Here is a 57,671-nt window from a genome sequence, read left to right as displayed (position 1 = left end):
GCGAACTGCGTGCCGAGATGTATCAGGCCTTCACCACTCGCGCCTCGGATCAGGGCCCCAATGCGGGCAAGTGGGATAACTCCGCCATCATGAGCGAGCTGCTCACCTTGCGCCGCGAATTGGCCCAGTTGCTTGGTTTTGCCAACTATGCCGAGCTGTCGCTGGCGACCAAGATGGCGGACAAGACCGAACAGGTGGTGAGCTTCCTCACCGATCTGGCGGCCAAATCCCTACCGCAAGGCAAAGCCGAGCTGGAGGAGATCCGCGCCTTCGCCACCGAGCAACATGGTCAGGGCGAGCTGGCCGCCTGGGATCTCGCTTATTACGCCGAGAAGCTCAAGCAGCACAAATTCTCCATCTCCGACGAGCAACTGCGCCCCTACTTCCCCGCCAGCAAGGTGGTGAAGGGGCTGTTTGAAGTGGTGAAGCGGGTGTTTGGCATGAAGGTGCGCGAGCGCCTCGGCATCGATACCTGGCACCCGGACGTGCGCTTCTACGACATCTTCGATGCCGAAGACGAGCTGCGTGGCAGCTTCTACCTCGATCTTTACGCCCGCGAACACAAGCAGGGCGGTGCCTGGATGGATGTCTGCCTGGGTCGTCGCTACCGTCAGGATGGCTCGCTGCAAAAGCCGGTGGCCTACCTGACCTGCAACTTCAACGGCCCGGTGGATGGCAAACCGGCACTGTTTACCCACAACGAAGTGGTCACCCTGTTCCACGAGTTCGGTCACGGTATTCACCATATGCTGACCCGCATCGACGTGGCCGGTGTCGCCGGTATCAATGGCGTGGCCTGGGATGCGGTGGAGCTGCCGAGCCAGTTCCTCGAAAACTGGTGCTGGGAGTCCGAGGCGCTGGCCTTCATCTCTGGCCATCATGAGACCGGCGAGCCGCTGCCTGCCGATCTGCTGGAGAAGATGCTGACGGCCCGCAACTTCCAGGCGGCGATGCAGATGCTGCGCCAGCTGGAGTTTTCTCTGTTTGACTTCCGGTTGCATCAGACATTTGACCCGGCCAACCCGGATCAGATCCCGAGCCTGCTGGCCGAAGTGCGCAGTCAGGTGGCCGTGATGACGCCACCCGAGTTCAACCGCTTCCAGCACAGCTTCTCCCACATTTTTGCAGGTGGCTATGCGGCGGGTTACTACAGCTACAAGTGGGCTGAAGTGCTCTCTGCTGACGCCTTCTCCCGCTTCGAGGAGGAGGGGATTTTCAATCCGGTCACCGGCCAATCCTTCCTGAAGCACATTCTGGAGAAGGGCGGCTCGAAAGAGCCAATGGAGCTGTTCCGTGCCTTCCGTGGCCGCGAGCCCAAGGTGGATGCCCTGCTGCGCCACAGCGGGATCGCTGCGTGATATCTCCCCTCCAGCGGCGGGGTGAGCTTCAAGCAGGTACATATTTGTGACCTTGTAGGGTCAATTTGTGACGGGTGCGACAAAAAGGGACCTTATGGTCCCTTTTTTCAAGGCTTTTTAATATCTTGCTGATTGCATATTTGCACTGCCTGCGGCTCTTCAGTAGAGTCGTGTTCTAATCAGTCAAGGTGAGAAAGCCACTTGCCATGAGGCGAGCTCTCGATTCCGTCTATCAAATCATCTCCAGTCTGGCTCATTCGAGCGGGCGGGGATATTTCGATACTTTTGTGAGTGAAATCGCCGCTGCTGTGATGGCTGATGTCGTCCTGATCTCCAGCGGGGCACTCAATGACACCTGCTTAACGGTGCAGGCGGCCTATCCCTCCTCCCTTGACCCCGATATCCTGACGCTGCCACTGACTGACTCTCCTGATGCCATTACCTGGCAGGAGGGGGAAGCCTGGTTCAGTGATCGTCTGCTACAGCTCTTCCCCGAGATGCCACTTGCCCGGCAGTGGCAAGCCCGGGCGTATGTCGGGATTGCCCTCAAGAATGCTGACGGCGAGACCATAGGTGTCTGCAGTTTGCTCTATCGCCAGCCCCAGACTGATATGGGCCGGGTGATGGGCTTGCTCAGGCTGCTGGGGCCACTGGCGGGTCGCGAGCTGGCGTTGCTGTTGCAGCGACAGCTGCCGCAGCCTGTGCCGGATGCCCCCCATGTTTTGCAGAGCATGCTTTTTGAGGCTCCGGTGGGGATCGGCAAGCTCGATCTCACTGGCCGGATCCTCTGGGCCAATCCGGCCATTGAAAAGATGTTGGGTTATTCCCTCGACGAGCTGCTGCAGCGATCCATCTCTGACATCAATCACCCCGAGGATTGGCAACGCAGTCTCGAGTGCTACCAGCAAATTCACCGCGGTGAGTGCAGTCGTTTTACGCTGGAGAAGCGCTACCTGCGCAAGGGGGGGGAGATCCTGTGGGGGCGGGTCACGGTTACCCTCATCAATGACGAGCAACAGCAGCCGGACTACCTGATGGTGCTGCTGGAGAATATCGATCCTCTCAAGCGTCATGCTGAACAGCTTAAACTTTCGCACCGGGTCTATGACAACCTCTCCGAGGCCATTCTGGTGTGTGATGCCGATAGCCGCATCATTTCGGTCAACCCGGCATTCGAGCAGATCACTGGTTACAGTGGTGACGAGGCCCGTGGCCAGCGTCCCAGTATCCTCAAATCCGGGCTACACGATCAGACCTTCTATGCCGACATGTACCATGCGCTGGAGCGGGTGGGGGTGTGGCGCGGCGAGGTGTGGAACAAGCGCAAGAACGGCAAGCTCTATCCGCAGCAGTTGATGATAAGTACCCTGCGTGAAGCGGGAAAAATACAGCAATATATCGCCATTTTCAGCGATCTTTCCCAAACCAAGCAGGCTGAGCAGAAGATCGCCGCCCAGGCAAACTATGACACTCTCACCAGCCTGCCCAACCGCTGGTTGTTTAGCCGCTGCTTGACCCGTTTTTGCGAGCGGGGCGAACGCTTTTCCCTGATGGTGCTCGATCTTAATAACTTCAAGGCGGTCAACAACAGCATGGATCACCAGGCCGGTGATGCCCTGTTGCGGGAGGTATCGGATCGACTGGTGAGTCGGGTGCGTACCGAAGATATGGTGGCCCGTATCGGCGGTGACGAGTTCGCCTTTCTGGTGCCCGGTATCGTCACCCGCCGTCAGGCGGAGGTGTTTGCCAAGCAGGTGATCGGCAGCTTTGCCCGTCCCTTTATGCTGGCCAACCAGCAGCTCTATGTCACTGCGACCATCGGCATGACCCTTTGTCCGGTAGATGGTAGCGAGAGCGACGAGCTGCTACGCAACGCCGAGCAGGCGCTTTTTGCAGCCAAGCGGCAGGGACGGTTGCTCGGCGCCTACTGCGCGACCATGCGGGAAGAGGTGCGCCAGCGCCACCAGATGCAGCAGGATTTGGCCGAAGCGATCAAGCTGGAGCAGTTGACCATGGCTTACCAGCCCATCTGGGATAACCGCAGTGGACGGGTCGCCAAGCTGGAAGCGCTGGTGCGCTGGTATCACCCCCAATGGGGACAGGTCTCCCCCGCCGAGTTCATTCCGCTGGCGGAAGAGGCGGGCCTGATTCAGGGGCTGGGGGCGCTGGTGTTGTGGCAGTCGTGCCGGGATTTGGCACGCTTGCAGCAATCCGGTTTCCCGCAGATGCAGATGTCGATCAACCGCTCGACCCTGGAGTTCCAGACCATAGATCCGGAGGCGAGCGAGTGGCTCAAGGTGATTGAGCACTACGGGCTTGATCCTGCCGACATCGTGATCGAAATTACCGAATCCTTGCTGATGGAGAGTAGCGATCAGCACAGGGTGCGGATCGATGCGTTGCGTGCTGCGGGATGCCTGCTGGCCATTGATGATTTCGGCACCGGCTACTCGGCGCTCAACTACTTGCGTACCTTCCCGGTGGATCTGGTCAAGATCGACCGCTCTTTCGTGCGCCATATCCCCTTCAACGAGCAGGATCGACTGCTGCTGGATGGCATCATCAACATAGTGCACAACCTCGGCATGGAGGTGGTGATCGAAGGGGTGGAAACCCGTGAGCAGCTCAACTTCCTTTGTCAGAAGGGGTGTGCCTTCACTCAGGGCTACCTGCTCAGCCGCCCGCTGGCCTATGACGACCTGACCGATTACCTCGCCCTCAACCGTCAGGGGATGAACCTCACTGTCGTGAGCTGATCCACTGCTTCTGTTATCATGGCCGCTTCTGTACGTGCCATGAGTCTGCCTCCTATGCCCCATATTCAGGTTTTCAGTGAAGTACCCGCCCGTGATGGCGAGCTCGACGCCCTGCGTCTACGCCTTGCCGATGTGGAGTTTGTGGCCCCGTTTGCACTGGTACTGACTGAAGAGCGGCTGGAACTGCGCAAGCTGGATGAACCCAAGCTGGGTGCCGTCTATGTGGATTTTGTGGAAGGGGCTGTGGCTCACAGGCGCAAGTTTGGCGGCGGCCGTGGCCAGTCTATCGCCAAGGCGGTGGGGCTCAAGGCTGGAGCCACTCCGACCGTGGTGGATGCCACCGCGGGACTGGGGCGTGATGCCTTCGTGCTCGCCTCCCTCGGCTGCAAGGTGACCCTGATCGAGCGTAGCCCTGTGGTGGCTGCCCTGTTGCAGGATGGATTGATGCGGGCGGCGCAGGATCCCGAGATTGGCCCCTGGGTCAGCGAGCGGATGCAACTGCTGCAAGGCCCGGCGGTGGACAACCTGCTGGCGTTGACCGAGCGGCCTGATGTCATCTATCTCGATCCCATGTTCCCCCACAAGCAGAAGTCGGCGCTGGTGAAAAAAGAGATGCGGGTGTTCCAGTCGCTGGTGGGGCCGGATCTTGATGCGGATGCCCTGCTGCCGGCGGCGCTCAAGATGGCGAACAAGCGGGTGGTGGTAAAGCGCCCGGCCTATGCTGGCTGGCTCAATGAACATAAACCCAGCATGGCCATCGAGACCAAGGGTAACCGCTTCGATGTCTACGTGATGGCGGCATTGGCGGCAGGTTAACGGCCGGTGTGAGTCGCGGATACAAAAAAGGAGGGCCAACGTCATGTTGGCCCTCCTTTTTTAATTGATTCAGTTGGTTGGAGCGAAGCGGATCAGCTTCTCTTCCCCTTGCCAGTTCAGGCGCAGGGTTGCCAGCTCTGCCAGACTGAGCCGTTCTCCACTGTGTAGCAGCAGATATTCGACCCCTTCACAGGCCTCTATGGTGCGGATCTTGTCATCCCGCTGACGACCATCGCGACTGGTGAGAGTCACCGGCAGTTGCCAGCTGGCGGCAATTTCGAGCCAGTCGTAGAGATCGCAGCTGATGGGTTGATAATCCGGCATGATCGACTCCAAAGCAGGCAAGTTGCTGGTTCAGGCTTCCTGCAGGCGGGTTGGCCAGCCCATCTTTTGCTGGCGTTCCACTTCCAGGCGCAGCTCGCTGGCACGCAAATAGTGTTCATCCATCCAGCCCTTGGGCAGGGTCAGGGTCAGTGACTCTTCTTCGGCCTGCAGGGTGAAGCTGGGAACCGTGCCCTGGGTGCGGCGCATGCAGAGGATCAGCGATATGCGCAGGATGCGGGCCAGCCGGATCGCCTGACGAGCGGTGACTGCGCCCTGTTTTTCCAGGGTTTCCAGCTTGAATTCGTCCCGCTGGTTGAACAGCAGGGCCGACAACAGCTTCTTTTGTGCAGGGGTAAAACCCGGCATATCGATGTTGTCGATGATGTAGGCAGCGTGTTGCGGTGCCTTCTTGTACTCGATACAGAGGCCCAGTTCGTGCAGCAAAGCGGCATAACGAAGGATGGGGCGGCCATAACGTTTGGATAGACGCCAGCCCGGTTGCAGCTGGGTGAATGCTTCGACGGCGGTATCGCGCACCCGCTCGGCGTGCTCTTTATCCAGCTGATAGCGGCTGATCAGGCTGTCGGCGGTGCGATCCCTGGCATCACAGTCGTGATTGTTGCCCAGCAGACCGTAAATCAAGCCTTCACGCAGAGCACCACCCGCCAGGGTCATGCTCTCGATATTCAGGGTTTCAAAGATGGCGATCAGGATGGCGAGGCCGGAGGGGAACACAGTCAGCCGTTCGGCCGCCAGCCCTTCCAGCTGCAACCGATCCAGCTTGCCACAGGCGATGGCCTGACCCATCAGCTCCTGCAATTTCGGCAGGGTAACCCGCTCGCTCTTTCCTTGTGCCAGCATGATCTCTTGCAGCGCCTGCACTGTGCCAGAGGCGCCGACGCAGGTGCGCCAGCCGAGGGTACGGTAATCTTCCGACACCTTCTCCAGCACCGCTTTGGCGGCGGCAATAGCCTGCTCGAAACGCGTGGCACTCAGCTCGCCATCACCGAAGTGGTTGTTGAGCCAGGTGACACAGCCCATGTGCAGGCTGTTGAGCAGTTTCGCTTCACTATGCTCGCCAATCACCAGTTCGGTACTGGCTCCGCCAATGTCGATCACCAGCCGATTGCCCTCTCCGGCAGAGGTCCAGGAGACCCCTTCGTAGATGGTTTTGGCCTCTTCCTCACCCGAGATAATCTCGATGTTGTGGTTGAGTAACCGTTCCGCTTCGCTGAGGAACTCGTCGACGTTGGTGGCAAGGCGCAGGGTTGCGGTGCCTACCACCCGGATGTTGTCGGCCGGAATATCCTGCAACTGCTCGGAGAACAGTCGCAGACAGTCCCAGCCCCGCTCCATGGCGGCACGGCTGAGGTGAAATTCCGGATCGAGCCCGGCAGCGAGGCGAACCTTGCGCTTGACCTTGGTGACGGTGCGCAGGGCACCGGCGACCTCGCGCACCACCAGCATATGAAAGCTGTTGGAGCCGAGGTCGATGGCGGCATAGAGCGGCGAGTTGTGCAACTGGGCCTGTCCTTTAGCTCTTGCGCGGCGGACGACGACGGTTGTTGCTGTTGTTGCTGCCACCCTGACGGTCACGCATGTTGCGGTTGACCGGCTGGCGGTTGCGAACAACACGTTTCGGCGCAGTCACATCATCCAGCAGTGCTTCACGATCATATTTGCTGACCGGGATAGCGTGGTGGATGTACTCCTCGATGGCTGGCAGGTTGAAGGCATAGTCTTCACAGGCCAGGCTGATGGAGTGGCCGCTCTTGCCGGCACGACCGGTACGACCGATACGGTGCACATAGTCTTCGGCGTCGTCGGGCAGGTCATAGTTGAAGACGTGGGTCACGTCAGGGATGTGCAGACCACGGGCAGCCACGTCGGTAGCGACCAGGATGTCCAGCGTCCCTTTGGTGAAGTCTTCCAGGATCTTCATCCGCTTCTTCTGCGGCACGTCGCCAGTCAACAGACCTGCGCGGTGGCCGTCATTCTCCAGCCACGCCTGCACGTCTTCACAGATATGCTTGGTGTTGGCGAACACGATGGCTTTTTCTGGCCACTCCTCTTCCATCAGAGAGAGCAACAGCAGCATCTTGTCTTCATTGGAGGGGTAGAACAGCTCTTCCTGAATGCGTACTCCTGTCATCTGCTCCGGCTCTACCTGCACATGTTCCGGGTGGTTCATGTGCTCGTAGGCCAGCTCCTGCACGCGCAGGGAGAGGGTCGCGGAGAACAGCATGCTTAGACGCTCGGTCGGGGCAGGCATGCGGCGGAACAGGAAGCGGATGTCCTTGATGAAGCCCAGATCGAACATGCGATCCGCTTCGTCCAGTACCACGACCTGAATATTGCTCAGATCGATCACCTTGGACTTGAAGTAGTCGATGATGCGACCAGTGGTGCCGATCAGGATGTCAACGCCCTGCTCCAGCACGGCCAACTGCTTGTCGTAACCTTCGCCACCGTAGGCGAGGCCGAGTTTCAGGCCGGTAGAGGCAGCGATGCTGTCGGCATCGTTGTAAATCTGTACTGCCAGTTCCCGGGTGGGTGCCATGATGATGGCTCTGGGTTGATTAACCAGACGGGGAGTGGTCAGTGGGTGAGTCAGCAAATAGTTGAAGGTGGCGGCCAGGAAGGCGATGGTCTTGCCGGTTCCTGTCTGAGCCTGACCGGCGAGGTCATGACCTTCTACCAGCAGTGGCAGAGACAGTGCCTGGATGGGGGTGCAATAGTGAAATCCCTTTGATTCCAGACCAGCCAGAACTTCGGGTTCGAGGCCCATTTGGGCGAATTTTTCGGTCGTTAAGTGTGTTTTGCTCATGGCGGTAGGTTATCAGGTTAGGCTTGCATTAATAAACAGGATCATTTCAAATAGGGCAACTATTGCCTTTGTTGACGTATCAATAAAGCCTTATTTACTGACTGGAGTTGGAGATGAGTGACAAGATTGTTCAGCTGAGCGATGCCAGCTTCGAGGCAGATGTAATCAAAGCCGATGGCGCCGTCCTGGTCGACTTCTGGGCCGAATGGTGTGGTCCGTGCAAGATGATTGCCCCGATCCTGGAAGAAGTTGCCCAAGAGTACGAAGGTCGCGTGACCGTGGCCAAACTGAACATCGACCATAACTCTGATACTCCGCCCAAGTACGGCATTCGTGGTATCCCGACCCTCTTGCTGTTCAAGAATGGCGAAGTGGCAGCGACCAAGGTCGGTGCACTGTCCAAGACTCAGTTGAAAGAGTTTCTGGACGGCAACCTGTAATAACCTAAGGGGAGCGCATTGCAATAATGCGCTCCTTCTGTTTTATCACCTAGACGCTCATCCCGATTAGTGCTAATTTATCGCTCGTTTGCTAACCTTTTTGTCAGACCCGCTTTTGCAAAAGTCGGCTGGCAAGTCAAATCTGAACAGCACCAATCCAGCAGACTGTCTCCTCCCATTTCAATCCTTGCTTACAGACTTTCACCACTATGAATCTGACTGAATTAAAGAACACTCCTGTGTCCGAGCTGGTCAAGCTTGGCGAATCCATGGGGTTGGAAAATCTGGCTCGGGCGCACAAGAAAGATATTATTTTCGCGATCCTCAAGGCGCACGCCAAGGGTGGTGAGGATATCTTTGGCGACGGTGTGCTGGAAATCCTGACCGATGGTTTTGGCTTCCTGCGTAGTGCAGATGGCTCCTATCTGGCTGGCCCGGACGATATCTACGTCTCCCCGAGCCAAATTCGCCGCTTCAACCTGCGTACTGGCGATACCGTTTCCGGCAAAATCCGACCACCGAAAGAGGGCGAACGTTATTTCGCACTGCTCAAGGTCAACGAGGTCAACTATGACCGTCCGGAAAACGTCCGCAACAAGATCCTGTTTGAAAACCTGACGCCGCTGCATGCCAACGAACGTCTGCGCATGGAACGGGGTAACGGTTCTACCGAAGACATCACTGCCCGTGTACTGGATTTGGCATCCCCCATCGGTAAAGGCCAGCGTGGTCTGATCGTGGCACCGCCCAAGGCCGGTAAGACCATGCTGCTGCAGAACATCGCCCAGAGCATCGCCTACAACCACCCGGACTGTGAACTGATCGTCCTGCTGATCGACGAGCGTCCGGAAGAAGTGACCGAGATGCAGCGCATGGTGAAGGGTGAAGTGATCGCTTCTACCTTTGACGAGCCTGCTTCCCGCCACGTTCAGGTTGCCGATATGGTGATCGAAAAGGCCAAGCGTCTGGTCGAGCACAAGAAGGACGTGGTGATCCTGCTGGACTCCATCACCCGTCTGGCGCGCGCCTACAACACCGTCATCCCGTCATCGGGCAAGGTACTGACCGGTGGTGTGGATGCCAACGCCCTGCACCGTCCCAAGCGCTTCTTCGGCGCCGCGCGTAATGTGGAAGAGGGCGGTAGCCTGACCATCATCGCGACCGCGCTGGTGGATACCGGATCCAAAATGGACGAGGTTATCTACGAAGAGTTCAAGGGTACCGGTAACATGGAACTGCACCTCTCGCGCAAGATTGCCGAGAAGCGCATCTACCCGGCCATCGACATCACCCGTTCTGGCACCCGTAAGGAAGAGCTGCTGACAGCGCCTGACGAGCTGCAGAAGATGTGGATCCTGCGCAAGATCATTCACCCCATGGGCGAGATCGATAGCATCGAGTTCCTGATCGACAAGTTGGCAGGCACCAAGACCAACGACGAGTTCTTTGACGCCATGCGGCGCCAGCAGAAGTAAGTCCGGTCACAAAATGACGAAACCGCGGCCCTGGTCGCGGTTTTTGTTTATCTGTTTTCCGGTCGCCCTAGTAGTATGAAATCCCGATGTCACAAGGATAGAGACGTCATGAAACCCATTTTTTGGTTCTGGCTTGGGTTGCTGTTCGCAATGCCGCTCCATGCCCAAGTGGCATCGCCCTCATTGCCGGCGACCGTTGAGACTCTGCAAACGCACCAGCGCTATCTGGCGAGCCGTCTGCAACAGGGGCAATTTGCTGCCATCGACACCCTGCTGGCAACCTTGAGCCGCGAGCAGCGGGAGTTTCTGCTGTTGCAACTGCTGCGGGATATTCCGCTTACCGCCCCTGCGTCCCCCGAGTTGCAACAGTGGGTCGAGGCTCAGGCCGACAAGGCCCCCGAGTGGCTACTGGAGCAGCAGGTAGACGGTTTTCTGGTGCAGCAACCCGCCTACGATTTTTCCGCCCGCGCCCGCCAGTTGCTTGGTCAATGGCAACTCCAGCGGCTGGTGGTGAGCTATCACCAGCAGCTTGCCCAGGGGAGCTTTGCGCTCAAATCCATTTACTACAGCCGTAACCCCGACCTTGCCATGCAGCAGCAAGCCCTGTTGCTGGCCCTTGCCCAAGTGCCGCCGTCGATCTGGGGTCGGGAGGCCAGCCAGCTGGCGGGTCAGAATATCTATCTGCCCGACAACCAGTTGTTGCGCTATCTGCTGGAACGTACCGGCGAGCCAGCACTCTATGCCCGATTGTGGCGCCAGCCGGCGGATCAGGATGCGTTGATGGCACTGTCCACCATCAGTCACTTCCATCAAGGCGCGGCAGCCAGTGATCTGTTGATTGCGGCCAGTGTTAACCCGGATTTGAAAGAGCCCGCCCTGCGCCAGTTGAGCGCGCTATCTCCCTTGCCGCAGCAGGCCCAAAGCTATCTGCTGGCGGAACTCTCCAACCGCCAATACGGTGCGCTGGTGGCGGGTTTATTGATGGAAGTGGACGAGCCGCTGTTGCTCTCTGCACTGGTCAGGCGTCTGGGGCAACGTGACCCCCCTCCCATCGCCCCGAGCCTGTTACCCGATACGGGTACAACCGATGTGCGGCCAGGGTTATAATGCACAACCTCCTGAACCCGGTTGGGAACTTGCATGAAATACAAGGATTTGCGTGATTTCATCGCGCAGCTGGAACAAAACGGACAACTCAAGCGCATCACTCGCGAGATAGACCCCTATCTGGAGATGACCGAGATCAGCGATCGCACCCTGCGTGCGGGTGGCCCGGCGCTGCTGTTCGAAAATCCCAAAGGCTACACCATGCCGGTGCTGACCAACCTGTTCGGTACCCCGGATCGGGTTGCCATGGGCATGGGCCAGCCGAATGTGGGTGCCCTGCGTCAGGTCGGGGTTTGGCTCTCTTATCTCAAGGAGCCTGAACCGCCCCGTGGTCTCAAGGAGCTGATGGAGAAGCTGCCGATCTTCAAGCAGGTACTCAACATGCCGACCAAGCGGCTCTCTTCTGCCCCCTGCCAGCAGGTGGTGCAGGAGGGGGATGCGGTCGATCTCGACCAGATCCCGATCCAGCATTGCTGGCCTGGCGATGTGGCGCCGCTGGTTACCTGGGGCCTTACCATTACCCGTGGTCCCTACAAGAAGCGACAGAACCTCGGTATCTACCGCCAGCAGAAGATCGGCAAGAACAAGCTGATCATGCGTTGGCTCGATCACCGCGGCGGCGCCATCGATTTTCGCGAATGGCAAGAGGCCCATCCGGGTGAGCGATTCCCGGTGGTGGTGGCGCTCGGTGCCGATCCGGCGACCATTCTCGGCGCAGTGACGCCGGTGCCGGATACCCTCTCCGAGTATGCTTTTGCCGGTCTGCTGCGCGGTAGCCGTACCGAAGTGGTGAAAGCGATAAGTTGTGATCTGGAGGTGCCCGCCAGCGCAGAGATCGTGCTGGAAGGCTATCTGGAACCGGGTGAAATGGCGCCGGAAGGGCCTTATGGCGATCATACCGGTTACTACAACGAGGTGGACGAGTTCCCGGTCTTTACCATTACCCATATGACCAAGCGGCGGGATGCCATCTATCACAGTACCTACACCGGCCGTCCGCCCGATGAGCCCGCAGTGCTGGGGCTGGCGCTGAACGAGGTGTTCGTGCCGCTGCTGCAGAAGCAGTTCCCCGAGATTGTGGACTTCTATCTGCCACCGGAAGGGTGCTCCTACCGGATGGCGGTGGTCACCATCAAGAAGCGCTACCCGGGCCATGCCAAGCGAGTGATGCTGGGGGTCTGGTCCTTCCTGCGCCAGTTCATGTACACCAAGTTCGTGATTGTCTGCGATGACGACATCAATGCCCGCGACTGGAACGATGTGATTTGGGCCATCACCACCCGAATGGACCCGGCACGGGACACCACCCTGATCGAAAACACCCCGATCGACTACCTGGATTTCGCCTCACCGGTCTCCGGGCTCGGCTCCAAAATGGGGCTGGATGCCACCAACAAGTGGCCGGGTGAGACCAGTCGTGAGTGGGGTCAGCCCATAGTGCAGGACGAAGCTGTGAAGCAGAAGATCGATACCATTTGGGATGAGCTAAATATCCTCAGCTGAGCCAAAGATGGCCACTTTGCGGCATTTGCTGCAAAAAGTGATGCGATCCGCACTGATTTGAGTATTCTCGACTGACGGGACCAGGGCTGCTGGTCGTCATTCCATAGTGAAACAATGAGCGAAGCGGGCCGAGCGAGCCCGCCACAAGGACAAGAATGCAACGTATCAAATGCCGCGTAGAGGAACTGCGCGAATATGTCGACACCATCTGGCATGTGGCACTGACGCCGCAGCAAGAGATCAGCTTCAAGCCGGGCCAGTATCTGCTGGTGGTGATGAGCGATTCGGACAAGCGCCCCTTCTCCATCGCCAACTCGCCGACCCGCCCGGGTGTGCTGGAGCTGCAAATTGGTGCCACTCCCGAAAATGCCTACGCCGGTCAGGTGTTGGCCCGGATGCGCGAGCAGGGCGAGATCGAGGTCGAATTGCCGGCTGGCAAGGCGTTCCTGCGTGATGAGTCCCCCCGTCCGCTGATCCTGATGGCGGGTGGCACTGGCTTCTCTTACGCCCGCTCCATTCTGGAATATCTGATCGACAAAGGCAGCAAGCGCCCGGTGTTCTTCTACTGGGGTGTGCGTCAGGCTCACTGGCTCTACGAGCTGGAACAGATGCAGCAGTGGGAGCGTGACTACGCACCGCTCACCTTCATCCCGGTGGTGCAGGAGCCGGAGGCTGACTGGACTGGTAAGAGCGGGCTGGTGCACAAGGCGATCATGGATGACTTCGTCAGTCTGCACGACTACGACATCTATGTGGCCGGTCGTTTCGAGATGGCGGGTGCGGCGCGGGAGGAGTTCAAGATCCTCGGTGCCGAGCCGGAGCGCATCTTCGGTGATGCCTACGAATTTATCTGACCAACAGCAGGGTTGGCTGATGCAGCCCCCGGTGTGACCGGGGGCTGTTGTTTTTTCGGGGTTGTTATCGTGAGCGGGCGTGGCGCGATGATCGCAGTGTTATCCCATGATTTTTCGTCATTTTTGAGATGAATGGCTACTAATTGGGCGTGGCTGGTGGCATCTTGGTCGGTGATGATCAGCAGGCTGGATAAGGATATCCGAAGTGATAGCACAAGGAGGGGTAGCGTTGAATGAAGAGGGCCGGGTATCGGCAGAGGATGTCGCGGGTGAGGCCCGTCGTGCTGAATGGGCCGCGATGCCAAACCCGTCTCTTCATGGTGGTGAACGTGCCCGTTTGCAGGCTGAAATAGCTGCCCTGAAGCATGAAAATGACCTGCTGCAAGAGAAGCTCAATGCCGCCCTCGATGGCACCGGTATCTGCCTCTGGCAGGGCTCCATTCCCACCGGTGAGCTGCGGGTATTCAATCTGCAGAACTTCCAGGCCGGAGATATGGCCCCTCATTTCGATCTGTGGAGCGCCAAGCTCCATCCTGATGATCGTAGCCACACCCTGACCCACTACCATAACCACCTGCAGGGGCTGACTCCCTGCTATGAAGCCGAATATCGCACCGTCAGCCCGGAGGGCGAGATTACCTGGCTGTGGGATCGGGGGCGAGTCGTCGATTGGGATGGTGACGGAAAGCCGCTGCGGATCATGGGTTCCCACATCGATATCACCCAGCGCAAGGCGTATGAGCTACAGCTGGCAGAGCGCGCCAACAGCGATGCCCTGACCGGGTTGCTCAACCGGCAGGGATTTGGCAAGGCCTTCAAGCAGTTAAAGCCGCAGGGGCCAAGGGCTTTGCTGTTTATCGATCTGGATGATTTTAAAGGGATCAATGACCAGCTGGGTCACGCCTGTGGCGACCGGGTGCTGCAGCAGATCGCGCAGTGGTTGCGGCGCATCATGCCGGCGTCGGCACTTTGTGGTCGCTACGGTGGCGACGAATTTGTGGTCCATCTGCATCATGAGGTATCGAGTCACACCTCGGCCCAGTTGGCCGATGTCCTGATCAGCGAGATACAGCGTTATGTGCCGCAACCCGATTGCCCGCTCCGGGTCGGGATGAGCATAGGCATTGCTCTATGGGAGGCCGAATTGTCGTTAAGAGAGGTGCTGGATGTGGCGGACAGGGCCATGTATGAAGCCAAGGCTCGGGGAAAACGGGCCTGGCATCTGCTACATGCTTGATTGAGCCATTCGGCTGACCATCACATAACAAAAACCCCAGCCGAGCTGGGGTTTTTGTTATTCGCCTTTGGCGCCGAACTGCTGTTCGAGCTGAGCCAGCTTGGTTTCGAGGGCGGCCAGTTTTTCCCGGGTACGCAGCAGCACCTTGGTCTGCACGTCGAACTCTTCGCGGCTGACCAGATCCAGCTTGCCCAGCTGGGCTTGCAGTACCTGACGCATCTTCTTCTCGGCCTCTTCACCCATGCTACGAATGCCGGGCGGCAGGGAGTTGTGTACCTGCTTGGCGATCTCTTCCAGTTTCTTCGGGTCGATCATGATGTCCTCCTTAAGCGTTGGCGGACATTCTACCGACAATTCCCTCACTTTGCCGAGATCGCGGCGGCTTTTTAGTCGTGACGATGGCTGCTGGCTGGTCGGGTCTGGTTAATCCTCCGCTGTTGTTACCCTTGCGCCCCCTTGTTGACGTAAAACCTTGATTTTCGCCACAAACCTGAGCGAAAGATGACCAACATGAGTCTCGTCGATTGTTGGTTTTATGTTAACTTTGTGCGGTCGAAGCGGTGAATGCTTCGTTGGCTTGTGATGGACAACAACCTATAAAGAGAACAAAAAATGAAGAAGAAGCTAATTTATGCCGCTGTGCTCAGCGCCCTGCTGGCCGGATGTGGTGGGGATGACAACAAGGGAGATACCACCAGCTCCCTCGACTATGCCCTGAGTGGCGCCAACGGGATTCGCCCGAGCGTGCTGGCTCCCCGTGCCAGCGACGGTACCCTGAAGTTTTCAACAGAGACGCAGGATCTCGCCAATCCGGTGTCTGCCCTCTCTACCCTGGATGGCTGGTCAACGACGCAGCCTGTCCAGTTGGTACCGGCAACCGTGACCGGCGTATCTGTGCCTGCACCGGCAGCCAGCGAGTACGCATCTGCCGTTGCGCCACTCTATCTGCTGGAGCTGGTGCTGGATCCGGTAACTCAGCGACCCGTCGGAGTGAAGAACAACAAGCCTCTGACCTATGGCACCGACTTTGTGGTGAGCAATGGCGGCGGCAAACTCAATCTGGTACCGCTCAAGCCGCTCAATCCCTCCTCTTACTACATGATCGTGGCGACCGACTCCCTCAAGGACAGTCGTGGCACGCCGCTCAAGGCGGGGGGCGATTACAGCAACTTCAAATCGACCGCAGGCACGACCACGCAGGAGCAGACTATCAGCAGCCTGATTACACTGCAGGAGGGGTTGTTCAAGGCGGCCACCGGGATTACCAGCGATCGGGTGATCTTCTCCGACTGGTTTGCCACCCAATCTGGTCCTGATGTGCTGCTGGCGGTGAAGAGTGCCGCCGCTGCCGTGCTGAAGAGCCCGAGCCTGGATGCCGCATCGCTGTGGAAACAGGATGCCAAAGGCAATACCAGCCTGCCAGGTACCTATGTGGCTAGCTGGAGCCCGACAGCCCCTTTATTTATGGATGCTCTTGATGGGGTGTCGGAGCTTTTGCTTCCAGCTAAAACCAAGCAGGCGATTAAAGCGGGTATTGCTGCAGCGGGTCTGACAGGGCTTGCGGGCATCACTAGCGTATATAGCGGAACCGTCAAGCTCCCTTACTTCCTCTCAACCCCAGCGATAGCCGGTTCCTGGGACAAGGCCAAGACCCAATCCTGGCACGGTGCTATTCCCAGCCTCTATGCCATCGCCAACGCCCTGAAAGCGGGCGATACCGAGGTGATCGGTGGATTGGTCGGGGCGGGGGTGGATCCGGCGCTGCTGGGTGAGATGATGGCCGACCCGAGCCGTCAGAGTGCACTGCTGACCGAGGCGAGCAAACTGATCGGAGTGACTATCACCTCTGGCGGCAAGCCGCTGGATGCCGAGCGCAATATCGGCCGCTTCAACCCGCTGCCGACCCTGACCGAAGTGCAATCGGTACCGCTGCGGATCTTTGCCGCCGGGCCACTGGCCAATGTCACCGATGTGATCATCTATCAGCACGGGGTCACCTCCATCAAGGAGAACGCCTATGCGCTGGCGCTGGGGCAGATTGGCGCAGGTTTGAGTGCCAGTAAAAGTGTCGCTGTGGTGGTGATCGATCATCCGCTGCACGGTGAGCGTGGTTATGCCCTGAGTGGCAGCAAAGATACCGTCACCACCTCCGAAAACCCGACTCCTTACCTGAATCTGGGGTATCTGACGGTGGCGCGGGACAACCTGAAACAGAGCGTGGCCGATCTGCTGGGGCTGCGACTGGCAGTCGGCCTGGCCAATGCCAGGGGGCTGGGTGGCCAACTGGGCGGTGCCGGTCTGAAGGTGCATTTCCTCGGCCACTCGCTGGGGGCCATTGCCGGAGCCAATCTGCTGGCAGTAGCCAACCAAACCACCGGCAGTGCCCAGGCTGATGCCCTGTTCAAGTTTGATACCGGCGGTCTGGCGATGCCGGGTGGCGGCATAGCGCCGCTGCTGCTCAACTCGCCGAGCTTCGGGCCGACCATCAAGATGAGCGTACTCACCTCGGGCAGTCCGGAGCTGAAAGCGGGCTTTACCGCCTATGCACCGAACTGCAAAACGGCTGCCGCTAACTGCTTCGTCAACGAGTTCCTGCCCAGTCTGGATGCGGCCACTCAGGCGGGTGCGGCGAGCTCGTTGCAGAGCTATACCTTTGCCGCCCAGTCAGTGCTGGACTCTGCCGACCCGATCAATCTGGGCAGTGGCGTCGCCAAGAGCTTCCCGCTGTTCGCCACCGAAATTGTTGGCGATGGTGCGCTCAGCTTGCCGGATCAGGTGATCCCCAACAGCATCGCCTTCGCGCCGCTGGGTGGGACCGAGCCGCTGTTCCGGGTGCTGGGTTTGCAAGAGCTGAAGGGTTCTGGCGTGATCCCGGCAGGTCACCATGCTGCACGCTTCCTGAAAGGGGGCCATAGCTCGCTGCTGGCCCCTGACGAGAACTTCGATCAGGCTGGCGCGGTCACCACCGAGATCCAGACCCAGTTCGCCAGCTTCTTTATGAGTGGCGGTGCGGTGGTCAAGGTGAGCGACGACACCCTGATCAAGCAGTAACTGCCCGGCGCGTAAAAAAACGCCGCCCTTTGGGGCGGCGTTGTTGTTTCTGCAGGCAGCTTGCACATCTCAGGCAGGTTGGTGATTTCTATCCAGCCAGCCTTGCAGCAGGCCGACCAGCAGGCCGACCAGATGAGCCATATTGGCGGTTTTGGCACCGAGCATGTCGAAGAAACCGAGCACCAGCCAGAACAGCATAAAGCCCATCAGTGCCGGTGGCAGAGTGAGGCCGCAGGCCGGTTGCAGCTTGCTGCGCAGCCAGCAGTAGCCGAGCAGGGCATAGACCACGCCGGAGAGGCCGCCAAACAGCGGGCCGCTGACGAAGAACTCGGCGATATTGGGCAAGGCCGCCCCGATCAGCAGCAAGATCAGCAGCTTGCCGCTACCAAGGCGTTGTTCGATCTGGCCTCCCAGATACCACCACCACAGCAAGTTGAACACCAGATGGAGCACCGAGAAGTGGATCAGGGCGGGGGTGAAATAGCGCCATGCCTGCCAGTCGGTGAATTGGGTCAAGGTCGGGTGGAACGCCAGCTCGTTGAAGATTGGCAGGCCGATGGCATCGATCCCGTAGATGGCCAGACAGGCGATGATCACTACCAGGGTCAGTGGCCCTGCTTGATGGAGAAAATCGGTGACCGGATCCATCATCCCCTTGCTGTAGTCAATGCGGGCATTGGCTTGGCCAGACTGCCAGGAGGCTTCCATATAGCGCGGGTGGTTTGGTTCAGTCAGGAAACGCTTCACCTCCAGCTGGGCTTGGGCGAGGCGCTGCTCGTCTGCCAGCCAGATGGTGACCCCCAGCTCTGACTGGGTCAGTTCGCAGGAGATGCCCAGGGTCGCCAGATAGTCCACCAGCGCCTGCGCCATACGGGCGTTGTCGAGCACCAGCAGCTGGATCATGCCTCGCCTGCCTCGATGGGAAACTCCCGGCGCCACGCCTCGAAGCCGCCATCCATGCTGTAGACCTCGTCATAGCCCTGTTGCAGCAGATACTGGGCGGCTCCCTGACTGCTGTTGCCGTGATAGCACATCACGATGACCGGGGTATCGAAATCCACTTCATTCATGAAGCGCACCAGGGAGCCGTTGGTGAGGTGATAAGCGCCGACCGCATGGGCCGTTTCGAACGATTGCGGGTCGCGAATATCCACCAGTCGAGCATCACCGGCGCTCAGTTTTTGGTGAGCATCATGGGCACTGATATGGGCAAACTGGTCCATTGAAATGTCCTGCGAATAGGTTGATTGCCGGTCAGTGTACCGCAAGCAGGGGCGCAAACTAACCCCACAAAAGATAAGGGAGCCAGCGGCTCCCTTGTCGTTATGTCAGCGCCGTTCCAGGCTCAGCCACCGAGATAAGCCTGCCGTACCGCCGGGTTGGCCAGCAGGGCGGCGCCCGTGTCTTGCAACACCACGTGGCCGTTCTCCAGCACATAGCCGCGATCGGCCAGCTTGAGCGCCTGGTTGGCGTTCTGCTCCACCAGGAAGATGGTCATCCCCTTCTGGCGCAGCTGCTCTATGGTGTCGAAGATCTGCTGGATGATGATGGGGGCCAGCCCCAGCGAGGGTTCATCCAGCAGCAGCAGGCGCGGCTTGCTCATCAGGGCGCGGCCGATGGCCAGCATCTGTTGCTCGCCGCCGGACATGGTGCCCGCCCGCTGTTGCAGCCGTTCGTGCAGCCGCGGGAACAGGGTGAACACCTGATCCAGCAGGGCGGGCTGTTCGGCCTTGTCGACAAAGAAGGCCCCCATCAACAGGTTCTCCTCCACCGTCAGGCGGGCGAAGATGCGGCGCCCTTCCGGCACCACGGCGATATCCTTGCGCATGATGCGGGCGGTGGTGAGGGAGCTGATCTGTTCACCTTCAAACCAGATGGAGCCGCTGCTGGGCTTGGGTTCACCACAGAGGGTCATCAGCAAGGTAGTCTTGCCAGCGCCGTTGGCACCGATCAGGGTGACGATCTCCCCCTCTTTTACCTCGACGCTGACATCGTGCAGCGCCTGAATTTTGCCGTAGTGGGTCGATACGTTGCGAAGTTCTAACATCTTGTTTTCCTTACGACTCGCCCAGATAGGCCTTGATCACTGCCGGATTGTTGCGGATCTCATCCGGCTTGCCGTGGGCCAGCGGTGTGCCCTGATTGACCACGAAGATGCGGTTGGAGATGCCCATCACCAGCTTCATATCGTGCTCGATCAGCAGCACAGAGACGCCGAATTCGTCCCGCAAAGAGGTGATCAATTCATCCAGCTCGTCGGTCTCTTTCGGGTTCAGGCCTGCAGCCGGTTCATCCAGCATCAGCAGCTCGGGCCGGGCTGCCATGCAGCGGGCGATCTCGAGGCGGCGCTGCTGACCGTAGGCCAGATTGCCTGCGGCGCGGTTGGCAAGATCCGTGAGCCCCACCTTCTCCAGCCAGAACGCGGCTCGCTCCAGCCCCTCTTGCTCCGCCCGGCGAAAGGCAGGGGTCTTGAACAGACCGGCGATAAAGTTAGTGTTGAGGTGCTGGTGCTGGGCGACCAGCAGGTTCTCCACCGCCGTCATCTCCTTGAACAGCCGCACATGCTGGAAGGTTCGCACTATCCCCTTGCGAGCGATGAGGTGGCCGGGCAGCCCCTGGATCTCCTCACCCTTGTAGCGGATGGTGCCGCCGCTTGGGCTGTAGAAGCCGGTCAGGCAGTTGAAGATGGTGGTCTTGCCCGCGCCGTTAGGGCCGATGATGGAGATCACCTCGCCCTTGTCGATATCCAGTTTGACCCCGTTGACTGCCAACAGGCCCCCAAAGCGCATCGACAGATCAGAGACTTCTAACAACTTCTGATGTGTACTCATTTCTTCAACTCCAGATGCGGACGGGTCATCGGCAGCAATCCTTGTGGCCGCCAGATCATCATGAACACCATCAACAGGCCGAACATCAGCATGCGGTACTCGTTGAATTCACGGGCCAGCTCCGGCAGCACCGTCATCACGATGGCGGCCAGCACCACCCCGATCTGGGAGCCCATGCCCCCCAGCACGACGATAGCGAGCACTATGGCCGACTCGATAAAGACGAAGGATTCCGGGCTGATAAAGCCCTGCCGCGAGGCGAAGAAGCTACCGGCGAAACCGGCAAAGGTGGCGCCTATGGTGAAGGCGGTCAGCTTGATGATGGTGGGGTTGAGCCCCAGTGATTTGCAGGCGATCTCGTCTTCCCGCAGCGCTTCCCAGGCGCGGCCGAGCGGCATCCGCAGCAAGCGGTTGATGACGAACAGGGTCGCCACTACCAGCAGCAGCGCCATCAGGTAGAGAAAGATCACCTTGTGGTTGGCGTTATAGGTGATGCCAAAAAATTCGTGGAAAGTCTCCCAGCCGCCATCCTTGACGGTGCGGTTGAACTCCAACCCGGCCAGGGTCGGTTTCGGGATGCCGGAGATCCCGTTCGGGCCGCCGGTCAGGGAGGTCATATTGTTGAGCAGGATACGGATGATCTCGCCAAAGCCCAGGGTGACGATGGCCAGATAATCCCCCCGTAGCCGCAGCACCGGAAAACCCAGCAGGAAGCCGAAGGTGGCGGCCATCATCCCGGCGATAGGCAGGCACTCCCAAAAGCTCAGACCGAAATAGGTGTTGAGCAGGGCATAGCTGTAAGCGCCGACCGCATAGAAGCCGACATAGCCGAGATCGAGCAGACCGGCGAGGCCGACCACTACGTTCAGCCCCAGCCCCAGCATGATGTAAATCAGGGTGAGGGTAGCCAGATCGATTGCACCGCGCGAGGCCATAAAGGGCCAGAGCACCGCAAACAGCAGCACCAGCACAGCAGTGGTGTTATAGAGCCGAGGCGCCTCTTCCTGACTTGGCAGCACCAGCTTGGTGAAGCCGACCGAGAAGCCACTGATGGAGGAGTGGAACAGCCGACTGATCTGGCCGCGCATCAGCTGGAACCAGAACACCAGGGTGGCGCCGCCCAGCAACCAGGCCAGCGATACATCGAGGCGACTGACGATCAGTAATTGACCCCCCTCTGACTCAAAACGAAAGCCGAGCAGCCAGAAGGAGAGCACCAGTAACACCAGACTGGCGATGCTGGCGTGGATGAATTGGCTTTTCATGCCTTCACCTCCGAACGTTGCAGGCGACCCCGGGTGCCGCTGCTGGGCAGAGAGAGCAGTATCTGAGTGGTGGTATCTGCATGAGTGAATGGATGTTTCATCATACTTTTTCTACCTCCGGGCGACCCAGAATGCCGGTGGGCATAAACAGCAGCACAAAGATAAGCAGGGCAAACGCCATCACATCCTTGTATTCGGTGCTGAGATAACCGGCGGTGAGCGCTTCAACCACCCCCAGCAGCAGGCCACCGAGTACGGCGCCCGGAATGCTGCCGATGCCACCCAATACCGCCGCCGTGAAGGCTTTCAGGCCGGCCATAAAGCCGAGGTAGGGGTTGATGACGCCGTAATACATGCCGAGCAGCACCCCGGCGATGGCGGCCAGCGCGGCCCCCAGCACGAAGGTGATGGAGATGACCACGTGGGTGTCGATCCCCAGCAGGTTGGCCATCTTGATATCTTCTGAACAGGCGCGGCAGGCGCGGCCCATGCGGGAGCGGTTGATGAACTGGGTCAGCGCCAGCATGGTGATGAAGGTCACCACGAAGATGATCAGCTGCATGTAAGAGAGGCTGGCCTGAAAACCATCCTCGCCCCCCAGGGTCCAACCACCGGAGATCAGGGTGGGCATGGCGATATCCCGCGAGCCTTGGGCCATCCGCATCATGTTCTGCAAGAAGATCGACATGCCGATAGCGGAGATGAGGGGGATCAGCCGGTTACCACCGCGCAGCGGCCGATAGGCGACCCGCTCGATGCTCCAGCCATAGGTGCCGGTGATGACGATACTGACCAGGAAGGCGCCCCCCAGCAGTAGAAAGGTGCTGTCGATGCCCATCATCATGAGCCCCGCCATCACCATGAAAGCGACATAGGAGCCGATCATGTAAACCTCGCCGTGGGCGAAGTTGATCATGCCGATGATGCCATAGACCATGGTGTAGCCGATGGCGATCAACGCATAGGTGCTGCCTATGGTTAATCCGTTCAGCAGCTGCTGAACCAGATAAAGGAGGTGTTCGGACATACTGCGTTCCCTGTACTTGCCCGCAAAGAGAGGAGGGGGTGAGTGAGGCTCACCCCCAAATCGGCAGATTATTTGACTTGGCTGGAGGTACCGTCAGCGTGCCACTGGAACACCCCGAATTCGAAGCCTTTCAGGTCACCGTTCGGTGCCCAGTTCAGGTTGCCCATCACGGTATCGATCGGGGTTGCCTTGATGGCGGCTGCAACGGCGGCCGGGTCATCTTCACCCGCTTTGGCGATACCGGCTGCCAGGGTTTGCACCGCAGCATAGGTAGTCCAGACGAACGGACCGGAAGAGTCCTGACCCTTGGCCTTGAATGCCGCAACCAGCGGGGCGTTGGCAGGGACCAGATCGTACTTGTTCGGCAGGGTGACCAGCAGTCCTTCGGACGCCGGGCCGCCGATGGCGGAGATATCCTTGTTACCCACCCCTTCCGGGCCCATAAACTTGGCTTTCAGCCCCTTCTCGGCAGATTGGCGCAGGATCAGCCCCAACTCCGGGTGATAACCGCCGTAATAGACGAAATCGACGTTCTCTTTCTGCAGCTTGGCGATCAGGGCGGAGAAGTCCTTGTCACCGGCGGTGATCCCTTCAAAGGCCACCACTTTGACGCCCGCCTTGTCGAGCGAGGCCTTGACGCTGGAGGCGATCCCTTCGCCGTACTGCTTCTTGTCGTGGATAACAGCGACGCGCTGGGGCTTGACCTGCTCGATGATGTATTTGGCGGCGGTCGGGCCCTGATCGCTATCCAGACCAATGGTACGCAAGGTCAGCTGGTAACCGCGCTCGGTGATCTTGGGGTTGGTGGAGGCGGGGGTAATCATCAGGATCCCCTCGTCTTCATAGATGTCGGAGGCGGGCAGGGTGTTGTCGGAACAGAGGTGACCCACCACGAACTTGACGCCGTCGTTCACCACCTTGTTGGCGACTGCCACCGCTTGCTTGGGGTCGCAGGCATCGTCATAGACGATCGCCTCAATCTGCTTGCCAGCGATGCCGCCAGCCTTGTTGATCTGCTCTACCGCCATCTTGCCGCCGGTGAACTGCATGTCGCCGTATTGAGCGACCGGACCAGTGACCGGACCGGCGATACCGATCTTGATGGTGTCTGCTGCATTGGCGATGGAAATCGATCCAAACAGAGCCAAAGAAACCGCTGCGCTTACTGTTATTTTGCTCAACTTATGCATTGATTCGTCCCTTAATCAGTGAATTATTTCATTTCCGTACCTTGTTCCGGATCTTGATCCCACATGTCCGGCAGTAGATAAGGTTCTATCATTCCTCACGGGACAATAACAAGCTGTTAAAGATACTAACCAGAGGGGGTTGGATGGGGGTGTTTTGAAACTAATGAACCGTTATTTTTGTTGGTTTAGAATTTAATATCGATTTAGACACTTAACATCTTGGCAACCAGTTGCTGGTTCGTTAAACGCCAGAGGATTAATCTGGTGATAATTTACCCTGATGGCGCTCCCATTTTGACCACAATTAATTTGCGCAAATACAAATGGGCGCATAGATTAGCCAGCATTGACAATTCCGTGGCCGAGCCCGTTAAAACCAAGCCTTTATTCGGGAAATCTGCTAATGTTCCGCCTTTGACAGTCAGGAGACTGAGATGGCCACTATCAAGGATGTCGCCTCTCGCGCAGGCGTATCCATCTCCACCGTCTCACATGTGCTCAACCACACTCGGCGGGTCAGCGAAGACGCGACCCAGAAAGTGATTGAGGCGGTGGCAGAACTCAACTACGCGCCCAACTCGGTAGCGCGCAGTCTAAAAATCAATTCGACCAAGACCATTGGCATGCTGGTGACCACCAGCGTAAACCCCTTCTTTGCCGAAGTGGTGCAAGGGGTCGAAGCGTACTGCTTCGAACAAGGCTACAGCCTGATCCTCTGCAACACCGAAAACCAGCCGCCCCGCCAGCAGCATTACTTGAGAATGCTGATGGAAAAACGGGTGGATGGCCTGCTGGTATTGGGTACTGATATTGATACTCCGTTGCGCGATATGTTGCGCATCCACAAACATGTGCCACAGGTGGTGCTGGATTGGGGTACGGAGTGCGATTTCGCCAACGTGATCAACGATAACGCTCGCATCGGTGCCGGCATGGCTGTTCGCCATCTGCTGGAACTGGGGCACACCGATATCGTCTGTATCACTGGTCAGGTCTCTAAAGAGACCACCCAGCAGCGACTGGACGGGGTGCGCGACGCCTTGGGCGAGCACGGTCTGACCCTCAAAGATGAACAGATCTTTGAAGGGGATTACGAGAGCCAGAGCGGCTTCGATGCCATGCAGCGTATCCTGGCCTTGCAGCCCCGGCCGACCGCGGTGTTCGCGTTCGACGATCCGATGGCAATCGGGGCTATCTGTGCCGCTTGGGAAGCCGGGGTCAAGGTGCCTGATGACATCTCTGTGATCGGCTACGACGATGTGGCGATGGCCCGCTTCTCCAGCCCGCCGCTGACCACCATCCGTCATCCCAAGGCCGAACTCGGTCTGTTGGCGGTCAAGCATCTGGTCAGCCGGATCCGCAACAAAGAGCTGGATGTCGAGTCAATGACGGTAGAGCCCGAGCTTATCGTCCGCTGCTCGGTCAAATCCCTGCGCTGACCGCCACGCTGTATTGCACGGCGATAGTCGGCACCACGAAAAACCCCCTCGTCACCGAGGGGGTTTTTGTTTATGGGGGTCAAGTCTTTGCATCAGGCCTTGAGCCCGAGCCGTCTGGCTAGGCGGTGCAGGTTGCCGCTGTCGAGCTCCAGGACACGGGCGGTGGCGGCCCAGTTGCCCTGCTGGGCCGCCAGGGTCTGCTCGATCAGCTGGAGCTGGAAGGCATCTGTGGCCGTGCGCAGCCCCATGCCTGCCATTGGCTGCACCGCCTGTTCCACAGGGATGCGACTGGATGAGGGGGCGCCGGTGGCCGCCAGGTTGAAGTGGTGGCAATCCAGCGCGGGGGCCTGACTGCCCTGCTCGGCCCGCGCCAGCACGGCGGCCCTGTGGATGGCGTGCTCCAGCTCCCGCACATTGCCCGGCCAGTCGTAGCTGGCGAGCAGTTGCAGCGCCCTGGGCTGGATGCGCAACCGCTCCAGCCCCAGGCTGACCCGGCAGCGTTCGCAAAAATAACCGGCAAGCAGGGGTATGTCGTCCGGTCGCTCCCGCAGGGCGGGGGCATGGATCGGGAAGACGCTCAGCCGGTGGTAGAGATCGCTTCGAAACTGCCCCTCGACCACCGCCTGTTTCAGATCCCGGTTGGTGGCGGCCAGGATGCGCACGTTCACCTTGAGCGGGGTGTCATCACCGATGCGCTGCAGATCGCCGTATTGCAGCACCCGCAGCAGCTTGGCCTGCAGCGGCAGGGAGAGCTCGCCGATCTCGTCCAGGAACAGGGTGCCCTTGTCGGCCAGCTCGAACTTGCCCGCCCGGTTGTGAATGGCGCCGGTGAAGGCCCCCTTCACGTGGCCGAACAGCTCGCTCTCCGCCACCGATTCCGGCAGGGCGGCGCAGTTGAGATAGACCAGGGGCGCGCTGGCGCGGGGTGAACCCTGATGCACCGCCTTGGCGATCAGCTCCTTGCCGACCCCCGTCTCCCCCAGGATCAGCACGTTCAGCTCCGAGCTCGCCACCACGGCTATCTCATGGCGCAGCCGCTCCATGGCGGGGGAGCGGCCTATCATCTCGGGCTGGCCCGGCCCATTCTGGCTGGAGGGGGCGAGGGGTTCGCTGCTCTGGCGGGCGAGGCGTTCCAGCAGCAGGGCGTTGCTGAGGGCGGCGGCGGCCAGGGCGCCCACCAGCCGCAGCTCCTCGTCGCTGATGCCGTCGAACTGGGTCGGATTCATGCCGTCTATGGTCAGGGCGCCGATCAGCGTCTGATCCGAAAACAGTGGCAGGCCGACGCAGGCGTGCACCCTGAAGTCGTCGTGATCCGGGATCAGGCCGTCATAGGGGTCGGGCAGGTTGCTGTCGGCGGGGAAGCGCACCACGTCGCCGGCCCGGGCTATGGCCTCCATGCGCGGATGGTCCGCCAGCGCGAAGCGGCGCCCCAGCACGTCCTGCATCAGGCCGTCGATGGCCAGCGGGATGAACTGGCCCCCCTCGTAGCGCAGCAGGGCCGAGGCGTCCGAGTGCAGCAGGCTGCGCACGCTCTGGATCAGGCGGTGGAACCTGTCCTGATGGGAGATGCCGAGTTGCAGGTCGAGGGCGATGCGCGCCAGGCTGTCGGTCGAGATCACGGTGATTGTCCAAATGACAGTGTGTTTGTGGTTTTGACTATAAAGAGTGGCTGTCTAAATGACAACACTCTATGTGTGTGTCTAGTAAAAACAATAAGTTATGAGTTGGCACGTCAACTGCAATAGTCCGTTTAGTCGCACATTCGCTATTGCATTCTGAGGAACAACTTGATGAGCATTCACGTCAAAAATAACATTCACTGGGTCGGCCAACGGGACTGGGAGGTACGCGACTTCCACGGCACCGAGTACAAGACCCACAAGGGCACCAGCTACAACAGCTATCTCATCCGCGAAGGGAAGAACGTGCTGATCGATACCGTCGATCACAAGTTCAGCCGCGAGTTCGTGCAGAACCTGGCGGCGGAGATCGATCTCGCTTCCATCGACTTCGTGGTGATCAACCACGCCGAGGAGGATCACGCCGGCGCCCTGACCGAGCTGATGGCCCGGATCCCAGGCACCCCCATCTACTGCACCCACAACGCCATCGACTCCATCACAGGCCACCATCACCACCCGGAGTGGAACTTCCACCCGGTCAAGACAGGGGACAGCCTGGACATAGGCAACGGCAAGCAGCTGGTGTTTATCGAGACCCCCATGCTGCACTGGCCAGACAGCATGATGACCTACATGACTGAGGACGCCGTGCTCTTCTCCAACGACGCCTTCGGCCAGCACTACTGCGACGAGCACCTGTTCAACGACGAGGTGGATCAGGTTGAGCTGATGGAGCAGTGCCAGCGCTACTACGCCAACATACTGACCCCCTTCAGCCCGCTGGTGACCGCCAAGATCAAGGAAGTGCTGGGCTTCAACCTGCCGGTGAGCATGGTGGCCACCTCCCACGGCATCGTCTGGCGCGAGGACCCCACCCAGATCATCCTGAAATACCTGGAGTGGGCCGACCACTATCAGGAAGACCGCATCACATTGTTCTACGACTCCATGTCCAACAACACCCGCATGATGGCCGACGCCATCGCCCAGGGCATCCACGAGGTGGACCCGGGCGTGGCGGTGAAGATCTTCAACGTGGCCCGCCACGACAAGAACGAGATCCTGACCCAGGTGTTCCGCTCCAAGGGCATTCTGGTGGGCTCCTCCACCATGAACAACGTCATGATGCCCAAGGTGGCGGGCATGCTGGAGGAGATCACCGGCCTGCGGTTCCGTAACAAACGTGCCTCGGCCTTCGGCAGCTACGGCTGGACCGGTGGCGCCGTGGACCGGATCCAGACCCGGCTGATGGATGCGGGTTTCGACATCAGCATCTCCCTCAAGGCCAAGTGGCGCCCGGATGGTTCGGCCCTGGCCGAATGCCGCGAGCACGGCCGCCAGCTCGCCCGCCAGTGGGCGCTGCACCCACTCGAGGCACCCCGCCCGATCATCACAAATAACGCCGCAGTGACGGCGCCCGTGATCGAGGTGCCGGTGGCGCGTGTCGCCACCCCGGCCGCCAGCACGCTGGACGATGAGCAGAGCATGCTCTGCGTCGTCTGCCAGTGGGTCTATGACCCGGCACTGGGCGAGCCGGATCAGCTGGTGGCACCGGGCACTCCCTGGGCCCAGGTGCCTGACAGCTTCCTCTGCCCCGGCTGCGGCATCGGCAAGGAGGTATTCGAACCCTGCGCCGTGGAGGCCTGTGTATGAACGCTGCAACCCTGAATGAGGCCGGCATCAGCCGGGAAATAGTGGTGATCGGCAGCGGCTTCGCCGCCCAGCAGCTGGTCAAGAGCCTGCGCAAGCTGGATGGTGAACAGCCCATCCGCCTCATCACGGCCGACAGCGGCGACGAGTACAACAAGCCGGACTTGAGCCATGTGGTAAGCCGGGGCTGCGCTGCCGCGGCCATGACCCGGCAGAGCGGCAGCGACTTTGCCGAGCAGCAGCGCATCGCGCTGCTGCCCCATTGCCCCGTGCTTGGCATAGATCCCGTCCGGCGGCTGGTGCTGACCGAGCAGGGCAGCTTCCCCTATGGCCAGCTGGTGCTGGCCACCGGCGCCAGCGCGGCGCGCCCCGAGATGCCGGGCAGCGAGCATCTGGTGACCCTCAACAGCCAGCAGGAGTACGCCGCCGCCGAGGGGCTAATCCAGCAGGCCCGCCGCATCCTGGTGCTGGGGGCCGGCCTCATAGGCTGCGAGCTGGCGATGGACATGGCGAGCGATGGTCGCGAGGTCATCCTGCTGGATCTGGCCGACAGCCCGCTCAGCGCCCTGTTGCCGGCCGCCCTGACCCCTCCGCTGCAACAGGCGCTGCGCAGTCAGGGGGTCAGCCTGCAATTCGGGCTGGGCATCGCCAGGATAGATGCCCAGCCCGGCGACGGCTGGCGGGTGACCCTGACCGATGGCCGCACCAGCGAGCAGGATCTGGTGATCGCCGCGATCGGCCTGCGGCCGAATCTGGCCCTGGCCCGGGGGGCCGGGCTGGAGGTGGAGCGCGGCATCCTGGTCGACGACAACTTGCAGACCAGCGATCCCCATATCTTCGCACTGGGTGATTGCGTGCAGTGGCGGGGCCAGCTGCTGCCCTTCCTGCAACCCATAGTGCTGGGGGCCAATGCGCTGGCGCGCACCCTGCTTGGCACGCCGATCCCGCTGACCCTGCCGCCCATGCTGGTGAAGGTGAAGACGCCGCGTTACCCCTTGCAGCTGGCGGGCCGCACCAAGGGCGAGGATCTCGCCTGGCAGTGCCGCTGGAACAGCCACGGCATGGTGGCCGAGGCGCACGGCGAGGATGGCGAGCTGTGCGGCTTCGTGGTGGGGGGCGATCAGATGAGTGCCGCCTTCCCGCTGCTGCGTCAGCTGCCCCGTTAACCCCTTTCATTGCACCGGCCGGGGTGACCCGGCCACTCGAGGAGAACTGATATGGCCATGCAACTGATTCCGTCTCACTGGGTAGTGCGTCGCTCCACCCCCTTCTTCACCCGCCAGAGCGTACCCGCAGCCCTGCTCACCCATCACAACACGGCAGCCGGCGTCTTCGGTCAGCTCTGCGTGATGGAGGGAACCGTCACCTACCACGGCTTTGCCAACGAGCAGGCCGAGGAGCCTGAGATAAGCCTGGTGATCCATGCCGGCCAGTTTGCCACCAGCCCGCCCCAGTACTGGCACAGGGTCGAGCTGTCGGAGGATGCCCGCTTCAACATCCACTTCTGGGCCGAGCAGGGTTCGTCGGACCAGCCGCTGTTCAACAGCCGCAAGGCATAAGGTTCAACCCTGGCCAGGGGGCATTGGGCGCGAATGTCCCCCTCTGCCCATGCAGATCAAAATAATCAACTCAGATGTTCGTTATCCTGCCCCCTTATCCGAATGAGTGCTATGAGGGAGATGCATGAGCCTGATTGAAGCGATGACCATGGTGGCTGGCCTGGTCTATCTGGCCCTGTTGGGGTGGCAGGCGCGCACCGGTTGGCAGTGGCGTCTTGCCCTCGGCCTGCTGGGCCTGATCTGGCTGGTGGCGGCGGACAGCCTGCTTTGGTTCGCGCTGGGGCTGGTGGTCGTCGCGCTTGCCCTCTGGCACCACCGGCGGCCGCTGCCCGCCCTCGAGACGCTCGACAGCCAGTGGTTGCGGGCGCGCACACGCCAGCTGCTGCTGCTCTGCTGGGGGCTGGTGACTGTGCAGTACGGCATCCATATCTGGCAGCTGGGGCAGGGGGAGACCCCCTGGCTGATGCGCCCGGACGTGGTGGACGGCTTCCTGCCCATCGCCGGCGGGCTCGGGCTGCGGGCCTGGCTCAGTCAGGGCATAGTGGATCCCCATCATCCGGCGGCGACCATCACGGTACTGGTGCTCTGCCTGTCGGCCCTGCTGCTGGGGCGGGCCTTCTGCGCCTGGTTCTGCCCGCTCGGGCTGGTGGGCGAGTGGCTGCACGGCCTGCGCAGCCGATGGATAGTGGGGGAGTGGACGCCGCCGCGCTGGCTCGATGCCGTGCTGCGTTCCCAGAAATTCCTGGTGCTGGCTTTCCTGCTGTTTATCGTGCTGATCGCGGTGCCAGGAGCCGCCCTGCCCGGCTACTTCACCAGCCCCTACCATCAGGCGGCGGACATGAAGATGGGGGCCTTCTTCTTCAACCTGACCCTGATCTCGGGCCTCTGCCTCGGTTGGGTGCTGCTGCTCACCGCCACCTTCCGGCAAGGGTTCTGCCGCTACCTCTGCCCCTACGGCGCCTGGCTGTCTTTACTCGGCCTGCTGACACCGCTGCGCATTCGCCGGGATCCGGCGCGCTGCCTGCGAAGTGCTGGCCATGACTGCGACAAGTGCAGCCGGGCCTGTCCCTCCCGCATCCAGGTGCACCAGCTGATCGCGGTACGCAGCCTGGAGTGCACCAGCTGCCTGAGCTGCGTCGCCGCCTGCCCCAAGCGGGCCGATGCGCTGCACCTTGGCAGCAAGGCGCGCAGGCTTGAGCCCCGCTGGCTGCTGGGTCTGCTCTGCCTGCTGTTGTTGATATTGCCGCTGCTCTCCTACGGCCTGCTGGGTATCTGGGTCAGCCAGACGCCGCTGGCGGATCGCGCCCAGCTGCTGCAGCTGTTGCCCCAACTGGCTCATTGAGTGCCGATGCGCCAGTTGCAGGCTGCCTGTTGAGGGGCCGCCGGGCGCTCTGAAGATACACCCGCATTTGATACCTGAGGGGTAGCAGGGTAAAGTCCCTGCCCGACATGGCGGCCCTGCTGCCGTGTCGGGCCGGCAGCCCGCCTTAACCGCCTTGCTTCGCTTTCGAAGCAACAAGCACTGGGCGCCGGCACATAGATGAGCGCGATCTACCATGACAACCGGCGTAGCAAATGCAACGGTCCGCGGTCGCGACCAGATCCACAATCGTCTTTGGAGAAGTAAATGGGACAGAAACCATCTTTGGTGGGCGGGGCATGCATCATTGCCGGCGTCTGTGTAGGGGCCGGCATGCTGGGCTTGCCGAGTGCCGGGGCGGGCGCCTGGACCATCTGGTCGGTGCTGGCCATCACCCTGACCATGGTGGTGATGACGGTTTCCGGCTGGATGCTGCTGGAGTCCTATCAGGGCTATCCGCTGCGCGTGTCGTTCGATACCGTCACCCGCGAACTGCTGGGGGACAAGGTCAACGTCCTCAACAACCTCACCGTCTACTTTGTCGGCGGCATACTGCTCTACGCCTACATCACCTCGGCCGGCCTCATCATAGATGGCATGACCGGCATCGGCAGCCACTGGGGATCCATCCTGTTCACCCTGGGCTTCTCCGGCCTGGTGTGGCACTCGACCCGGGCGGTGGATCGCATCTCAGTGGTGCTGGTCATCGCCATGGGGCTGAGCTTCGTGTTCTGCATCTCGGGCCTGTCGCTCAACATCAAGCCGACCCTGCTGTTCGATACCCTGAGCCAGCACGCCAGCTATGCCCCCTATGCCCTGGCCATGCTGCCGGTGGCGCTCACCTCGTTCGGCTATCACCATTCGGTGTCGTCCATGCGCGCCTACTACGGTGAAGAGCGCCGCGCCCGTTACGCCATCCTCGGCGGCACCGCCATAGCGCTGCTGTTCTACCTCATCTGGCTGGTGAGCGTGTTCGGCAACCTGCCGCGCAGCGAGTTCGGACCCGTGGTGGCCCAGGGCGGCAACGTCGATGTGCTGCTCAAGGCGCTGGCCTCGGTGATAGAGTCGGAGGCCGTCTCCAGCGCCCTCAACCTCTTCTCCATGGCCGCCATCCTCTCCTCCTTTATCGGTGTGGGTCTGGGGGTGTTCGACTATCTGGCGGATCTGTTCAAGTTCGACAACGGCCGCGGTGGCCGCGCCAAGTCGTGGGCGGCCACCTTCCTGCCGCCGCTGCTGCTCTCCCTGCTGTTCCCGTTCGGCTTCCTGATGGCCATCGGCTACGCCGGCGCCGTGGCCACCCTGTGGACCTGCATCATACCCGCGCTGCTGGCCTGGAAGGTGCGTACCGGCAAGGGCGAGCAAGGCGGCAAAGGCGATGGCTTCCGCGCGCCGGGCGGCATGCCGATGATAGTGGGCGTCTTGCTGTTCGGTGTGCTGACCGCCCTCTTCCATCTGCTCAACATGGCGGGTCTGCTGCCGGTCTACATGGGCTAGTTTTTTGTCCTCACCCTATGACAAGGCGCCCGGGTGGCGCCTTGTTTTTTGCGCCATCCGGCGCAGGGAGCTGGAGGGACTATAGTCAGACAGATGACGTCGGCGGCCCACCGCACGCCCCCGGGCTGCGACCCCATGGCGCCACCTTCCGATCACTCCGTCCCCCACCAGACAGCTGCTGCCCGGCAGCACGGCCGCCATGGTAGTCAGGCCGCGCGTGATCTATCCAATCAACCGGGAGACAGACGTTATGTGCAAGCACATGTCCACCCTTGGAGCACTCGCGGCCATCACCCTGGCCGGCCTGGTGCAGGCCGAAGAGATGGCCGGCGCTGCGGCGATGACGGACGAGGCGATGATCACCAGCGCCATGGCGGCGGCCCCCACCAGGGTCGGTGCCGGCGCCACCATTGTCGCCATGGGCGCCGATGGCAAGATGCGTACCCTGCGGGAAGGCAGCAACGGTTTTACCTGCATGCCCGACAACCCGGCCACGCCGGGGCCGGACCCCATGTGCATGGATGCGGCGGCGATGGCCTGGGCTCACGCCTGGATCGGCCATCAGACCCCGCCCAAAGGCAAGATCGGCTTTATGTACATGCTCAAGGGTGGCACCGATGCCAGCAACACAGATCCTTACGCCACCCAGCCCACCACCAGCAATCACTGGTTGCAGACCGGGCCCCACGTGATGGTTGTCGGGGCGGATGACGCCTTCTACGATCAGTACCCGAAAGGTGCCGCTCCTGACACCTCGATACCCTATATCATGTGGTCTGGCACCCCCTACCAGCACCTGATGGCGCCGGTGGAGTAAGGTGTTCCGTGCAATGGGGTCGGTGCGGCTCGCCGCTACCGATCATCAAAAGGCACCTGTTGGCGCCTTTTGTATTGGAGTGTCGCGGGAGAAGAAACCTCCTCTTTGATCGGCTGGCTCATGACGGCGGGAAGCGGGCATGGCATCTACTGCCGATAGCGGGCGGCTGTGATGAATTGGCCGAAGGTTTCGCACCAGACGATCACGCTGTCGTAGCGGGCCGGATCGATATTGGCGGGGAGCGGCACGATAAAGTTGTCGAAGGTTTTCACCGGCCCGACCCGCACCATTTGTGGCTTCAGGCGGGCAAAGTCCGCTTCGGTTTCGACAAATTCCGGCGACAGATAGAGCTGGTAATCGGGCCCCGGCGCCAGCTTGCCCATCAGGCTGATGGCATCTGGCCCTATGCTCACCTGGCCTTCGCCCCAGTGCAGCCGGTCGCTCTCTTTCAGATCCCGGCGAAAGGTGCCGTGGTATCTGGCTTGTTGCTGGCTGGCCGCAACCTGCTCACTGCTGGGGGCAGAGGGTGCGATCAGGATTGGCAGGGTATAGACACCGGCGGCAAAGCCTGCCGCCGCGACCAGCAGATGGGTGCCCACCAGTAGGGCCATGGTTTTGCGTTTCATGATATCTCGGTCGTTGATGAACAGGAGTCAGCATCATAGCAGTGGCACAGGTTGGCCCGCTTGTCGTCTGGCGCAATGGAGCAGGAGGTTTGCGCAGCACCGGCCGCGCGAAAATCGACCGCTCCTTAAGCTCCGGTACAAGGGGGGGCGGGATAATGGCTGCCAGCGCCGAGCTGGTGGCCGGATTTGGCACCTGCCGCTGACAACCCTGCGCCAGTTGCCGAATGTGGAATCGAAAGAGTGAAACCGACCAACAAATCCCTGCTGTCCATGCCTGAACGCCAGATCCCGCAGATGCCGTCTGACGAACCTGAGACTGTGCCGCCTGCCGAGCCTGCGCGTGAGGCACCCTGCGAGCCGCCCATCGCGCCTGTGCTTGCTGAGCTGCCGCTCCCCTCGTTTCAATCAGGCACCACTTCACTGTCAGCTCCGCCGATTGTGGTGGTGCCGGTTACGCAGCCACTGCCTGCTCGCGCCAGCAACAAGCTGGTCGGGGCGCTGATCTGTACCAGCCTGGCGCTGGTGGCCTCGCTGGTTTTTATTGCCCGCTTGCACCTTGCGGCACTTCCTCTGGTGGTCAACGAGCCGCAGCCACTGGCTGAGTTTGGCGTGGCCGCCATGGATCAGCCCGACCCCCTCTATGCCATGGAGCTGGCCTTTCCGCAGCGCGAGACCACCATCCCGCTGCCGGTAGCTGCTCCTGGCCAGAAGCCAGCCAAGCTGAAGATCGGCGTCTACAAACAGGCGGATAACGTCGAGAAGTGGCGCCGCTGGGCGCGCCAGCAGAACGTCACCTTTGAGGCGGTGAAAAAGAACCGCGATGGCGAGCCCCACTACGTCCTCTATCTGTGCGAACAGGACCCGTCACGCATTGACCAGCTCAAGCTCGACGTGGCCCGCATCAGCGGCGAAACCCCGCTGCTGGTACGGCGGGCATCCTCCGCCAGCATCTAGCGAGCAATGAACCCCGGTTGAGTGGGTTGGTGACGATGTCTGTCATCAGCCAGGTTATTGCTGGTGTAGAAAGGTGGGCGCCCCGGATTTCCGACCGGCATGCACCATATCTCACCGCCTCATGTAGGTTCGATTAGCGCAGCGTAATCGGACGAACGAGAGGCTTTGATTGCGGTTGTTGCCGTGGAACAGGGGCGGCCCGCCGGAGGGGAAATGCGGCTGGCCTTTATGGCGGGAGAATCAATTTACGCGAACGTCCGATTACGCCTGACGGCTAATCGAACCTACAGATTCTTACCATCTAATCAAACAACGAGCGTCAATAACCAATCATAAAAGAGTTAACTTTATGATAAAACAGATTATTCTGTTGTCAGACGAATGGACTTAATATTCAGCGTGCAATATAGGAAGGTGATTGTTGTGACAGAAACAAAAGCACCATTTTCAGCTAGAAATCGTGGGGCATATCAACATATAGATAATTCTTTTCCCGATAGTGCCAAGGTGGCTGTTCTTCATATGCTTTACGATCTGGAAGATAAAGGATATATACCAAGCTGGCCAACTATAGCTAGGGAGTTGCAAAGGATATCTAGAGTTCAACCTGTTTTATATGATAGCTCATTAGTCAGAGACATTGAGAAAGCAAAATCTGACGTGGAGGAACTTTTATTTTCTTTGGCGTGGGATAAGGCATTTGATTTTTGTGAAAGAATATATGAGTACCTAGCTCAGGATGTTTTTCAGGGTTATGTAAATGTAGAGTTAGTCAAAGAAAAAAGAGATGTTCAAATATATATAGCAAGTGAAGTTGAGCGTCTTATTCTTGAGGAGAATTTGGCATTTGAGTTTTCTGATGGTGTTGTGAGACGCCGCGGTCGCAGGCATACCGAAGATAAAGTAACTAGAGCACATGTTGTCATGGGTGATAGTAGGTTAAATGAGTCAAGAAAACACTATACAAAAGCTCTTAATTTTTTCAGAAATCCTACTACTCCTGATTATGAGAATTGCGTGAAAGAGGCTGTTTGCGCAGTCGAGGCGGCCGGGAAAGCATTATTTCCCGCATCTAAAGCTGCAACTTTAGGTGACTTGGCAAAATGGTTTTTGAAAACTAATGAATATGAAATACCCAAAGCATTGGTAAAAACAATAGAAGGGATTTATGCCTATCGCAGCGGTGGAAATGGAGTGGGGCATGGTGGAGCGGAAGGTGGCGTTGCTACATTAGAGGTGGCTGAATATATTCTCGGTGTTACAGCATCTCAGATAATATATTTTGTAGAGGTTGAGAGGTTAAATGATGAAATTCCATTTTGAATTATTATTTCTAACAAAAACGGCGCCTTCACGGCGCCGTTTTTTATATCACTGACTCAACCAGAATCACTGCAGCAGGGAGATATCCGCGACTTGCAGGAACAGGTTGCGCAGGTTGTTCAGCAGTGCCAGACGGTTGGCCTTGAGGGCCTCGTCGTCGGCCATCACCATGACTTCGTTGAAGAAGGTATCGACCGGCTCGCGCAGGGCGGCCAGACGGGTGAGGGCAGCCTGATAGTCACCGGCAGCGAACAGCGGGGCCAGTTCGCCTTGTAAGGCAGCAACCTGGGTGGCCAGCGCCTTCTCGGCGGTATCGACCAGCAGTTCCGGTTTGACGGCAGTCGGCAACTCGCCTTCGACCTTGGCCAGAATGTTGCTCACTCGCTTGTTGGCGGCAGCCAGTGCCAGTGCGGCATCCAGGGTGCGGAAGTGGCTGACAGCCTTGACGCGACGATCGAAGTCGAGGGGACGGGTTGGGCGGCGGGCCAGTACGGCCAGCACCACGTCGGCACCGATGCCTTCGTCCTGATAGGCGGCGCGGAAGCGGCCCAGCATAAAGTCGACCACGTCGGTGACGACGGTTTGGTTGGTCAGCTTGTCGCCGTAGACGCGTACCGCTTCTTCAACCAGTTCAACCAGATCCAGATCCAGCTGCTTCTCGGTCATGATGCGCAGGGCACCGATGGCGGCGCGACGCAGGGCGAACGGGTCTTTGTCACCCTTCGGCAGCATGCCGATGCCGAAGATACCGGCCAGGGTGTCGAACTTGTCGGCCAGCGCGACGGCGCAGGCTTCCAGAGCGGACGGCAGGGCATCACCGGCGAAGCGCGGCATGTACTGCTCGTTGAGGGCCACGGCCACCACTTCGTCTTCGCCATCGTGACGGGCGTAGTGCATCCCCATGACACCCTGGGTGCTGGCGAACTCGCCGACCATGTTGGTCATCAGGTCACACTTGGAGAGCAGACCGGCACGCTTGGCCTGAGCCACGTTGGCGCCGATACGCTCGGCGATAAAGCCGGCGACGGTTTCGATGCGCTCGACCTTGGCCTTGACGGTGCCCAGCTGTTGCTGGAACAGCACGGTTTCAAGGCGCGGCAGGCGGGAGGCCAGGGTCTGCTTGAGGTCAGTCTTGAAGAAGAACTCGGCGTCAGAGAGACGGGGGCGAACCACTTTCTCGTTGCCGCTGATGATCTGGCTCGGGTCTTTCGACTCGATGTTGGTGACGAAGATGAACTTCGGCAGCAGCTTGCCGTTCTTGTCGTAGACCGGGAAGTACTTCTGGTCACCCTTCATGGTGTGAACCAGCGCTTCGGCCGGAACGGCCAGGAACTTCTCTTCGAAGTTGGCGGTCAGCACCACCGGCCACTCGACCAGTGCGGTGACCTCTTCCAGCAGGGCGTCGTCCAGATCGGCAATGCCACCGAAGGCGGCAGCGGCCGCTTCGGCGTCAGCCTTGATCTTGGCCTTGCGCGCCATGAAGTCGGCAACCACTAGGCCTTTTTCCAGCAGGATCTGCGGGTACTGGCTGGCGTTGTCGATGGTGAACTCGGGCTCGCCCATAAAGCGGTGACCACGAATGGTGCGGGCAGAGTCGATACCCAGAATGGTGGCGGGAACCAGATCCCCATCCAGCAGCAGGGTCACGGTGAACACCGGACGCACGAACTGGATGGTCTTGTCGCCCCAGCGCATCATTTTCGGGATGGGCAGCTTGGCCAGTGCAGCAGCAACCAGTTCGCCCAGCAGCTCTTTAGCCGGACGGCCTTCGACCTTGGCGGTGTGAACCAGCCATTCACCCTTGTCGGTGACCAGACGCTCAGCCTGAGCAACTGTGATGCCGTTGCCACGGGCCCAGCCTTCGGCAGCCTTGGTCGGCTTGCCTTCAGCATCGAACGCCTGAGAGACGGCCGGGCCGCGCTTCTCGACGCTCTTGCTTGGCTGTTCGCCAGCCAGCTCGCTCACCTTGAGCGCCAGACGGCGCGGTGAGGCAAACCACTCGACAGCGGCGAAGGCCAGATCGGCCTTGGTCAGTTCGCTTTTGAGGTTGTCGGCAAAGGCTTCGGCCAGGGAGCGCAGGGCTTTGGGCGGCAGCTCAGCAGTACCGATCTCTACCAGAAATGTATGTTGTGCCATGTCCGTTCCTTAACCTTGCTGCTCGTTGCTGTCACGACGCTGGCGCTCTTCGTCGCTGCGCTTGCACATGGGGAAACCCAGCGCTTCGCGGGAGGCGTAGTAGGCCTCGGCCACGGCCTTGGTCAGGGTGCGAATGCGCAGGATGTAGCGCTGACGCTCGGTGACCGAGATGGCCTTGCGGGCATCCAGCAGGTTGAAGGAGTGAGCGGCCTTGAGGATGCGCTCGTAGGCAGGCAGCGGCAGCGGTTTTTCCAGTGCCAGCAGGTGTTGGGCTTCCTTCTCGTACTGCTCGAAGCAGTGGAACAGGAAATCTACATCGGCGTGTTCGAAGTTGTAGGTGGATTGCTCCACTTCGTTCTGGTGGAACACGTCGCCGTAGGTGGTCTTGCCCAGCGGGCCGTCAGACCAGACCAGATCGTAGACGCTGTCTACGCCCTGAATGTACATGGCCAGACGCTCGAGACCGTAGGTGATCTCGCCGGTAACCGGCTTGCACTCGAGGCCGCCAACCTGCTGGAAGTAGGTGAACTGAGTCACTTCCATGCCGTTGAGCCACACTTCCCAACCCAGACCCCAGGCACCCAGCGTCGGGTTTTCCCAGTTGTCTTCCACAAAGCGGATGTCGTGGATTTGCGGATCCAGACCCAACTCTTGCAGCGAGCCGAGGTAGAGCTCTTGAATGTTGTCGGGGGAAGGCTTGATGATCACCTGAAACTGGTAGTAATGCTGCAGGCGGTTCGGGTTTTCACCGTAGCGGCCGTCGGTCGGACGGCGGGACGGTTGCACGTAAGCGCAGGCGATGGGCTCAGGGCCCAGTGCGCGCAGACAGGTCATGGGGTGGGAAGTACCGGCACCCACTTCCATATCCAACGGCTGAATAATGGTACAGCCCTGGCGGGACCAGTAGTCCTGCAGCTGCAGGATCAGGCCCTGAAAGGTTTTGACATCGAATTTTTGCATAATTTTTTTTCGCGCGAAGTGAAAATCAGAGCAAGATTTGCTGAATGTGAACCGAGGGAGTATACCGTCTGGCATGGTCGGATAATAGGCGAAATTGCTGGGGATTCGCGAGATGGCGCCCCGTTATGGCGGGTTAGCGGCGGGTTGGCGCCGGATGTTCACGGGATGATCTGCCCACGGGGTGGGAGGATATCGGGTATCAGTGAGAAGAGAGGAGATAGCCAAAGATGAATGAGATGGAACTGCGTTGTGCCTGGGTGACCCGTGATGCGGAATATATTGCGTACCATGACCAGCAGTGGGGTCGGCCGGTTTATGACCCCCTCGAACTGTTTGCCAAGCTCTGTCTCGACGGTCAGCAGGCTGGCTTGTCGTGGCTCACCATCCTCAAGCGCACCGGGAGCTATTACCGTGCCTATGCCGACTTTGATCCGGTGCTGATCGCCCGGTTCGACGAGCAGGATGTGGAGCGGCTGATGCAGGACACCGGCATTATCCGCAACCGGCTCAAGGTGCAGTCGATCATCAAAAATGCCCGCGCTTATCTGGCGTTGCAGGAGCAGGGCATCGACTTTGCCGATTACCTGTGGACCTTTGTCGGCGGTGCTCCCATGGTCAACCAGCGTCAGGGCAACGGCGATATTCCGGCCACCTCACCGGAGTCGGATGCCATGGCGAAGGCGCTCAAGAAGCTCGGCTTCAACTTCGTCGGCAGCACCATCTGTTACGCCTTTATGCAGGCGGTGGGAATGGTGAACGATCATCTGGTCAGCTGTCCTTGCCACAAAGAGTGTCAAAAGACGCCACTCTAAGCCTCTTTGTTGCATCCGGTTCAGTCGGTATACAGTGATGGGCGTTCAGAATCTCGCTCCCAACTTAAGGAGTCATTCATGTCTTTCATCACTGTTCGCGGACGCACTTGTCGTGCCCTGATCCTGGCTTGTGCCACCCTGTTGACCTCACTGCCTGCACTGGCTGTCAAAGAGGCGCGCGATATTCGTCAGGATGGTCGTAGCGACGCGCGTGACGTTCGTCAGGATAGCTACAACGGTCATCAGGATGCCCGCCACGATGCCCGTGATGTGCGTCAGGATGGCCGCCCGCAAGCCCGCGATACCAAGCAGGATTGCCGTCAGGAAGAGTACCTGAACAACGTCGACTGCCGTCAGGACAAGCGCCAGTTCAAGCAGGACGTACGTGAAGAGGCGCGGGATATCCGCCGCCGCTGATCCTCGCTTCATGGTAGCGGCGCCCGATGTGGCCAACCGTTGGCAGCAAAACAGTGTGACATGAAAAAGGCTCCCGATGATGGGAGCCTTTTGGCATCTGGCTGCCGGGCGGCGGCTTACTCTACCCCCGCCTTGATCAGGCATTCGCTGTACTGCTTGTCCACCTTGAAGATGTGGTTGAGCAGCCAGTTCTTCAGAAAGATGATCAGCTCCATGTTGAGCTCCTGCTCGTCGGTATCTTCGCGCCGGATCAGGGTATCCAGCTCGGTCAGCAGCTTGGTGTGCTCCTGCTTGTGGCGCTGCAACTGGGGATAGCGGGCCCGCTCCATGCTACGCTCTTCGTCGGCAAAGTGCTGGGTCGCCAGTTTCAGCAGCTCGTCGAGACGCTGCTTGCGCTGCTGAGCCGGGCTGTTGTCCCGTACCGCGTGATAGAAGCGGTTCATCGCCTCGAACAACCCCTGATGCTGCTGATCCACGCTGGCCACCCGCACCATAAAGGCTTCGTTCCAGTGCAGCAGATCGTGCTCGTGGCCACTGAGATCCTGCTGGTTCACTTCGAACTGATCGCTGATAAGGCCGATCTCCTCGTTGGCCTGATTGAGATCCCGGGTATGGGTGCGGCTCTCGCGGGCCAGATCCAGACATTCACGGGCAATATGGGCAACCTGCATGACGTTGCGGTTGGTCTCTTCGGCGACCTGCGCCTGTTGTTCGGCGGCGGTGGCGATCTGGTGGTTCATATCAGCCACCCGGGTGATGGCGGCGACGATGGCGTCGAGGGTTTCACCGGTGCCAGCAGCCTGATTGACAGCCTGCTCGCTGACGTTGCGGGTGGTGTGCATGGTGGTCACTGCGTGGCGGGTGTTGTGCTGCAGCGCTTCAATCCGCTGCTGGATATCGATGGTGGCGGCTTGAGTGCGGGTGGCCAGCTTGCGTACCTCGTCGGCGACTACCGCAAAGCCGCGTCCCTGTTCGCCGGCGCGGGCGGCTTCGATGGCGGCATTGAGGGCCAGCAGGTTGGTCTGCTCCGAGATGGTGCTGATTACCTGCAGTATGTTGCCGATCTGGCTGCTCTCCTGATCCAGCCGGGTCACCTCACCGGCTGATTGCTCGATATGGGTGGCCACCTGACGGATCAGGGTGATGGTCTGGCTCACCTGCTGCTGACCATCGTGGGCTTGCTGCTGGGTGAGCAGGGTATCCTGGCTGGCCTGCTCGGTGTTGTGCTCGATATTGTGCACCGTGGCGGTCATTTCGTTGATGGCGGTCGCCAGCAGATCAGTACTTTGCTGGGCCTGCTGCATGCTGCTGAGGGTGCTGCCGGAGTGCTCCATCAGCAGTGCCATCTTGTCGTGGGTCTTGTGGGAGACCTGCTGCACCGAGCCGATCAGGCTGTCGATATTGTCGAGGAAGCGGTTGAAGACGGTGGCGAGGTAGGCGAACTCGTCCTGCCCGCGGCTGCGTAGCCGGAAGGTGAGGTTGTGGCTGTGATTGGCCAGCTCGACCAGCTGGGTCATCAGTTGTTGCAGCGGGCGCACCGTCTTGAGATGGATCAGCAGCAACATCAGCATGATGATGGTCAGGCTGACCACCAACAGCAGCAGATCCTGGCTTTGCAGGGCACTGCTTTGGGTGGCGATCTCCCGCTCCTGGCGCATCAGCTGTTGTTGTTGCTGCTCCAGCGCCCCTTCCACCTGAGTGGCGATGCTACCGGTTATCGCGTCAAAGCCCTCTCCCGGCTGCTTCATCAGGCGGTTGCCCGCTTCGCGCTCCCCCTTGAGGTAGGCATCGACCATCTGTTTGCCCACCTCGAGCTGGCGGGTGAGCAGAGGGGTGAGGGCGCTTTGCAGCTGTGGCAGGGTGCCGAGCAACTGGCGGGCGGCCTGCGCGTGCTGTTCCGCCGCGGCGATGGAGTCCTGCTCGCCCGAGACGGCAGCATCGGTCAGAAATTGCTGCACCTGGGTGGTGTGATAGCGCAGCTCCTGCAGGGTAATTTGCCGGTTGGCGCTGGTAATCAACTGTTCTGGCAGTTGCCCGAGCCGATCAGTCAGGGTGCTGCGCCAGATGCCCCCCAGCACCATGGTAAACAGGATAACCAGGCTCGCGCCCAACAGCAGATGGCGGATCGAGAGGTTGCGAAGCAGTGCAAACATGGAGAGCCCTCAGAGACCTATTGATAGTGCTTTCAATAGTAGTCAATGGCGTCAGCCAGCTCGCTGCCGTTTGTGACAGGGAGTCGGGTTATATGGGATTGTCTGGTGTTCAGCTCATATCCAGTGCGGTTTGACATAATGGCGGTCATCCACCAGAAGAAGGTGCAATTCATCCCCTGACGTCACACCTTGGCGCGCCTCTGGGGTAGAATGCGCGCCTTCCCGTTTTGAGTCGTTTTTTCAGAGGTTCTTACATGCATTTCAAGATGATTGTTCCGGCGGTTGCATTGGCTGTGGCGCTGAGTGGTTGCACTACCAACCCGTATACCGGTGAACAGCAAACCTCCAAGGCTGTGTGGGGTTCACTGGCGGGTGCCGCGACCGGTGCTGCAGTGGGTGCCATGTCTTCCAGCAAGGGCGATCGCAAGAAGGGTATCTGGACCGGCGTGGCCGCAGGTGCTGCATTGGGTGGTGGTATCGGTTATTACATGGATGTGCAGGAAGCCAAGCTGCGCGAGAAGTTGCAGGGCACCGGCGTCAGTGTCACCCGTAATGGTGACGAACTGATCCTCAATATGCCGAACAGCGTGACCTTCGACAGCTCCAGCTCCCAGTTGAAAGCGGCCGGTGCCAATACCCTCTCCGGCGTGGCCATGGTGGTTGCCGAGTTCGACAAGACCCGCCTGAACGTGGTTGGTCACACCGACAGCTCAGGTTCCCGCGATCTGAACATGAAGCTCTCTCGCGATCGTGCCGACGCCGTTGCCGCCCAGCTGATTGGCCAGGGCGTATCAGGCAGCCGCATCTCTACCCGTGGCGTTGGCCCGGATCAGCCGATTGCTTCTAACAGCACCGCTGACGGCAAGGCGCAAAACCGTCGCGTCACCATTACCCTGACCCCGACCGCCTAAGTCGTCCGGTTTGTGGTAACGAAAAGGCCCCGCCAGCGATGGTGGGGCCTTTTCATTTATGCCGTTGCGAGCAATGGCTGCTCCCTTTTCCCCTTGCAGGAGAAGGGTTGGGAATGAGGGGGAGAACCGCCTCTTAGACCGCGGCAGTCAGCTGCACCTCTACCTTGTAGCCTTCGTGGGCGAGGCGGGCCTGTACGCAGGCGCGCACGGGGGCTGTGTTGGCGTCAGGCATCCTGCTTCGTTTAGACAGCCGCAGTCAGCTGCACCTCTACCTTGTAGCCTTCATGGGCGAGGCGGGCCTGTACGCAGGCGCGCACCGGTGCGGTGCCAGCCGGGATCCAGCTGTCCCACTGTTCGTTGAAGGCGGTGATATCGCCAATGTCCTTGAGATAGATGTTGGCCATCAGGATCTTGTCGACGCCGGAGCCGTTGGCTTCCAGCAGGCGCTGCAGGCTGGTCAGCACTTCGCGGGTCTGCTGGTGGATATCCGCCTCTTCACTGACAGGGACTTCTACCACATAGAGGGTGCCATTGTGGATGACCACATCTGACCAACGCTGGGTGGTGCCGATTCGGGTAATGGTTGTCATGGATTGCTCCGGTACTGGGGCTTATTGACCCTTGCGGATCAGATAGCGGTAAGGGGCCTGCTCTATCTCGCTGGCGATCAGGGTGTGATCCATAAAGCGGCAGAAACTGGGGATGTCGCGGGTGGTTGAAGGGTCGTCGGCGCTGACCAGCAGGGTCTCGCCATCCGCCATCAGCCGCACTTTCTTGCGAACCATCATTACGGGTTCCGGGCAACGAAGCCCGATTGCGTCCAACTCATGGGTTGCGTCGCAGAATAAATCACTCATCTATTATCAACCTTCAACCTATTCGGCTGCCAATGATACTCAGGGCTAAAAAATAATCAAATAAACGCCCTGCCAACCAGCATATGTAACCAAAATGTTATTTAACCCTATCCAGTGTGCGCCGGACGAGTAATATAAAAATTGCACCATATTCAACAAGGAGGTGAATATGCAGGTTTCCTACGGCAGATTACAGGCCTACGCAGGCATGGGGTTCTTGTCTTTCGCCATGATAGTGATGGGCAGCCCGATCGGGAATACCGGTACCTGGTTCGGCTCCATGGTGATGGTCGGATTGGGGCTCTGGATCGAGCTCAGCGATTACTATGACGAGGATGAGGACGAAAACGATCAATCCTGAATCGGATGACGATTCAACAACAAAGGCGGAGCAATTCCGCCTTTGTCATTTCTGCCGTTTGGCAATTTGTCCAGATCAGCGGGTCGAACGCATGGCCCGTTCCAGTTGCAGCGCCGTCTGTTGCGGGTCGCCTTTGGTGTCATTGAAGAAGTTACCGAGCACGTCAAAGATGGCCTGACGCATATTGGTCGGGGTGGCCATCCCCTCTGCCATGCTGGGTAGCAGGTTGTCCTGCTTTTCCGCTTGCAGGAAATCCTGATAGGAGTGGATGGCGCAGCGGTCAAACTTGCTCATATCAGGGTTGGTCAGCGCCGGAATTGACCCCTTCACCCGATTGAACTCCTGCTGGAATTTCGGCGTCATCAGCAGCTGGGCCAGGTCGCCCTGGGCTTGCAGCTGGGCCGGATCCCGCTGCTTGAACATGGCGATGGAGTCGAGGTTGTAGCTGAACAGCCCGGCGCTGCCCGGGCTCGGCAGGCAGGCGATATCCTCGCCCGGCCGGTAGTTCCCCGCGCTCAGCTCCCCCTTCACCCAGTCCCCCATCAACTGCATGGCGGCACCACCGCTCTCCAGCAGATTGGTGGCCTGATGCCACTTCAAACCGGCGTATTTTTGCGGTACGTAGGCACGTAGCTGGTGGAAGCGGGTCAGTACCCGCACCATGTCGGGGCCGGTCAGGGTGGCGCTGTCCTGTTCGAGGAACGCTTTACGGTAGAACTCTTTACCGCCCTCACCGAGCGCCACCGTTTCAAACAGCACCGCCAGCTGCCAGGGTTCGTTGCCGATGGCGAGCGGCGTGATGCCCCGTTTTTTAAGCTGCTCGGCGACCGTGATGAACTGGGCCCAGTCATCGGGTGGCGTCAGCTTTTGTTGCTCGAACACCTTGCGATTGAGCCACAGCCAGTTGACCCGATGGATACCGGTCGGCACCGCCATCAGGGCGTCATGTTGGCTGAGGGTCGCCCGCACCATGGGGGGCATTTTGGCATACCAGCCGAGGTGCTCGGCCATCGGGCTCAAATCGCGCAAGAAACCGAGACCGGCCCACTCCTTGAGCTCGTAACCCTTGAGGTGCGCAGCCTCCGGCGGGTTGGCTGCCAGCGCCCGGCTTTTCAGTACCGTCATGGCGCTCTTGCCGCCGCCCCCTTGCACCGCGAAATCATTCCACTGATTGCCTTGGGCAGCCCATTCGGATTTGAGCTCTTCCACCGCTTTCGCTTCACCACCGGAGGTCCACCAGTGCAGCACCTCCACCTGGGAGGCGGAGGCAGAGCCACAGAGCAGAGCAAGCAGGGAGATCGGGAACCACTTCATGGGCAACTACCTTGGGAGAGAGAGGGTGGCCTGCAGGCCGCCTTGCGGACGATTTTCCAGCACCAGATCGCCGCCATGGGCGTGGGAAATATTGCGGGCGATGCCAAGGCCAAGGCCGGTTCCCGCCTGATCGGTGCTGAGCCGGTAGTAGGGTTCGAAGATGCGTTCGAACTGATCTTCCGGCAGGCCGGGACCTTCGTCCATGATGAACAGGATCAACATTTCCGCGTCATCCATGATGATGATGCGCACCCGCTGGCCGTACTTGATGCCGTTATCCACCAGATTGCCGATGCAGCGTTTGAGCGCCAGCAGCTTGCCGCGATAGGGCCACTTGCAGTGCCCCTCGATAGTCAGTCGCTCGTCGTGCAGGTTCATCGACTCCGCCATCTGCTCCAGCAGGGCGTTGATGTCGATCTCCTCGATATTCTCGTGGATGTCGGTCTCTTTTACCGTCTGCAGCGCCCCTTTCACCATCAGCTCCAGCTCGTCGAGATCCTTGTTGAACTTGCCGATCTGCACCTCGTCGTCGAGCAGCTCGACCCGCAGCCGCAGCCGGGTGATGGGGGTCTTGAGGTCGTGGGAGATGGAGCTGAACAGCCGCTCCCTATCATCGATATAACGGCGAATGCGGTGCTGCATGATGTTGAAGGCGCGGGTGGCCGCCACGATCTCCGACGCCCCCTCCTCTTTCAGCGAAGGCTGGTCGATATCTTTGCCCAGATTGACCGCCGCCTTGGCGAGACGGCGCAGCGGGCGGGTCTGCCAGCGCACCAGCATAAAGGTGAAGAAGCAGAGGAACACTGTCATCAGGGCGATAAAGCGCACCTGATTGCTCGGCATCACGGTATCGTCGAGGGTCATGTAGGGGGCGGGCAGCAGGGCCGCCAGATAGAGCCACTCCCCCTTTTCAATTTCGATCTGGGTCACCAGTACCGGCGGGTTGAGCGGTTCCAGCGACAGGGTGTAGCGAGCCCAGGAGGAGGGGAGATCTGCCAGCAGGGTGTCATTGTTGAAGACGTGAAGGTCGTCGGGTCGGGAGAAATCCACCTTGATCGCCATGGCATCGGAGAGCTTGCGGGTCAGCACCCCCTGCACCTCCTGCAGCACCAGCGTCTTGCGTTCGCTGTCGGGGATGGCGTTGATGTGGATCTCTTCCTCGTTGAGCGAGACGAAGAAGCGGCTGCCGCCCATGTTGCGCAGCTGGTCCAGCGCGATATGGCGATACTGCAGCGGCAGGGATTTGAAGAAGTTGACGGTGGAGGCGGCGGAGAGCGCCAGGTTGCGGGTGGTGCTGATCATCCCCTCCAGCTCCCGCTTCTGGATCTGCTGCATCCAGATGCCGGTCAAAATGGTCTGGGAGAGCAGGATGGCCAGCAACAGCAGCAGGATCATCCGTGACAGCAGGGAGCGGGGCACCAGCGCCCCCCAGGACCACTTGTGGCTCATGGCAGCTCGTGCACCTCGGCAATCAGCATGTAACCGCTGCCGCGAATGGTCTTGATGATGCGCGGACTCTTGCCGTTATCGCCCAGCTTCTGGCGCAGACGGCTGATCTGCACGTCGATGCCGCGCTCCATCGGCAGGCTCTCGCGACCGCGGGTGGCATCGGAGATGGTATCCCGATCCAGCACCAGCCCGGGCTGCTGCAGGAACATGCCGAGCAGCATGGCATCGCTGCCGGAGAGATCCAGCAGGCTGCCATCGTCATGGGTCAGCTGGTGGCTCAGGGTGTCGAGGGTCCACTCGGCAAAACGCAGGCGGCGGCTCGGCTCTTTCTCTTTTTCCGGCTGGCGGAATTCGGCGCGGCGCAGCAGTGCCTTGATGCGGGCCTGCAGTTCACGGGGGCTGAACGGCTTGGCAATATAGTCGTCGGCGCCCAGTTCGAGGCCGATCACCCGATCCGCTTCGTCGGAGGCGGCGGTCAGCATGATAATGGGCACCTGGGAGTCACGACGGATCTGCTGGCAGAGGGTAAAACCGTCCTCGCCGGGCATCATGATGTCCAGAATAATCAGGTCCGGGCTGTGCTGGGCGAGTTGCTGGCGCATCTCGTTGCCACCGGCGGCCGTCAATACCTGAAAGCCCGCCCGGGTCAGGTACTCATTGAGCAGCTCGCGGATCTCTTGGTCGTCATCGACGATCAGCAGTTGTTTGCTCATTGACATATGTATGTGCATCCACCCATTTTTTTGTGCAGATTGAACCTGTCGGGGGAGTAAAAAGCAAGCAAGCCCCCCATCTAATGTGAGGTTTAAGGCAATAACAGGCTATTGATAAGGTTAAAACGAAAAAAGGCCGACCCAAACGGGACGGCCAACAGATAACTTCTGACTACTGACGATCACCCCGTGTGGCTCTCGTCACAGACTTGAAAAGGGGCCAGTCAGACTGACCCCGAAAAGGGACAACACTCAGTCATGCATCCCGTCGATCCGGCTGGTTATCACACCCGTTCAAACACGGTGGCGATGCCCTGACCCAGACCGATACACATGGTGGCAACCCCCAGGGTGGCGTCCTTCTCCTCCATCAGATTGATGAGGGTGGTGGAGATACGCGCACCAGAGCAGCCGAGCGGGTGGCCCAGCGCAATGGCGCCGCCGTTCAGGTTTACCTTCTCGTCCACCAGATCCTGCAGACCCAAATCCTTGACGCAGGGCAGCGACTGGGCGGCAAACGCCTCATTCAGCTCGAACAGGTCGATATCACCGACGGTCAGACCGGCACGCTTGAGCGCTTTCTGGGTCGCCGGCACCGGGCCGTAGCCCATGATGGCGGCATCACAACCGGCGATCGCCATGGCGCGTACCTTGGCACGGGGCGTGAGGCCAAGGGCCTTGGCGCGATCCGCACTCATCACCAGCATGGCGGCGGCGCCGTCAGACAGGGCTGATGAGGTGCCGGCAGTGACGGTGCCGTTGACCGGGTCAAACACCGGGCGCAGCTGGCTCAGGGTTTCGACCGTGGTCTCCGGGCGGATCACTTCGTCGTAGTCGTAGAAGAAGCGGGCGCCGCTGGCGTCATGGCCTTCCAGCCCGACGATCTCCTTGGCGAAGCGCCCTTCCACGGTCGCAGCATAGGAACGGCGATGGGAGCGGGCGGCAAATTCGTCCTGCTGCTGGCGGCTGATACCGTGCAGCTTGCCGAGCATTTCGGCGGTCAGCCCCATCATGCCGGAGGCTTTCGCCACCGACTTGGCCATGCCGGGGTGGAAGTCGACGCCGTGGCTCATGGGCACGTGGCCCATGTGCTCGACGCCGCCGATGATGAAGATGTCCCCATCACCTACCTGAATGGCGCGGGAAGCGTCATGCAGCGCCTGCATGCTTGATCCGCACAGGCGGTTGACGGTGACCGCCCCCACCTGCTTCGGAATACCAGCCAGCAGTGAGGCGTTACGGGCGATGTTGAAGCCCTGCTCCAGAGTCTGCTGGACGCAGCCCCAGTAGATATCCTCGATCTCGTTCGGGTCGAGGTTGGGGTTGCGCAGCAGGATGGATTTCATCAGGTGCGCGGACAGATCTTCTGCACGCACGTTGCGGAAGGCGCCGCCCTTGGACCGGCCCATGGGGGTCCGGATACAGTCGACAATGACTACGTCTTTCATGAATGGATCTCCTTTCCGCAATCAGTAGAAGGTTTTGCCCAGGGCGGCCATCTCACGCAGCTTGTCGCTGACGCGGTAGAGCGGGCCCAAATCGGCATACTGGTCGGCCATGGCCACGTAACGATCCAGACCAATGGTGTCCAGATAGCGGAATACGCCGCCGCGGAAGGGAGGGAAGCCCAGACCGTAGACCAGTGCGATGTCGGCTTCGGCTGGGGTGGCAACAATGCCCTCTTCCAGACAGAGCACCACTTCATTGATCATCGGGATCATCATGCGAGCTATGATGGCTTCCTTGTCAAAGTCCTGCTTCGGCTTGGCAATGGGGGCCAGCAGCTCGTAGGCAGCGGCGTCGGCCACCTTCTTCGGCTTGCCCTTCTTGTCTTGCTCGTAAGAGTAGAAACCCTTGCCATTCTTCTGACCGAAGCGGCTCACCTCATACATCACGTCGATGGCGGTGCGACCTTCCTTGCTCATGCGTGCCGGGAAACCCTGCGCCATCACATCACCGGCATGGTGACCTGTGTCGATGCCGACCACGTCCAGCAGGTAGGCGGGGCCCATCGGCCAGCCGAACTCCTTCTCCATCACCTTGTCGACGGCGGCGAAGTCGGCACCATCGGCAACCAGCTTGTTGAAGCCGAAGAAGTAGGGGAACAGCACCCGGTTGACGAAGAAGCCAGGGCAGTCGTTGACCACCACCGGGGACTTGCCCATGGCGGCGGCATAGGCCACCACGCGGTTGATGGTTTCATCGGAAGTCTGCTCGCCGCGGATGATCTCCACCAGTGGCATGCGGTGTACCGGGTTGAAGAAGTGCATGCCGCAGAAGTTCTGCGGGCGCTTCAGCCCCTTGGCCAGCAGGGAGATGGGAATGGTGGAGGTGTTGCTGGCGAGCACGGCGTCTTCGCCAATGATCCCTTCCACTTCGCCCAGTACGGCGGCCTTCACCTTGGGATTCTCGACCACGGCTTCGACCACCAGATCAACATGCTTGACGTTGTCATAGCTGAGGGTCGGGGTGATGGCAGAGAGTACCTGGCCCATCTTGATGCCGTCGATGCGGCCCTTCTCGAGCTGGCCGTTGAGCAGCTTGGTGGCTTCGCCCATGCCAAGTGCCAGTGCCTTCTCGTTGATATCCTTCATCACCGCCGGAATGCCCTTGCTGGCAGACTGGTAGGCGATGCCGCCGCCCATGATGCCGGCACCCAGTACGGCGGCGTGGCCAGTGGCCTTGCTCGCCTGCTTGGCAGCCTTCTTGGCCAGCGCCTTGATGTGCTGATCGTTCAGGAAGATACCGACCAGCGCTTTGGCGACATCGGTCTTGGCCAGCTTGATAAAGCCCTGTGCCTCGACCACCAGAGCCTCGTCACGGCCCATGCCAGCAGCCGCTTCGACGGTTTTCACCGCAGTCATCGGCGCCGGATAGTGTTTGCCCGCCACGGCGGCAACCATGCCCGCAGCGGTGGTGAAGCTCATCATGGCTTCCAGTTTGGAGAGGCGCAGCGGCGCTTTTTTGGCGGCGCGACGGCTCTGCCAGTCCAGCTTGCCCGCGATGGCGTCTTTCATCATCTGCAGCGCAGCGCTGTGCAGCGCGTCGGGGGCGACCACGGCATCGATGGCGCCCACCTTGAGGGCATCATCGGCACGGTAATCCTTGCCGGTGGTGATCCACTCCAGCGCGTTGTCGGCGCCGATTACTCGCGGCAGACGGACGGTGCCGCCAAAGCCCGGCATGATGCCGAGTTTGGTCTCGGGCAGGCCAATCTTGGCAGTGGTGTCAGCCAGACGGAAGTCGGTGGAGAGAATGGTTTCACAGCCGCCGCCCAGGGCGTGGCCCTTGATGGCACAGAGGGTCGGAACCGGCAGATCTTCGATGGCGTTGAAGATGTCGTTGGCCTTTTTCAGCCAGCCGAGCAGATCTTCTTGCGGCAGATCGAACAGTTCCAGGAATTCGGTAATATCGGCGCCGACGATAAAGGCGTCTTTGCCGGAGGTGAGGATCAGACCTTTTAGTTCACGTTCTTGTTGTAATGCGGCGATCGCTTCGCTCAGGGAGAGCAGGGTAGCGCGATCCAGCTTGTTGACTGAACCCGGGGCATCAAACCTCAGTTCGGCAATGCCGTTTTCGAGGTAGCTGACCGACAGGGTTTCGCCTTGGTAGATCATGAGAGTGTCTCCTTGTTCCCACTCAGTGGGGGGTGTTGCTCCTTTATCCCCTGCAGGGGGCGAGGCTCACTATTGATCCAAAAGGAGACATTTTCAACACCTATTTAAAACATTTGTTTAACAGTTATCGAGTAAAAGCTCCTCATCACAAAACGGGCAAAAGAGAGGCGCCTTGCGGCGCCTCGGATGGATTTGAGTTTGTTATCAACTGGCCAGTTCTGGCCGGTTGCGATACTGGTTCAGCACCTCGGGATCGGCGAGGGCATGGGTATTGTTGACGGGCCGGTTGTGTACCACTTCGCGCACCGCCAGTTCGACGATCTTGCCGGACTTGGTTCGGGGGATGGCATCTACCTGCAGGATGCGGGCGGGCACGTGGCGGGCGGTGCAATGTTGCTTTATTTGCTGGCGGATCCGCTCGCGCAGCGGCTCGTCCAGCTTGCAGCCCGCCTTGAGCTTGACGAACAGCACCACCCGCTCGTCCTGCTGCCACAGCTGGCCGATAACGATGCTCTCTTCCACCTCGTCGAGTTGCTCGACATAGCGGTAGATCTCGCTGGTGCCGATGCGCACGCCGCCCGGATTGAGGGTGGCGTCGGAGCGGCCGTAGAACAGAATGCCGCCGGTCGGGGTCAGCTCGATCCAGTCGCCGTGGCACCAGATATTGTCGAACCGCTCGAAGTAGGCTGCGTGGTACTTGTCGCCGCTCTCATCCCCCCAGAAGCCCACCGGCTGGGCCGGGAACGGCTTGGTGCAGACCAGCTCGCCCTTTTCGCCCTGCACCGGCTGGCCCGCCTCGTTGAATACCTGCACCGCGAGGCCGAGGCCACGCCCCTGACTCTCGCCGCGATAGACAGGGCTGAGCGGGTTGCCGATGACGAAGCAGGAGCAGATGTCGGTGCCGCCGGAGATGGAGCTGAGCTGCACATCCTGCTTGATATGCTGGTAGACGTAGTCGAACCCCTCCGGCGACAACACAGATCCGGTGCTGCAGATCAGCCGCAAGTGCGGCAAGTCGTGAGTGTTGATGGGGGCATAACCCTGTTTGTGCAGCGCATCGAGATACTTGGCCGAGGTGCCGAACAAGCTGACCTGCTCATCGCGGGCCAGATCCCACAGCACCTTGCCGTCCGGATAAAACGGCGAGCCATCGTAGAGCACCAGGGTGGCGCCGGAGGCGAGGGCGCTCACCAGCCAGTTCCACATCATCCAGCCACAGGTGGTGAAGTAGAAGATCCGTTCCCCCGGTTTGATATCGCAGTGCAGTTGGTGCTCTTTCAGGTGTTGCAGCAGGGTGCCGCCAATGCCGTGCACGATGCACTTGGGTTTGCCGGTGGTGCCGGAGGAGTAGAGGATGTAGAGCGGATCGTTGAAGGCCATCGGTTCGAAGGCGAGCTGGGCACCGTGCTGGCTCGCCAGCAATTGCTGCCAGTCGTGGCCAAGTTGCAGCGGGTTGCCGAGCAGGGGGATCATCACCGTCTGCTCTATGCTGCCTAACTGGCTCACCACGCTGGCGACCTTCTGCTGAATGTCGATCCCCTTGCCGTTGTAGCGATAGCCATCCACCGCAAACAGCACCCGGGGACGGGTCTGGCCGAAGCGTTCCACCACGCTGGCTTCGCCGAAGTCGGGGCTGGTGGAGGTCCAGATCGCCCCGAGGCTGCTGGTGGCCAGCATGGCAACCACGGTTTCCGGAATATTGGGCAGATAGGCGGCAACCACATCGCCACGACCTATGCCCTGATGGCGCAGCCACTGAGCCAGCCGGGCCACCTGATCACTCAATTCACGCCAGCTCAGAGTGCGGCTTGGGCTCCCTTCGATGCGGGATATGATGGCCGGACTCTCGTCCTGACGGCGCAGCAGGTTCTCGGCGAAGTTGAGGCGGCTGTCGGGGAACCAGCGGGTGCGCTGCATATCCTGACGGTTCTCCGCCACTATGTTGCCGAGCTCGCCTTTGACGCCGCAGTGCTGCCATACCAGCGGCCAGAAACGGGTGGTCTTCTCCACCGACCATTGGTAAAGCTGCGGATAGTTCTGCAACTGCAAGCCGTGGAAACGGTTCACCTCCGCCATAAAGCGATAGAGGTTGGATTGCTGCATCCCGAGCGGATCCGGTTGCCACAGGCAGAGGTTGTCCATGAGTAATCCCTGACGTCATGTATCTAGCGGCAGTGTATTGAATTGTTTTTGATTTGTTAATGATTGGTTTTCTGTTGATAACAAACACTTTGTAACGCATGCGTTACCTCACGAAGCGGCAGCTTGACGGGTCGAGCCGCCCCGAGCTTGGTGTTATGCTGCTATCACATTCACCTCGGAGCAGGACGCCATGAGCAGCTACAGCCAACTTTTTGCCCAGCACCTCGATACCTTGCAGCAGCGCACCCGCGACATTCTGCAACAACAGGGGCTCAGCGGACTGGCCATCCACTCCGGCCAGACCCACCGCATCTTCCTCGATGATCAGGATTACCCGTTCAAGGTAAACCCGCACTTCAAGGCCTGGTTGCCGGTGCTGGACAATCCCCACTGCTGGCTGCTGGTGGACGGGGTGAACAAACCGGTACTGCTGTTCTATCGTCCAGTGGATTTCTGGCACAAGGTGGCGGATCTGCCCAATGCCTTCTGGGTCGAGTTCTTCGATATCCGTTTCCTGACCCGACCGGAGCAGGTGGCCGATCATCTGCCTGCCAACAAGCAGGAGTGGGCCTATCTGGGCGGTCATCTGGAAGTGGCCGAGCTGCTGGGGCTGACCCAGCCCAATCCGGAAGCTGTGCTCAACTACCTGCACTATCACCGCGCCTACAAGACCCCCTACGAGCTGGAGTGCTTGCGCGAGGCGACCCGCATCGGCGTGCGCGGCCATATTGCCGCCAAGGACTCCTTTATGGCAGGGGCGAGCGAGTTTGAGATCAATCTGGCCTATATGAAGGCGGTCGGGCAGGGGGCCAATGAGGCGCCCTACGGCAATATCGTCGCCATCAACCGCAACGCGGCCATCCTTCACTACACCCATTTGTCTGCCTTGCGGGTGCCGGATGCGGAGCGCCACTCCTTCCTGATCGATGCCGGCGTCGATTTTCACGGTTATGCCTCCGACATCACCCGTACCTGGGCGTGGCGTCGTGGCGAGTTTGCCGATCTGATTGCTGCCCTCGACGAGCAGCAGCAGGAGATCATCAAGGAGATCAAACCGGGTCGCCGCTATAGCGAGCTGCACCTGCAGATGCATCACAAGCTGGCGCGCCTGCTGCAGACCACCGAGCTGGTGGACATGTCGGTGGACGAGATGATCCACACCGGGGTGACCAACGTCTTCTTCCCTCATGGCCTCGGCCACTTCCTCGGTCTGCAGGTGCACGATGCGGGTGGTTTCATGCAGGATGAGCGCGGCACCCACCTGGCGGCCCCCGAGCTGTTCCCCTATCTGCGCTGCACCCGGGTGATGGAGGTGGATCAGGTGTTCACCATCGAGCCGGGGCTCTACTTCATCGACAGCCTGCTGGAGCCGCTGCGTCAGGGCGAACAGGGCAAACGGGTCAACTGGAACAAGGTGGAGGCACTGCGGCCGTTTGGCGGCATCCGCATCGAGGACAACATAGTGCTGCACGCCAACGGGGTGGAGAACATGACCAGACAAGCAGGGCTCTGATGGCGGTAGCGTACTCCATTCCGGCCGCCCCGCTGGAATTGACCGAAGAGATAAAGAAGAGCCGCTTCATTACCCTGATTGCCCACACCCCTACCGTCGAGGCGGCCAAGGGGTGGGTCAACGAGATCAAGCGTCAACATCCGACCGCTCGCCATCACTGCTGGGCCTTTGTGGCTGGCGCGCCGCAAGATAGTCAGGTCTATGGCTTCAGCGACGATGGCGAACCGTCTGGCACGGCGGGCAAGCCGATCCTGGCCCAGCTGATGGGGTCGGGGAACGGTGAAATCTGCGCCGTGGTGGTGCGTTACTACGGCGGTATCCAGCTTGGCACCGGTGGACTGGTCAAAGCCTATGGAGGCGGTGTCGGTGCGGCCCTCAAGCAGCTGACCACCCTGCTCAAGGTGCCGCGTACTCCCTCTCTCATTCACTGCGATTACGGTGACATGGGGACAGTCGAGTCGCTGATCAGCAGCCACAATGGCGAATTGCTGGCGGCCGATTACGGTCAGCAGGTCACCTTGCGGGTGGCATGGGAATCCTCTGTTTGGGCTCAGATTGACCGTGAATTGACCGACCGGACTCATGGACGGGTATCCCTCAGTCCCTTAGATGGCTAGAATCCATCGCTCTTTAATAGGGAAAAGGGAGCTGTAATGCACATTCTGAGCATCATTCGCATTGTTGGCCTGCTGGTTGCGCTGTTCAGCTCGACCATGCTGTTGCCTGCGCTGGTGGCCTTCGGCTATCGGGATGGGGGTGGTGCCGAGTTCGTCAGCTCTTTTCTGATCGCCCTGCTGCTCGGCGTGGTGCTCTGGTTTCCCAACCGCTATCACAAGAAGGAGATGCGCTCGAAAGAGGGCTTCCTCATTGTGGTGCTGTTCTGGACCGTGCTGGGCAGTGTGGGGGCTGTGCCTTTCATCATGAGCGACGTGCCGGACATGTCGGTCTCAGAAGCCTTCTTCGAATCTTTTTCCGGCCTGACTACCACGGGGGCGACGGTACTTACCGGGCTCGATAATCTGCCCAAGGCGTTTCTGTTTTACCGCCAGCTGCTGCAGTGGCTGGGGGGGATGGGGATCATCGTACTGGCGGTGGCCATTCTGCCACTACTCGGGATTGGTGGCATGCAGCTCTACCGTGCCGAGATCCCGGGGCCGGTGAAGGATACCAAGGTGACGCCGCGTATCGCCGAAACGGCCAAGGCGCTCTGGTTCATCTATCTGTTGCTGACCGCGCTCTGTGCGCTGGCCTATTGGCTCGCCGGGATGACGCTGTTCGATGCGGTGTGCCATTCGTTCTCGACCCTGTCGGTCGGTGGCTTCTCCACCCACGATGCCAGCATCGGTTTCTTCAACAGTCCGGTCATCAACCTGATTACTGTGGTGTTCCTGCTGCTGGCCAGCGTGAACTT

General features: G+C 60.0%; 50 protein-coding genes and 1 pseudogene (2 of these 51 only partly in view). 26 read left to right on the top strand and 25 right to left on the bottom strand.

What is annotated here, in order from left to right; translation table 11 throughout:
* The 3 genes from prlC to CK911_RS16990 all read left to right on the top strand — a co-directional run.
* Positions 1-1,358, top strand: partial view of an oligopeptidase A gene (prlC, locus tag CK911_RS17000; RefSeq protein WP_098971432.1) — the 3' portion only. The gene continues 685 nt to the left of window position 1, outside the view; only the last 1,358 of its 2,043 coding nucleotides appear in the window; its start codon lies beyond the left edge, outside the window; the stop codon is at positions 1,356-1,358.
* A 206-nt stretch (positions 1,359-1,564) separates the two neighbouring features.
* Positions 1,565-4,114 (top strand): bifunctional diguanylate cyclase/phosphodiesterase, encoded by a 2,550-nt coding sequence (locus tag CK911_RS16995; protein ID WP_098971430.1) that lies wholly within the window; start codon positions 1,565-1,567, stop codon positions 4,112-4,114.
* 63 nt (positions 4,115-4,177) lie between these two features.
* Positions 4,178-4,930, top strand: coding sequence for a class I SAM-dependent methyltransferase (locus CK911_RS16990; protein WP_098972753.1), 753 nt, complete (start codon positions 4,178-4,180; stop codon positions 4,928-4,930).
* A gap of 69 nt (positions 4,931-4,999) precedes the next feature.
* Here the strand turns inward: CK911_RS16990 and CK911_RS16985 are convergent, their stop codons facing one another.
* From CK911_RS16985 to rhlB, 3 genes are read right to left on the bottom strand one after another with little or no spacing between them, the layout of a single operon-like run.
* Positions 5,000-5,254, bottom strand: a complete 255-nt coding sequence (locus tag CK911_RS16985; protein WP_098971427.1) for a Rho-binding antiterminator — start codon at positions 5,252-5,254, stop codon at positions 5,000-5,002.
* A gap of 30 nt (positions 5,255-5,284) precedes the next feature.
* A complete protein-coding gene (gene gppA, locus CK911_RS16980; protein ID WP_098971425.1) occupies positions 5,285-6,775 on the bottom strand; it encodes a guanosine-5'-triphosphate,3'-diphosphate diphosphatase in 1,491 nt (496 codons plus the stop codon).
* A 13-nt stretch (positions 6,776-6,788) separates the two neighbouring features.
* On the bottom strand, positions 6,789-8,081 hold the full coding sequence (gene rhlB, locus CK911_RS16975) for an ATP-dependent RNA helicase RhlB (protein ID WP_042021114.1): 1,293 nt from the start codon (positions 8,079-8,081) through the stop codon (positions 6,789-6,791).
* Positions 8,082-8,194: 113 nt separating this feature from the next.
* Between rhlB and trxA the strand changes: the two genes are divergently transcribed.
* The 6 genes from trxA (at position 8,195) to CK911_RS16945 (ending at position 14,697) form a co-directional block, all read left to right on the top strand.
* Positions 8,195-8,521: a thioredoxin TrxA gene (gene trxA, locus CK911_RS16970; protein WP_005339416.1), complete on the top strand. Its 327-nt coding sequence runs from the start codon at positions 8,195-8,197 to the stop codon at positions 8,519-8,521.
* A 209-nt stretch (positions 8,522-8,730) separates the two neighbouring features.
* On the top strand, positions 8,731-9,996 hold the full coding sequence (gene rho / locus CK911_RS16965; RefSeq protein WP_042021112.1) for a transcription termination factor Rho: 1,266 nt from the start codon (positions 8,731-8,733) through the stop codon (positions 9,994-9,996).
* A 108-nt stretch (positions 9,997-10,104) separates the two neighbouring features.
* The gene (locus tag CK911_RS16960; protein ID WP_098971423.1) at positions 10,105-11,103 is read left to right on the top strand and encodes a hypothetical protein; all 999 of its coding nucleotides are present in this window, start codon (positions 10,105-10,107) and stop codon (positions 11,101-11,103) included.
* Positions 11,104-11,136: 33 nt separating this feature from the next.
* Positions 11,137-12,606, top strand: coding sequence for a 4-hydroxy-3-polyprenylbenzoate decarboxylase (gene ubiD, locus CK911_RS16955; RefSeq protein WP_098971420.1), 1,470 nt, complete (start codon positions 11,137-11,139; stop codon positions 12,604-12,606).
* 155 nt (positions 12,607-12,761) lie between these two features.
* Complete coding sequence (fre, locus tag CK911_RS16950) at positions 12,762-13,460, top strand: NAD(P)H-flavin reductase (RefSeq protein WP_068979266.1); 699 nt, start codon at positions 12,762-12,764, stop codon at positions 13,458-13,460.
* A gap of 205 nt (positions 13,461-13,665) precedes the next feature.
* On the top strand, positions 13,666-14,697 hold the full coding sequence (locus CK911_RS16945; RefSeq protein WP_253860340.1) for a sensor domain-containing diguanylate cyclase: 1,032 nt from the start codon (positions 13,666-13,668) through the stop codon (positions 14,695-14,697).
* A gap of 57 nt (positions 14,698-14,754) precedes the next feature.
* Here the strand turns inward: CK911_RS16945 and CK911_RS16940 are convergent, their stop codons facing one another.
* Positions 14,755-15,012 (bottom strand): accessory factor UbiK family protein, encoded by a 258-nt coding sequence (locus CK911_RS16940; RefSeq protein ID WP_042021104.1) that lies wholly within the window; start codon positions 15,010-15,012, stop codon positions 14,755-14,757.
* A gap of 297 nt (positions 15,013-15,309) precedes the next feature.
* On the opposite strand from CK911_RS16940, the gene CK911_RS16935 reads away from it, so the two are divergent.
* Positions 15,310-17,748 carry a VolA/Pla-1 family phospholipase gene (locus CK911_RS16935; RefSeq protein ID WP_098971416.1) on the top strand — a complete coding sequence of 813 codons (2,439 nt, stop codon included), beginning with the start codon at positions 15,310-15,312 and terminating at the stop codon, positions 17,746-17,748.
* A 69-nt stretch (positions 17,749-17,817) separates the two neighbouring features.
* Here CK911_RS16935 and glpG read toward each other — a convergent pair whose 3' ends face one another.
* From glpG to CK911_RS16900, 7 genes are all read right to left on the bottom strand, one after another.
* Positions 17,818-18,651 (bottom strand): rhomboid family intramembrane serine protease GlpG, encoded by an 834-nt coding sequence (gene glpG / locus CK911_RS16930; protein ID WP_068979269.1) that lies wholly within the window; start codon positions 18,649-18,651, stop codon positions 17,818-17,820.
* Entirely contained in the window at positions 18,648-18,971 is a 324-nt protein-coding gene (gene glpE, locus CK911_RS16925) for a thiosulfate sulfurtransferase GlpE (RefSeq protein ID WP_068979270.1), read from the bottom strand. Before glpE ends, glpG begins: the two co-directional genes overlap by 4 nt.
* Positions 18,972-19,093: 122 nt before the next feature.
* Entirely contained in the window at positions 19,094-19,795 is a 702-nt protein-coding gene (locus tag CK911_RS16920) for an ABC transporter ATP-binding protein (protein ID WP_042021096.1), read from the bottom strand.
* A gap of 10 nt (positions 19,796-19,805) precedes the next feature.
* Positions 19,806-20,579 carry a high-affinity branched-chain amino acid ABC transporter ATP-binding protein LivG gene (livG, locus tag CK911_RS16915; protein WP_098971414.1) on the bottom strand — a complete coding sequence of 258 codons (774 nt, stop codon included), beginning with the start codon at positions 20,577-20,579 and terminating at the stop codon, positions 19,806-19,808.
* Positions 20,576-21,844, bottom strand: coding sequence for a high-affinity branched-chain amino acid ABC transporter permease LivM (locus CK911_RS16910; RefSeq protein WP_042021092.1), 1,269 nt, complete (start codon positions 21,842-21,844; stop codon positions 20,576-20,578). Before CK911_RS16910 ends, livG begins: the two co-directional genes overlap by 4 nt.
* Positions 21,845-21,944: 100 nt before the next feature.
* Positions 21,945-22,871 carry a high-affinity branched-chain amino acid ABC transporter permease LivH gene (gene livH / locus CK911_RS16905; protein WP_042021090.1) on the bottom strand — a complete coding sequence of 309 codons (927 nt, stop codon included), beginning with the start codon at positions 22,869-22,871 and terminating at the stop codon, positions 21,945-21,947.
* Positions 22,872-22,939: 68 nt separating this feature from the next.
* The gene (locus CK911_RS16900) at positions 22,940-24,061 is read right to left on the bottom strand and encodes a branched-chain amino acid ABC transporter substrate-binding protein (protein WP_042021088.1); all 1,122 of its coding nucleotides are present in this window, start codon (positions 24,059-24,061) and stop codon (positions 22,940-22,942) included.
* Positions 24,062-24,495: 434 nt separating this feature from the next.
* Between CK911_RS16900 and CK911_RS16895 the strand changes: the two genes are divergently transcribed.
* Positions 24,496-25,500, top strand: coding sequence for a substrate-binding domain-containing protein (locus tag CK911_RS16895; protein ID WP_098971412.1), 1,005 nt, complete (start codon positions 24,496-24,498; stop codon positions 25,498-25,500).
* Positions 25,501-25,592: 92 nt separating this feature from the next.
* Here CK911_RS16895 and norR read toward each other — a convergent pair whose 3' ends face one another.
* Positions 25,593-27,119 (bottom strand): nitric oxide reductase transcriptional regulator NorR, encoded by a 1,527-nt coding sequence (gene norR / locus CK911_RS16890; protein ID WP_098971409.1) that lies wholly within the window; start codon positions 27,117-27,119, stop codon positions 25,593-25,595.
* Positions 27,120-27,290: 171 nt separating this feature from the next.
* On the opposite strand from norR, the gene norV reads away from it, so the two are divergent.
* From norV to CK911_RS16860, 6 genes are all read left to right on the top strand, one after another.
* A complete protein-coding gene (norV, locus tag CK911_RS16885) occupies positions 27,291-28,775 on the top strand; it encodes an anaerobic nitric oxide reductase flavorubredoxin (RefSeq protein WP_098971407.1) in 1,485 nt (494 codons plus the stop codon).
* Positions 28,772-29,938 (top strand): NADH:flavorubredoxin reductase NorW, encoded by a 1,167-nt coding sequence (gene norW / locus CK911_RS16880; protein ID WP_098971405.1) that lies wholly within the window; start codon positions 28,772-28,774, stop codon positions 29,936-29,938. The genes norV and norW overlap by 4 nt, the downstream gene beginning before the upstream one ends.
* Before the next feature lie 51 nt (positions 29,939-29,989).
* A complete protein-coding gene (locus CK911_RS16875; protein WP_098971402.1) occupies positions 29,990-30,331 on the top strand; it encodes a DUF1971 domain-containing protein in 342 nt (113 codons plus the stop codon).
* Between the two features lie 124 nt (positions 30,332-30,455).
* Positions 30,456-31,673, top strand: a complete 1,218-nt coding sequence (locus CK911_RS16870) for a 4Fe-4S binding protein (RefSeq protein ID WP_098971400.1) — start codon at positions 30,456-30,458, stop codon at positions 31,671-31,673.
* Positions 31,674-31,958: 285 nt separating this feature from the next.
* Positions 31,959-33,185 (top strand): aromatic amino acid transporter, encoded by a 1,227-nt coding sequence (locus CK911_RS16865; RefSeq protein ID WP_098971398.1) that lies wholly within the window; start codon positions 31,959-31,961, stop codon positions 33,183-33,185.
* Between the two features lie 250 nt (positions 33,186-33,435).
* Complete coding sequence (locus CK911_RS16860; protein WP_253860339.1) at positions 33,436-34,002, top strand: hypothetical protein; 567 nt, start codon at positions 33,436-33,438, stop codon at positions 34,000-34,002.
* Between the two features lie 146 nt (positions 34,003-34,148).
* Here CK911_RS16860 and CK911_RS16855 read toward each other — a convergent pair whose 3' ends face one another.
* On the bottom strand, positions 34,149-34,628 hold the full coding sequence (locus CK911_RS16855) for a DM13 domain-containing protein (protein ID WP_098971396.1): 480 nt from the start codon (positions 34,626-34,628) through the stop codon (positions 34,149-34,151).
* 240 nt (positions 34,629-34,868) lie between these two features.
* On the opposite strand from CK911_RS16855, the gene CK911_RS16850 reads away from it, so the two are divergent.
* Together CK911_RS16850 and CK911_RS16845 are read left to right on the top strand one after the other, a co-directional pair.
* Positions 34,869-35,582 (top strand): hypothetical protein, encoded by a 714-nt coding sequence (locus CK911_RS16850; protein WP_098971394.1) that lies wholly within the window; start codon positions 34,869-34,871, stop codon positions 35,580-35,582.
* Positions 35,583-36,005: 423 nt separating this feature from the next.
* Positions 36,006-36,905: a hypothetical protein gene (locus tag CK911_RS16845; protein WP_157774563.1), complete on the top strand. Its 900-nt coding sequence runs from the start codon at positions 36,006-36,008 to the stop codon at positions 36,903-36,905.
* Between the two features lie 66 nt (positions 36,906-36,971).
* Here CK911_RS16845 and glyS read toward each other — a convergent pair whose 3' ends face one another.
* Complete coding sequence (glyS, locus tag CK911_RS16840) at positions 36,972-39,041, bottom strand: glycine--tRNA ligase subunit beta (protein ID WP_098971390.1); 2,070 nt, start codon at positions 39,039-39,041, stop codon at positions 36,972-36,974.
* A 9-nt stretch (positions 39,042-39,050) separates the two neighbouring features.
* Entirely contained in the window at positions 39,051-40,001 is a 951-nt protein-coding gene (gene glyQ, locus CK911_RS16835) for a glycine--tRNA ligase subunit alpha (protein WP_042021076.1), read from the bottom strand.
* Positions 40,002-40,237: 236 nt separating this feature from the next.
* On the opposite strand from glyQ, the gene CK911_RS16830 reads away from it, so the two are divergent.
* Both CK911_RS16830 and CK911_RS16825 read left to right on the top strand, forming a co-directional pair.
* Positions 40,238-40,813: a DNA-3-methyladenine glycosylase I gene (locus CK911_RS16830; protein ID WP_098972749.1), complete on the top strand. Its 576-nt coding sequence runs from the start codon at positions 40,238-40,240 to the stop codon at positions 40,811-40,813.
* 78 nt (positions 40,814-40,891) lie between these two features.
* The gene (locus CK911_RS16825; protein ID WP_042021073.1) at positions 40,892-41,230 is read left to right on the top strand and encodes a hypothetical protein; all 339 of its coding nucleotides are present in this window, start codon (positions 40,892-40,894) and stop codon (positions 41,228-41,230) included.
* 116 nt (positions 41,231-41,346) lie between these two features.
* On the opposite strand, the gene CK911_RS16820 is transcribed toward CK911_RS16825, so the two are convergent.
* Positions 41,347-43,383 carry a bacteriohemerythrin gene (locus tag CK911_RS16820; protein ID WP_098971388.1) on the bottom strand — a complete coding sequence of 679 codons (2,037 nt, stop codon included), beginning with the start codon at positions 43,381-43,383 and terminating at the stop codon, positions 41,347-41,349.
* Positions 43,384-43,637: 254 nt separating this feature from the next.
* Here CK911_RS16820 and CK911_RS16815 point away from each other — a divergent pair, with 254 nt between their 5' ends.
* On the top strand, positions 43,638-44,294 hold the full coding sequence (locus CK911_RS16815) for an OmpA family lipoprotein (protein WP_042021071.1): 657 nt from the start codon (positions 43,638-43,640) through the stop codon (positions 44,292-44,294).
* Positions 44,295-44,427: 133 nt separating this feature from the next.
* On the opposite strand, the pseudogene CK911_RS16810 reads toward CK911_RS16815, so the two are convergent.
* From CK911_RS16810 to tusA, 3 genes and pseudogenes are all read right to left on the bottom strand, one after another.
* Positions 44,428-44,526, bottom strand: a pseudogene (locus CK911_RS16810) (endoribonuclease L-PSP); the annotation flags it as partial.
* A 10-nt stretch (positions 44,527-44,536) separates the two neighbouring features.
* On the bottom strand, positions 44,537-44,884 hold the full coding sequence (locus tag CK911_RS16805; RefSeq protein WP_098971384.1) for a RidA family protein: 348 nt from the start codon (positions 44,882-44,884) through the stop codon (positions 44,537-44,539).
* 21 nt (positions 44,885-44,905) lie between these two features.
* Entirely contained in the window at positions 44,906-45,151 is a 246-nt protein-coding gene (gene tusA, locus CK911_RS16800; protein ID WP_098971382.1) for a sulfurtransferase TusA, read from the bottom strand.
* Between the two features lie 169 nt (positions 45,152-45,320).
* Between tusA and CK911_RS16795 the strand changes: the two genes are divergently transcribed.
* A complete protein-coding gene (locus CK911_RS16795; RefSeq protein WP_005339471.1) occupies positions 45,321-45,512 on the top strand; it encodes a hypothetical protein in 192 nt (63 codons plus the stop codon).
* Positions 45,513-45,587: 75 nt separating this feature from the next.
* Here the strand turns inward: CK911_RS16795 and CK911_RS16790 are convergent, their stop codons facing one another.
* The 6 genes from CK911_RS16790 to CK911_RS16765 form a co-directional block, all read right to left on the bottom strand.
* Positions 45,588-46,826 (bottom strand): ABC transporter substrate-binding protein, encoded by a 1,239-nt coding sequence (locus tag CK911_RS16790; RefSeq protein WP_068979279.1) that lies wholly within the window; start codon positions 46,824-46,826, stop codon positions 45,588-45,590.
* A gap of 6 nt (positions 46,827-46,832) precedes the next feature.
* Positions 46,833-48,275, bottom strand: coding sequence for an ATP-binding protein (locus CK911_RS16785; protein ID WP_042021062.1), 1,443 nt, complete (start codon positions 48,273-48,275; stop codon positions 46,833-46,835).
* Complete coding sequence (locus CK911_RS16780) at positions 48,272-48,994, bottom strand: response regulator (protein WP_042021059.1); 723 nt, start codon at positions 48,992-48,994, stop codon at positions 48,272-48,274. The genes CK911_RS16785 and CK911_RS16780 overlap by 4 nt, the downstream gene beginning before the upstream one ends.
* A gap of 278 nt (positions 48,995-49,272) precedes the next feature.
* Positions 49,273-50,457 (bottom strand): acetyl-CoA C-acyltransferase FadA, encoded by a 1,185-nt coding sequence (gene fadA, locus CK911_RS16775; RefSeq protein WP_205125021.1) that lies wholly within the window; start codon positions 50,455-50,457, stop codon positions 49,273-49,275.
* Positions 50,458-52,605, bottom strand: a complete 2,148-nt coding sequence (fadB, locus tag CK911_RS16770) for a fatty acid oxidation complex subunit alpha FadB (RefSeq protein WP_098971378.1) — start codon at positions 52,603-52,605, stop codon at positions 50,458-50,460.
* A gap of 204 nt (positions 52,606-52,809) precedes the next feature.
* Positions 52,810-54,747, bottom strand: coding sequence for an acetoacetate--CoA ligase (locus CK911_RS16765; RefSeq protein WP_098971376.1), 1,938 nt, complete (start codon positions 54,745-54,747; stop codon positions 52,810-52,812).
* A gap of 190 nt (positions 54,748-54,937) precedes the next feature.
* Between CK911_RS16765 and pepQ the strand changes: the two genes are divergently transcribed.
* The 3 genes in view from pepQ to CK911_RS16750 are tightly spaced (at most 36 nt apart) and all read left to right on the top strand, a layout consistent with a single transcriptional unit that may run on beyond the window.
* Positions 54,938-56,260, top strand: a complete 1,323-nt coding sequence (gene pepQ, locus CK911_RS16760) for a Xaa-Pro dipeptidase (protein WP_098971373.1) — start codon at positions 54,938-54,940, stop codon at positions 56,258-56,260.
* Positions 56,260-56,877, top strand: a complete 618-nt coding sequence (locus tag CK911_RS16755; protein ID WP_098971371.1) for a YigZ family protein — start codon at positions 56,260-56,262, stop codon at positions 56,875-56,877. Before pepQ ends, CK911_RS16755 begins: the two co-directional genes overlap by 1 nt.
* A gap of 36 nt (positions 56,878-56,913) precedes the next feature.
* Positions 56,914-57,671, top strand: partial view of a TrkH family potassium uptake protein gene (locus CK911_RS16750; RefSeq protein WP_098971369.1) — the 5' portion only. Its footprint extends 700 nt past the window's final position; the window shows 758 of its 1,458 coding nt (coding positions 1-758); it begins with the start codon at positions 56,914-56,916; the stop codon falls past the right edge of the window.

Origin of the sequence: Aeromonas sp. CU5 (assembly GCF_002586745.1) — a bacterium.
In the GTDB taxonomy this organism is placed as follows: domain Bacteria; phylum Pseudomonadota; class Gammaproteobacteria; order Enterobacterales; family Aeromonadaceae; genus Aeromonas; species Aeromonas sobria.
The sequence above is the reverse complement of the archived record's forward strand: the minus strand, read 5'-3'. Positions and strand labels throughout refer to the sequence as shown.

Bases quoted from the DNA above. Each gene is read 5' to 3' on its own strand.
- CK911_RS16940 (WP_042021104.1), bottom strand. From the start codon at position 15,012: ATGATCGACCCGAAGAAACTGGAAGAGATCGCCAAGCAGGTACACAAC.
- trxA (WP_005339416.1), top strand. From the start codon at position 8,195: ATGAGTGACAAGATTGTTCAGCTGAGCGATGCCAGCTTCGAGGCAGAT.
- CK911_RS16900 (WP_042021088.1), bottom strand. From the start codon at position 24,061: ATGCATAAGTTGAGCAAAATAACAGTAAGCGCAGCGGTTTCTTTGGCT.
- glpE (WP_068979270.1), bottom strand. From the start codon at position 18,971: ATGGACCAGTTTGCCCATATCAGTGCCCATGATGCTCACCAAAAACTG.
- livG (WP_098971414.1), bottom strand. From the start codon at position 20,579: ATGAGTACACATCAGAAGTTGTTAGAAGTCTCTGATCTGTCGATGCGC.
- CK911_RS16785 (WP_042021062.1), bottom strand. From the start codon at position 48,275: ATGAGCCACAAGTGGTCCTGGGGGGCGCTGGTGCCCCGCTCCCTGCTG.
- CK911_RS16765 (WP_098971376.1), bottom strand. From the start codon at position 54,747: ATGGACAACCTCTGCCTGTGGCAACCGGATCCGCTCGGGATGCAGCAA.
- fre (WP_068979266.1), top strand. From the start codon at position 12,762: ATGCAACGTATCAAATGCCGCGTAGAGGAACTGCGCGAATATGTCGAC.
- livH (WP_042021090.1), bottom strand. From the start codon at position 22,871: ATGTCCGAACACCTCCTTTATCTGGTTCAGCAGCTGCTGAACGGATTA.
- CK911_RS16875 (WP_098971402.1), top strand. From the start codon at position 29,990: ATGGCCATGCAACTGATTCCGTCTCACTGGGTAGTGCGTCGCTCCACC.
- tusA (WP_098971382.1), bottom strand. From the start codon at position 45,151: ATGAGTGATTTATTCTGCGACGCAACCCATGAGTTGGACGCAATCGGG.
- CK911_RS16870 (WP_098971400.1), top strand. From the start codon at position 30,456: ATGAGCCTGATTGAAGCGATGACCATGGTGGCTGGCCTGGTCTATCTG.
- CK911_RS16860 (WP_253860339.1), top strand. From the start codon at position 33,436: ATGTGCAAGCACATGTCCACCCTTGGAGCACTCGCGGCCATCACCCTG.
- CK911_RS16895 (WP_098971412.1), top strand. From the start codon at position 24,496: ATGGCCACTATCAAGGATGTCGCCTCTCGCGCAGGCGTATCCATCTCC.
- CK911_RS16755 (WP_098971371.1), top strand. From the start codon at position 56,260: ATGGCGGTAGCGTACTCCATTCCGGCCGCCCCGCTGGAATTGACCGAA.
- CK911_RS16935 (WP_098971416.1), top strand. From the start codon at position 15,310: ATGAAGAAGAAGCTAATTTATGCCGCTGTGCTCAGCGCCCTGCTGGCC.
- CK911_RS16995 (WP_098971430.1), top strand. From the start codon at position 1,565: ATGAGGCGAGCTCTCGATTCCGTCTATCAAATCATCTCCAGTCTGGCT.
- CK911_RS16780 (WP_042021059.1), bottom strand. From the start codon at position 48,994: ATGTCAATGAGCAAACAACTGCTGATCGTCGATGACGACCAAGAGATC.
- norV (WP_098971407.1), top strand. From the start codon at position 27,291: ATGAGCATTCACGTCAAAAATAACATTCACTGGGTCGGCCAACGGGAC.
- CK911_RS16910 (WP_042021092.1), bottom strand. From the start codon at position 21,844: ATGAAAAGCCAATTCATCCACGCCAGCATCGCCAGTCTGGTGTTACTG.
- CK911_RS16920 (WP_042021096.1), bottom strand. From the start codon at position 19,795: ATGTTAGAACTTCGCAACGTATCGACCCACTACGGCAAAATTCAGGCG.
- norW (WP_098971405.1), top strand. From the start codon at position 28,772: ATGAACGCTGCAACCCTGAATGAGGCCGGCATCAGCCGGGAAATAGTG.
- rhlB (WP_042021114.1), bottom strand. From the start codon at position 8,081: ATGAGCAAAACACACTTAACGACCGAAAAATTCGCCCAAATGGGCCTC.
- CK911_RS16985 (WP_098971427.1), bottom strand. From the start codon at position 5,254: ATGCCGGATTATCAACCCATCAGCTGCGATCTCTACGACTGGCTCGAA.
- rho (WP_042021112.1), top strand. From the start codon at position 8,731: ATGAATCTGACTGAATTAAAGAACACTCCTGTGTCCGAGCTGGTCAAG.
- CK911_RS16825 (WP_042021073.1), top strand. From the start codon at position 40,892: ATGTCTTTCATCACTGTTCGCGGACGCACTTGTCGTGCCCTGATCCTG.
- glyS (WP_098971390.1), bottom strand. From the start codon at position 39,041: ATGGCACAACATACATTTCTGGTAGAGATCGGTACTGCTGAGCTGCCG.
- CK911_RS16815 (WP_042021071.1), top strand. From the start codon at position 43,638: ATGCATTTCAAGATGATTGTTCCGGCGGTTGCATTGGCTGTGGCGCTG.
- CK911_RS16790 (WP_068979279.1), bottom strand. From the start codon at position 46,826: ATGAAGTGGTTCCCGATCTCCCTGCTTGCTCTGCTCTGTGGCTCTGCC.
- ubiD (WP_098971420.1), top strand. From the start codon at position 11,137: ATGAAATACAAGGATTTGCGTGATTTCATCGCGCAGCTGGAACAAAAC.
- CK911_RS16855 (WP_098971396.1), bottom strand. From the start codon at position 34,628: ATGAAACGCAAAACCATGGCCCTACTGGTGGGCACCCATCTGCTGGTC.
- pepQ (WP_098971373.1), top strand. From the start codon at position 54,938: ATGAGCAGCTACAGCCAACTTTTTGCCCAGCACCTCGATACCTTGCAG.
- CK911_RS16805 (WP_098971384.1), bottom strand. From the start codon at position 44,884: ATGACAACCATTACCCGAATCGGCACCACCCAGCGTTGGTCAGATGTG.
- CK911_RS16795 (WP_005339471.1), top strand. From the start codon at position 45,321: ATGCAGGTTTCCTACGGCAGATTACAGGCCTACGCAGGCATGGGGTTC.
- CK911_RS16820 (WP_098971388.1), bottom strand. From the start codon at position 43,383: ATGTTTGCACTGCTTCGCAACCTCTCGATCCGCCATCTGCTGTTGGGC.
- glyQ (WP_042021076.1), bottom strand. From the start codon at position 40,001: ATGCAAAAATTCGATGTCAAAACCTTTCAGGGCCTGATCCTGCAGCTG.
- CK911_RS16960 (WP_098971423.1), top strand. From the start codon at position 10,105: ATGAAACCCATTTTTTGGTTCTGGCTTGGGTTGCTGTTCGCAATGCCG.
- glpG (WP_068979269.1), bottom strand. From the start codon at position 18,651: ATGATCCAGCTGCTGGTGCTCGACAACGCCCGTATGGCGCAGGCGCTG.
- CK911_RS16830 (WP_098972749.1), top strand. From the start codon at position 40,238: ATGGAACTGCGTTGTGCCTGGGTGACCCGTGATGCGGAATATATTGCG.
- CK911_RS16865 (WP_098971398.1), top strand. From the start codon at position 31,959: ATGGGACAGAAACCATCTTTGGTGGGCGGGGCATGCATCATTGCCGGC.
- fadB (WP_098971378.1), bottom strand. From the start codon at position 52,605: ATGATCTACCAAGGCGAAACCCTGTCGGTCAGCTACCTCGAAAACGGC.